Origin of the sequence: Bradyrhizobium sp. Arg816, assembly GCF_029989365.1 — a bacterium.
Classification (GTDB): Bacteria; Pseudomonadota; Alphaproteobacteria; order Rhizobiales; family Xanthobacteraceae; genus Bradyrhizobium.
In genome coordinates this window covers 1-47,867 of record NZ_JAPRAQ010000039.1, presented here as the reverse complement: position 1 = coordinate 47,867, position 47,867 = coordinate 1, and the positions used below count along the sequence as shown (strand labels likewise).

The 47,867-nt window shown below is 58.7% G+C and carries 54 protein-coding genes and 5 pseudogenes; 32 read left to right on the top strand and 27 right to left on the bottom strand.

Translation table 11 applies throughout. From position 1 onward, the window contains the following. Both OWC48_RS43610 and OWC48_RS43605 read left to right on the top strand, forming a co-directional pair. A partial coding sequence (locus OWC48_RS43610) for a thiamine pyrophosphate-dependent enzyme (RefSeq protein WP_282525549.1) occupies nucleotides 1-696 on the top strand: 696 nt, incomplete at its 5' end. Nucleotides 697-1,158: 462 nt separating this feature from the next. Beyond that, complete coding sequence (locus OWC48_RS43605; protein ID WP_282525548.1) at nucleotides 1,159-1,431, top strand: hypothetical protein; 273 nt, start codon at nucleotides 1,159-1,161, stop codon at nucleotides 1,429-1,431. Nucleotides 1,432-2,218: 787 nt separating this feature from the next. Here the strand turns inward: OWC48_RS43605 and OWC48_RS43600 are convergent. Further along, nucleotides 2,219-2,404, bottom strand: coding sequence for a hypothetical protein (locus OWC48_RS43600; protein WP_282525547.1), 186 nt, complete (start codon nucleotides 2,402-2,404; stop codon nucleotides 2,219-2,221). Nucleotides 2,405-2,988: 584 nt separating this feature from the next. On the opposite strand from OWC48_RS43600, the gene OWC48_RS43595 reads away from it, so the two are divergent. Further along, nucleotides 2,989-3,702, top strand: a complete 714-nt coding sequence (locus OWC48_RS43595; protein WP_282525546.1) for a helix-turn-helix domain-containing protein — start codon at nucleotides 2,989-2,991, stop codon at nucleotides 3,700-3,702. A 938-nt stretch (nucleotides 3,703-4,640) separates the two neighbouring features. Beyond that, nucleotides 4,641-5,078, top strand: a complete 438-nt coding sequence (locus OWC48_RS43585) for a nuclear transport factor 2 family protein (RefSeq protein ID WP_282525544.1) — start codon at nucleotides 4,641-4,643, stop codon at nucleotides 5,076-5,078. A gap of 489 nt (nucleotides 5,079-5,567) precedes the next feature. On the opposite strand, the gene OWC48_RS43580 is transcribed toward OWC48_RS43585, so the two are convergent. Further along, complete coding sequence (locus OWC48_RS43580) at nucleotides 5,568-6,473, bottom strand: LysR family transcriptional regulator (protein ID WP_282525543.1); 906 nt, start codon at nucleotides 6,471-6,473, stop codon at nucleotides 5,568-5,570. 111 nt (nucleotides 6,474-6,584) lie between these two features. Between OWC48_RS43580 and OWC48_RS43575 the strand changes: the two genes are divergently transcribed. From OWC48_RS43575 to fabG, 4 genes are all read left to right on the top strand, one after another. Then, nucleotides 6,585-7,481 (top strand): sterol desaturase family protein, encoded by an 897-nt coding sequence (locus tag OWC48_RS43575; protein ID WP_282525542.1) that lies wholly within the window; start codon nucleotides 6,585-6,587, stop codon nucleotides 7,479-7,481. A 479-nt stretch (nucleotides 7,482-7,960) separates the two neighbouring features. Continuing rightward, nucleotides 7,961-8,107 (top strand): hypothetical protein, encoded by a 147-nt coding sequence (locus OWC48_RS43570; RefSeq protein ID WP_282525541.1) that lies wholly within the window; start codon nucleotides 7,961-7,963, stop codon nucleotides 8,105-8,107. Further along, a complete protein-coding gene (locus OWC48_RS43565) occupies nucleotides 8,104-9,405 on the top strand; it encodes a coniferyl aldehyde dehydrogenase (protein ID WP_306664740.1) in 1,302 nt (433 codons plus the stop codon). Before OWC48_RS43570 ends, OWC48_RS43565 begins: the two co-directional genes overlap by 4 nt. A 183-nt stretch (nucleotides 9,406-9,588) precedes the next feature. Next, nucleotides 9,589-10,269: a 3-oxoacyl-ACP reductase FabG gene (gene fabG / locus OWC48_RS43560; RefSeq protein ID WP_282525540.1), complete on the top strand. Its 681-nt coding sequence runs from the start codon at nucleotides 9,589-9,591 to the stop codon at nucleotides 10,267-10,269. A gap of 267 nt (nucleotides 10,270-10,536) precedes the next feature. Here fabG and OWC48_RS43555 read toward each other — a convergent pair whose 3' ends face one another. Both OWC48_RS43555 and OWC48_RS43550 read right to left on the bottom strand, forming a co-directional pair. Then, a complete protein-coding gene (locus OWC48_RS43555) occupies nucleotides 10,537-12,252 on the bottom strand; it encodes an arylsulfatase (RefSeq protein ID WP_404979915.1) in 1,716 nt (571 codons plus the stop codon). Next, nucleotides 12,245-12,394: pseudogene (locus OWC48_RS43550) on the bottom strand (SUMF1/EgtB/PvdO family nonheme iron enzyme); the annotation flags it as partial. The gene OWC48_RS43555 and the pseudogene OWC48_RS43550, both read right to left, overlap by 8 nt. Nucleotides 12,395-12,915: 521 nt before the next feature. On the opposite strand from OWC48_RS43550, the pseudogene OWC48_RS43545 reads away from it, so the two are divergent. Beyond that, a pseudogene (locus tag OWC48_RS43545) lies at nucleotides 12,916-14,357 on the top strand (DUF1254 domain-containing protein). Between the two features lie 571 nt (nucleotides 14,358-14,928). Here the strand turns inward: OWC48_RS43545 and OWC48_RS43540 are convergent. Together OWC48_RS43540 and OWC48_RS43535 are read right to left on the bottom strand one after the other, a co-directional pair. Beyond that, entirely contained in the window at nucleotides 14,929-15,621 is a 693-nt protein-coding gene (locus OWC48_RS43540) for a helix-turn-helix domain-containing protein (RefSeq protein ID WP_282525539.1), read from the bottom strand. Between the two features lie 808 nt (nucleotides 15,622-16,429). Further along, nucleotides 16,430-16,690 (bottom strand): hypothetical protein, encoded by a 261-nt coding sequence (locus OWC48_RS43535; RefSeq protein WP_282525538.1) that lies wholly within the window; start codon nucleotides 16,688-16,690, stop codon nucleotides 16,430-16,432. A gap of 474 nt (nucleotides 16,691-17,164) precedes the next feature. Between OWC48_RS43535 and OWC48_RS43530 the strand changes: the two genes are divergently transcribed. Then, nucleotides 17,165-17,863 (top strand): hypothetical protein, encoded by a 699-nt coding sequence (locus tag OWC48_RS43530; RefSeq protein WP_282525537.1) that lies wholly within the window; start codon nucleotides 17,165-17,167, stop codon nucleotides 17,861-17,863. A 143-nt stretch (nucleotides 17,864-18,006) separates the two neighbouring features. On the opposite strand, the gene OWC48_RS47610 is transcribed toward OWC48_RS43530, so the two are convergent. After that, entirely contained in the window at nucleotides 18,007-18,204 is a 198-nt protein-coding gene (locus OWC48_RS47610; protein ID WP_282525536.1) for a hypothetical protein, read from the bottom strand. Between the two features lie 222 nt (nucleotides 18,205-18,426). On the opposite strand from OWC48_RS47610, the gene OWC48_RS43520 reads away from it, so the two are divergent. Beyond that, on the top strand, nucleotides 18,427-19,368 hold the full coding sequence (locus OWC48_RS43520; RefSeq protein WP_282525535.1) for a serine protease: 942 nt from the start codon (nucleotides 18,427-18,429) through the stop codon (nucleotides 19,366-19,368). A gap of 446 nt (nucleotides 19,369-19,814) precedes the next feature. Here OWC48_RS43520 and OWC48_RS43515 read toward each other — a convergent pair whose 3' ends face one another. Continuing rightward, a complete protein-coding gene (locus tag OWC48_RS43515; protein ID WP_282525534.1) occupies nucleotides 19,815-20,144 on the bottom strand; it encodes a hypothetical protein in 330 nt (109 codons plus the stop codon). 110 nt (nucleotides 20,145-20,254) lie between these two features. Here OWC48_RS43515 and OWC48_RS43510 point away from each other — a divergent pair, with 110 nt between their 5' ends. After that, nucleotides 20,255-20,524 (top strand): hypothetical protein, encoded by a 270-nt coding sequence (locus OWC48_RS43510; protein ID WP_282525533.1) that lies wholly within the window; start codon nucleotides 20,255-20,257, stop codon nucleotides 20,522-20,524. Between the two features lie 11 nt (nucleotides 20,525-20,535). On the opposite strand, the gene OWC48_RS43505 is transcribed toward OWC48_RS43510, so the two are convergent. The 4 genes from OWC48_RS43505 to OWC48_RS43490 form a co-directional block, all read right to left on the bottom strand. Then, on the bottom strand, nucleotides 20,536-21,030 hold the full coding sequence (locus OWC48_RS43505; protein WP_282525532.1) for a hypothetical protein: 495 nt from the start codon (nucleotides 21,028-21,030) through the stop codon (nucleotides 20,536-20,538). A 464-nt stretch (nucleotides 21,031-21,494) separates the two neighbouring features. Further along, entirely contained in the window at nucleotides 21,495-21,755 is a 261-nt protein-coding gene (locus tag OWC48_RS43500; RefSeq protein ID WP_282525531.1) for a DUF1811 family protein, read from the bottom strand. 15 nt (nucleotides 21,756-21,770) lie between these two features. After that, nucleotides 21,771-21,932, bottom strand: a complete 162-nt coding sequence (locus OWC48_RS43495) for a hypothetical protein (RefSeq protein ID WP_282525530.1) — start codon at nucleotides 21,930-21,932, stop codon at nucleotides 21,771-21,773. Nucleotides 21,933-21,961: 29 nt separating this feature from the next. Beyond that, on the bottom strand, nucleotides 21,962-22,210 hold the full coding sequence (locus tag OWC48_RS43490) for a hypothetical protein (protein WP_282525529.1): 249 nt from the start codon (nucleotides 22,208-22,210) through the stop codon (nucleotides 21,962-21,964). Nucleotides 22,211-22,569: 359 nt separating this feature from the next. Between OWC48_RS43490 and OWC48_RS43485 the strand changes: the two genes are divergently transcribed. Beyond that, nucleotides 22,570-22,731, top strand: coding sequence for a hypothetical protein (locus OWC48_RS43485; protein ID WP_282525528.1), 162 nt, complete (start codon nucleotides 22,570-22,572; stop codon nucleotides 22,729-22,731). Between the two features lie 102 nt (nucleotides 22,732-22,833). Here OWC48_RS43485 and OWC48_RS47605 read toward each other — a convergent pair whose 3' ends face one another. Both OWC48_RS47605 and OWC48_RS43475 read right to left on the bottom strand, forming a co-directional pair. Then, entirely contained in the window at nucleotides 22,834-23,106 is a 273-nt protein-coding gene (locus tag OWC48_RS47605) for a DUF6894 family protein (protein WP_282525527.1), read from the bottom strand. 340 nt (nucleotides 23,107-23,446) lie between these two features. Next, on the bottom strand, nucleotides 23,447-23,620 hold the full coding sequence (locus OWC48_RS43475) for a hypothetical protein (protein ID WP_282525526.1): 174 nt from the start codon (nucleotides 23,618-23,620) through the stop codon (nucleotides 23,447-23,449). A gap of 331 nt (nucleotides 23,621-23,951) precedes the next feature. Here OWC48_RS43475 and OWC48_RS43470 point away from each other — a divergent pair, with 331 nt between their 5' ends. Both OWC48_RS43470 and OWC48_RS43465 read left to right on the top strand, forming a co-directional pair. Continuing rightward, nucleotides 23,952-24,383: a hypothetical protein gene (locus OWC48_RS43470; protein WP_282525525.1), complete on the top strand. Its 432-nt coding sequence runs from the start codon at nucleotides 23,952-23,954 to the stop codon at nucleotides 24,381-24,383. Nucleotides 24,384-24,560: 177 nt separating this feature from the next. After that, nucleotides 24,561-24,941 (top strand): hypothetical protein, encoded by a 381-nt coding sequence (locus OWC48_RS43465; protein ID WP_282525524.1) that lies wholly within the window; start codon nucleotides 24,561-24,563, stop codon nucleotides 24,939-24,941. Between the two features lie 936 nt (nucleotides 24,942-25,877). On the opposite strand, the pseudogene OWC48_RS43460 reads toward OWC48_RS43465, so the two are convergent. After that, nucleotides 25,878-25,996, bottom strand: a pseudogene (locus OWC48_RS43460) (cold-shock protein); the annotation flags it as partial. Nucleotides 25,997-26,779: 783 nt separating this feature from the next. On the opposite strand from OWC48_RS43460, the gene OWC48_RS43455 reads away from it, so the two are divergent. The 4 genes from OWC48_RS43455 (at nucleotide 26,780) to OWC48_RS43440 (ending at nucleotide 28,027) form a co-directional block, all read left to right on the top strand. Beyond that, nucleotides 26,780-27,070, top strand: coding sequence for a hypothetical protein (locus tag OWC48_RS43455; protein WP_282525523.1), 291 nt, complete (start codon nucleotides 26,780-26,782; stop codon nucleotides 27,068-27,070). Continuing rightward, complete coding sequence (locus OWC48_RS43450; protein WP_282525522.1) at nucleotides 27,067-27,237, top strand: hypothetical protein; 171 nt, start codon at nucleotides 27,067-27,069, stop codon at nucleotides 27,235-27,237. The genes OWC48_RS43455 and OWC48_RS43450 overlap by 4 nt, the downstream gene beginning before the upstream one ends. Before the next feature lie 55 nt (nucleotides 27,238-27,292). Then, nucleotides 27,293-27,430 (top strand): hypothetical protein, encoded by a 138-nt coding sequence (locus OWC48_RS43445; RefSeq protein WP_282525521.1) that lies wholly within the window; start codon nucleotides 27,293-27,295, stop codon nucleotides 27,428-27,430. 156 nt (nucleotides 27,431-27,586) lie between these two features. Further along, a complete protein-coding gene (locus OWC48_RS43440; protein ID WP_282525520.1) occupies nucleotides 27,587-28,027 on the top strand; it encodes a nuclear transport factor 2 family protein in 441 nt (146 codons plus the stop codon). 97 nt (nucleotides 28,028-28,124) lie between these two features. Here OWC48_RS43440 and OWC48_RS43435 read toward each other — a convergent pair whose 3' ends face one another. The 3 genes from OWC48_RS43435 to OWC48_RS43425 all read right to left on the bottom strand — a co-directional run bounded on the left by OWC48_RS43435 (nucleotide 28,125) and on the right by OWC48_RS43425 (nucleotide 29,888). Then, nucleotides 28,125-28,250 carry a hypothetical protein gene (locus tag OWC48_RS43435; RefSeq protein ID WP_282525519.1) on the bottom strand — a complete coding sequence of 42 codons (126 nt, stop codon included), beginning with the start codon at nucleotides 28,248-28,250 and terminating at the stop codon, nucleotides 28,125-28,127. Nucleotides 28,251-28,605: 355 nt separating this feature from the next. Then, nucleotides 28,606-28,947: a hypothetical protein gene (locus OWC48_RS43430; RefSeq protein WP_282525518.1), complete on the bottom strand. Its 342-nt coding sequence runs from the start codon at nucleotides 28,945-28,947 to the stop codon at nucleotides 28,606-28,608. 710 nt (nucleotides 28,948-29,657) lie between these two features. Next, the gene (locus OWC48_RS43425; RefSeq protein ID WP_282525517.1) at nucleotides 29,658-29,888 is read right to left on the bottom strand and encodes a DUF6894 family protein; all 231 of its coding nucleotides are present in this window, start codon (nucleotides 29,886-29,888) and stop codon (nucleotides 29,658-29,660) included. An 894-nt stretch (nucleotides 29,889-30,782) separates the two neighbouring features. Here OWC48_RS43425 and OWC48_RS43420 point away from each other — a divergent pair. From OWC48_RS43420 to OWC48_RS43405, 4 genes and pseudogenes are all read left to right on the top strand, one after another. Beyond that, nucleotides 30,783-31,004, top strand: coding sequence for a PRC-barrel domain containing protein (locus tag OWC48_RS43420; RefSeq protein WP_282525516.1), 222 nt, complete (start codon nucleotides 30,783-30,785; stop codon nucleotides 31,002-31,004). A gap of 651 nt (nucleotides 31,005-31,655) precedes the next feature. Beyond that, nucleotides 31,656-32,273 carry a Phasin protein gene (locus OWC48_RS43415; protein WP_282525515.1) on the top strand — a complete coding sequence of 206 codons (618 nt, stop codon included), beginning with the start codon at nucleotides 31,656-31,658 and terminating at the stop codon, nucleotides 32,271-32,273. Nucleotides 32,274-32,481: 208 nt separating this feature from the next. Then, the gene (locus OWC48_RS43410) at nucleotides 32,482-33,441 is read left to right on the top strand and encodes an alpha/beta fold hydrolase (RefSeq protein ID WP_282525514.1); all 960 of its coding nucleotides are present in this window, start codon (nucleotides 32,482-32,484) and stop codon (nucleotides 33,439-33,441) included. An 89-nt stretch (nucleotides 33,442-33,530) separates the two neighbouring features. After that, a pseudogene (locus OWC48_RS43405) lies at nucleotides 33,531-33,740 on the top strand (chloride channel protein); the annotation flags it as partial. Between the two features lie 304 nt (nucleotides 33,741-34,044). Here the strand turns inward: OWC48_RS43405 and OWC48_RS43400 are convergent. After that, nucleotides 34,045-34,323 (bottom strand): hypothetical protein, encoded by a 279-nt coding sequence (locus OWC48_RS43400; RefSeq protein WP_282525513.1) that lies wholly within the window; start codon nucleotides 34,321-34,323, stop codon nucleotides 34,045-34,047. 429 nt (nucleotides 34,324-34,752) lie between these two features. Here OWC48_RS43400 and OWC48_RS43395 point away from each other — a divergent pair, with 429 nt between their 5' ends. The 3 genes from OWC48_RS43395 to OWC48_RS43385 all read left to right on the top strand — a co-directional run bounded on the left by OWC48_RS43395 (nucleotide 34,753) and on the right by OWC48_RS43385 (nucleotide 38,121). Next, the gene (locus tag OWC48_RS43395) at nucleotides 34,753-35,757 is read left to right on the top strand and encodes a glycosyltransferase family 2 protein (protein ID WP_282525512.1); all 1,005 of its coding nucleotides are present in this window, start codon (nucleotides 34,753-34,755) and stop codon (nucleotides 35,755-35,757) included. A 1,502-nt stretch (nucleotides 35,758-37,259) separates the two neighbouring features. Further along, entirely contained in the window at nucleotides 37,260-37,490 is a 231-nt protein-coding gene (locus OWC48_RS43390) for a DUF6894 family protein (RefSeq protein WP_282525511.1), read from the top strand. 496 nt (nucleotides 37,491-37,986) lie between these two features. After that, on the top strand, nucleotides 37,987-38,121 hold the full coding sequence (locus tag OWC48_RS43385) for a hypothetical protein (protein ID WP_282525510.1): 135 nt from the start codon (nucleotides 37,987-37,989) through the stop codon (nucleotides 38,119-38,121). Nucleotides 38,122-38,147: 26 nt separating this feature from the next. Here OWC48_RS43385 and OWC48_RS43380 read toward each other — a convergent pair whose 3' ends face one another. Further along, complete coding sequence (locus OWC48_RS43380) at nucleotides 38,148-38,366, bottom strand: LuxR C-terminal-related transcriptional regulator (protein WP_282525509.1); 219 nt, start codon at nucleotides 38,364-38,366, stop codon at nucleotides 38,148-38,150. A 661-nt stretch (nucleotides 38,367-39,027) separates the two neighbouring features. Here OWC48_RS43380 and OWC48_RS43375 point away from each other — a divergent pair. Beyond that, nucleotides 39,028-39,261, top strand: coding sequence for a hypothetical protein (locus OWC48_RS43375; protein ID WP_282525508.1), 234 nt, complete (start codon nucleotides 39,028-39,030; stop codon nucleotides 39,259-39,261). Nucleotides 39,262-39,280: 19 nt separating this feature from the next. Here OWC48_RS43375 and OWC48_RS43370 read toward each other — a convergent pair whose 3' ends face one another. Genes OWC48_RS43370 through OWC48_RS43360 form a run of 3 tightly spaced genes read right to left on the bottom strand, consistent with a single transcriptional unit; the run spans nucleotide 39,281 to nucleotide 40,208 of the window. Continuing rightward, nucleotides 39,281-39,529 carry a hypothetical protein gene (locus OWC48_RS43370; RefSeq protein WP_282525507.1) on the bottom strand — a complete coding sequence of 83 codons (249 nt, stop codon included), beginning with the start codon at nucleotides 39,527-39,529 and terminating at the stop codon, nucleotides 39,281-39,283. 15 nt (nucleotides 39,530-39,544) lie between these two features. After that, the gene (locus OWC48_RS43365; protein ID WP_282525506.1) at nucleotides 39,545-39,967 is read right to left on the bottom strand and encodes a hypothetical protein; all 423 of its coding nucleotides are present in this window, start codon (nucleotides 39,965-39,967) and stop codon (nucleotides 39,545-39,547) included. 19 nt (nucleotides 39,968-39,986) lie between these two features. Beyond that, entirely contained in the window at nucleotides 39,987-40,208 is a 222-nt protein-coding gene (locus OWC48_RS43360) for a hypothetical protein (RefSeq protein ID WP_282525505.1), read from the bottom strand. A 492-nt stretch (nucleotides 40,209-40,700) separates the two neighbouring features. On the opposite strand from OWC48_RS43360, the gene OWC48_RS43355 reads away from it, so the two are divergent. Beyond that, nucleotides 40,701-40,928, top strand: coding sequence for a hypothetical protein (locus tag OWC48_RS43355; protein WP_282525504.1), 228 nt, complete (start codon nucleotides 40,701-40,703; stop codon nucleotides 40,926-40,928). A 1,401-nt stretch (nucleotides 40,929-42,329) separates the two neighbouring features. Here OWC48_RS43355 and OWC48_RS43350 read toward each other — a convergent pair. After that, the gene (locus tag OWC48_RS43350) at nucleotides 42,330-42,647 is read right to left on the bottom strand and encodes a hypothetical protein (protein WP_282525503.1); all 318 of its coding nucleotides are present in this window, start codon (nucleotides 42,645-42,647) and stop codon (nucleotides 42,330-42,332) included. 1,849 nt (nucleotides 42,648-44,496) lie between these two features. Here OWC48_RS43350 and OWC48_RS43345 point away from each other — a divergent pair. Then, complete coding sequence (locus OWC48_RS43345; protein WP_306664739.1) at nucleotides 44,497-44,667, top strand: hypothetical protein; 171 nt, start codon at nucleotides 44,497-44,499, stop codon at nucleotides 44,665-44,667. Between the two features lie 10 nt (nucleotides 44,668-44,677). Beyond that, nucleotides 44,678-45,025, top strand: coding sequence for a response regulator (locus OWC48_RS43340; protein WP_282525502.1), 348 nt, complete (start codon nucleotides 44,678-44,680; stop codon nucleotides 45,023-45,025). A gap of 359 nt (nucleotides 45,026-45,384) precedes the next feature. On the opposite strand, the gene OWC48_RS43335 is transcribed toward OWC48_RS43340, so the two are convergent. After that, nucleotides 45,385-45,543, bottom strand: a complete 159-nt coding sequence (locus tag OWC48_RS43335; protein ID WP_282525501.1) for a hypothetical protein — start codon at nucleotides 45,541-45,543, stop codon at nucleotides 45,385-45,387. Nucleotides 45,544-45,712: 169 nt separating this feature from the next. Beyond that, on the bottom strand, nucleotides 45,713-45,928 hold the full coding sequence (locus tag OWC48_RS43330) for a hypothetical protein (protein WP_282525500.1): 216 nt from the start codon (nucleotides 45,926-45,928) through the stop codon (nucleotides 45,713-45,715). A gap of 295 nt (nucleotides 45,929-46,223) precedes the next feature. On the opposite strand from OWC48_RS43330, the gene OWC48_RS43325 reads away from it, so the two are divergent. Then, on the top strand, nucleotides 46,224-46,586 hold the full coding sequence (locus tag OWC48_RS43325) for a hypothetical protein (protein ID WP_282525499.1): 363 nt from the start codon (nucleotides 46,224-46,226) through the stop codon (nucleotides 46,584-46,586). Nucleotides 46,587-47,125: 539 nt separating this feature from the next. Here the strand turns inward: OWC48_RS43325 and OWC48_RS43320 are convergent. Next, nucleotides 47,126-47,509: a DUF1236 domain-containing protein gene (locus OWC48_RS43320; protein ID WP_282525498.1), complete on the bottom strand. Its 384-nt coding sequence runs from the start codon at nucleotides 47,507-47,509 to the stop codon at nucleotides 47,126-47,128. A 96-nt stretch (nucleotides 47,510-47,605) separates the two neighbouring features. Here OWC48_RS43320 and OWC48_RS43315 point away from each other — a divergent pair. Continuing rightward, nucleotides 47,606-47,867: pseudogene (locus OWC48_RS43315) on the top strand (DNA ligase); the annotation flags it as partial.

Sequence of the window (47,867 nt, the reverse complement as noted above, 5' to 3'; positions counted from 1 at the left end):
CCGATCAATCCCCAGCTCGTCGCCTGGGAACTGTCGCCGCGTCTGCCGGAACGCGCCATCATCACCAGCGATTCCGGCTCCTGTGCTAACTGGTTTGCGCGAGACCTCAAGATCCGGCGGGGCATGATGGCTTCGCTCTCCGGGGGCCTCGCTTCGATGGGCGCGGCGGTCCCTTACGCACTCGCGGCGAAATATGCCCATCCGGACCGGCCCGTGATCGCGCTGGTCGGCGACGGCGCCATGCAAATGAACAACATGGCCGAGCTGATCACCGTCGCGAAATACTGGCGATCCTGGCGCGATCCGCGCTTCGTCGTCTGTGTCTTTAACAACGAAGACCTCAACCAGGTTACTTGGGAACAGCGGATCATCAATGGCGACCCTAAATTCGAAGCCTCACAGCGCATCCCCGACGTACCCTATTCGCGCTTTGCCGAGATGATCGGCCTTACTGGCATCTATGTCGATAGCCCGCAATTGCTCGGCTCGGCCTGGGAGCAGGCGCTGGCGAGCGAGATGCCCGTGGTACTGGAGGTGAAGACCGATCCTGAGGTGCCGCCGCTGCCGCCGCACATCACGCTGCAGCAGGCAAAGAATTTCTCACTGGCCTTATTGAAAGGCGACCCCAACGAGACCGGGGTGATTAAGGGAGCAGCAAGGCAGGTCCTGGAATCCATACTACCCGGAAAGGAGTGAAAAGCGATTTCGTGACATCCAGGACGGCTTCGACGGGAAACGATAAATAGCACTGCTCTTCTTCCACCGTCACCCACGGCGCCGGAAATCGCCGGAGGTTATCCATCACATCCGGCGGTTAGCTAGCGTGCCCTTGATGGGCATCCCGGTGGTGTAGGACCGGCCTTCCGGACATTTCCTTCGCACAGGCCGATTCCGCTCAGCACACAAGCCCTCGACCTTAACCTGCATCCGCTGAAGAAGGGTTTTAGGCGAGGCAGTCGAGATGCCGGCGCGCTTGAGCTGCAGGATCTCGTTGTGTTGGCGGCCGATTTGCATACGCATGCGCCCTATTCGGAGCGGATGTAATTGAGGTCAGGCATGGGGCATCCTAGGAAACTAGAACAAAATAAGAACCAGAGTCAATAGGAACATGATTTCCGCGCTCTCGTTGGCCCCTACGAAGCCAAACAGGAGTTTTCGATGAAGAAGATCATTATCGCTGCCACCGCCCTCGGTCTCATGTGCGGCTACGCCTTCGCTCAGACTTCCGGCCCCGCTCCGCAATCCGGCAACATGCAAAAACCGGGCGTGCACAACACGGAGAAGGGTTCGATGACCAAGGGCACCACCGGTATGAGTAAGGACGGCATGGCCAAGGGCGGCATGGTGAAACCCGATGCGTCCGGCCAAGGCGGCTCTGGTCCCGGCAGCGACCAAGGCGGCACGAAGGTGGCGCCGGGTAGCATGAAGTAAGCCAATCTCCTCTGTGCCTTACTTCTACAGCCGCGCCGCTCGCCAAGCCGGCGCGGCCACGCACGGCGAACCACGCCATGGTTTTATCGAAGCATTGGAAACGTCCTTAGCCCGCGATGCCAGTTCGCCCTCCACCTTGTCGATCTCAGCTTGGTTGTTCGGATGAAAGTAGCAAGCTCCGTCGCGAGACATCTCCGACAACACTTTCTGTTGTGACGACGTTTCCATCCGAGTAAGAATGTGCCCTGCCCGGTCCAAAACTCTAATTAAAAGATTCGCCCGCACGGGCGCTAACACTCGCATCCTGAAGGAGCGACTTGGCCACTCGATAAGCAAGCGAGGCGCCGACCACCGGAGATCAAGCCAAATCGATTCCGAGATCGCGGCTGCGACAGCGGGCAGTCGCATTGTCTTACAGACCGACTTCCGATGATAATCGGCGAGCTCCGCCGCTTCTTCGAGCTTTTTCCCATCGTTGACGATTAGGCGCACCAATGTCCGCTGCTGTTCGCTAAGGTCGTAAACTGCAATCGACGGCATCTGAGCCCTTAGTTGTCACGGGATGCGGTCGCGGCCGCGATGAGACGACGCAGATCGACTTTTCTTTACGGGCCGTTCCAAGAGGTACGCGGCTTCGAAGGAAGCTGCTCAAGAAGCAAATTAAACCGCTTGATCAGGCCTCCGCCGGCAAGATCGAGCTTGAACTACAAACGACCGATTGAGCCCGGCCAGAAATATTGAGCTTTGTCGAGCTTGCCCAGGTCCCTGAATTGAACTTCGAAACGCCTCACCTGCCGGCCTTGCCCTCGACCTCTCGCGCTAGCCGCTCCGCTCTGAGACGTCTGTGGTTTTCTTGAAACTCTGGATCGGCCTGACTGTCCGCAATCGTTTGCCGCGCTCCGTTGGGGTTTTGCGCCTTGCGGTCCGCCTCGTCGGCTACCCGCTGCTGGGCAGAGCGCTTTTGTTCGGTCATTACTAGATCCTTGCACTCATCGATCAGGGCCATATCGAGTCACTAAGTCACTTCGCGTAACCCTGGGATCGGAGCCACTCGATCCGACGCTCTCCATTCATCCAATCGTCAATTTCGGTCCTGCTTGTGAAACCCGTGATTTCTCGAGGGTCGGCGCCTGGGTACTCGGCGACGACGGCCCAGTCGCCGTCAGACTTACGGATTGGTTTAAAACTCACTTTTACTTTTGCCATGCCGAACTATGCAGGAAAGTGCGCAAAAAGTGAAGCTCGCGGAAGCATTTTGCCGGCCAGGTCTGCTGAGGGTCACAAGCGGCGGTGAACGCCGGTGCTGCCCAGAGTCTGCTCTACCTCCCACAGCCGACATCTCAATGGCTTGAACGCTGTTCGGCTTGGGGTATCAGCCGACATCGCCCGCGAGGTAGCGCGCGTGAATCTCATTGCTCATGCGAGCGCGCTTAAGGCCCCCCGTTGTTCTCTAAATCTCAAAGCGCACTAATTGCCTCATGTCCTTTGGTACAATGATCTTGGGGGCAGGCATGAATTAGGCTCGAAAATTGAAGCGGTCCAAGTTTGGAGGCGGCCATGTTTGTGCACACTTCCAGCGATGGGGCTCATCGGCCAACTAGGCTCGCTGATTTCGGTATATTGAGTAGCTCAAATCAGCTCGTTTGCCTGAGCGAGTTCACCTACAAGAAACGCACGGTAATCTTCGCCGAGGGAGATTCGGCCGAGTACATATACCAGATCAAGCGAGGCGTCGCTCGGAGCTACAAAATGCTCAACGATGGGCGGCGACAGGTAGCCGCATTTCATCTGCCTGGGGACATCTTCGGATTGGTGAACGGCGATTTGCACCGGTTCACAGCAGAAGCTGTAGTCCGGACCAGCGTTCGGCTGTTGAGTCGCCAAAGGCTTGATGAGGTTGCCCAGAGTGACAGTGTCCTCGCGAGAGAACTACTCAGCCTAACCACCCAAAATCTGCAACATGCCGAAGATCACATGCTTCTTCTGGGCCGCAAGGACTCCGTCCAACGGGTCGCGGCCTTTTTAACAGAGATGGATCGGCGAAGCAGCGCTTCCGCTGTGATGGCGCTGCCAATGACGCGCTGTGATATTGCGGACTATCTTGGGCTGACCATCGAAAGTGTTTCCCGCGCATTGTCGCGATTGCGTCGGGCGGGCGTCCTGGAATTTACGGACGTCATCCATCGCGAAATCAACATTCTGGACCGGCAACAACTGCATGCATTTGATCTTCAAAGCCATTCAGCGGCTCGATCTGCATCGCACAAATGAGGTCTGCCTGAGAGTTCGCAGCCCGGCCTGGAATGGCTCAGCAAAAAGATTAGCGGAAAAGCCGTCGCCGGGTTAAGCGCCGCGACGGCTTCTTCGTTACGCGCTCAGACGGCCGCGACTACCCGCCGCGTCGCATGAAGGAAACGGTTAGCAGGCGCTGCGACGCCATCAATTGGATGACGCTCCTGTTTGCGCAATTCATCGACTAGACGTTCGAGGTAGGGCGGCAGAGGCGAGGTTTCTCGAGATAAGTTCTGTTGCAATCTGTCACCCACCTCGTCACAGATCGACCGGGCAGTCTTATGGTCGATGTGGTCCGATATTCGATTGGTCGATTCCATATCGCGACCTTTCGATTTGGCCCCACGTTTAGCTTAAGTTACACAGACGCGAGAATGTTTCGCGCACTTTCAAAGAATACCGCTGGTTCCATTTGATGGAACGAAGACATTGTGCGCGGCTCCGCTCTTGGCTTGAAAGCGAACCACTACCCCGCGTTCGGTTGACGGTCAGCAGGGGGCAAAAATGCGAATTACCGCGCCCAGCGCCGGGATTTCCGGCCTGGGCAATGCGTGTGCCGCCGCTTCCTTTTGTCAACGTGGTTGACGGTAATCGCCCGGAATTGCTGTTCCGCGAACTATTGGATGGAGTCCCCTGGCAATGATGATGTTGCGTCGTAGAACTAATCGTGGTGGTTGAAGTTCGGCGCATATGTCACCGGCTGCAATAGCGGTGTCATGGCGTGCGATATGGACTCCTGAGGTGACCGGCGCCATTGAAGTTACCATCGCCTGCACCTCTTCCCCAATGAACCAATAGCCGGCCCACAGCGCGACCGGCGACTGTGTCGTCTGCTGGCGGGAGCGTAGCCGGCGCAAACGCGCGAATTGATTATCTGAGCAATCGGGAAACGCATTTATCCAACAGAGGAGTATCCTATGAAGTTGGCTCGAACATCAGCACTAGTCATTTGTCTGCTCGGCGCGCCGGGAATTTCGTTGGCCGGGGACGCCAAGGGGGACGTGGAGAAGGCTTACGCCGCTTGGGATGCCGCATTCAACAAACACGACGAGAAAGCCATCGGCGCCTCCTATGTCGCGACGGCAAAATTGATGCCGCCGACACATCAGGTCGCGTCGGGTCCGGCTGAGATCGAGAAGTTCTTTGCCGGACTCTTCGCGAGCGGTGTGACTGATCACAAGTTGGAGATGATCGACGCCGGCGGAGACGACAAGGTTGTTTTCGGCACAGCCAAGTGGAGCGCCACGGGTAAGGACAAGGAGGGCAAGCCGTCTCCCTTCAGTGGTTTGGCGACGCACGTCTTCGAACGCCAAGCCGACGGATCGCTCAAATTAAGGCTGCAAACATTCAACTAAAGCGATTGAGGCTCAATCTGTCCGGTGAGGCGGCGGCCTTACCGGACACCCAGAGCGGCTACTTGCCACCGGTGAAGGATATGTCCGGATTGGGTCCATTAGCTGAACTCGCAGCTCATCTTCGGCACTTCCGCTCTGGCAGCAAGAGCAGGCTTTGTCCACCGTCCTCGGTGTCTGAGGTGGGCCCGATATTGTTGCAAAAGTTGATTTTCGCCGATGACCAAAATTCTGCGGGCTGTGCGCGCGACTTTCGCGTACAAGATGCGAGGGACCTCAGGGTCTCACGCAAAATTCACAGGCGACTTCGGTAGCGCGATTGAGGTCATACGAAGTGTTTTCGCGAAAAATCTTGAGCCCTGCAACTTTCGACTTTTGCAACACAATCGGCCACAAGCAGACTCCGGCGCCTGGTCGATCACTTCGAAACAGTCGTCATGATGGACAGGCCGGTAATCCGCACCGGGCGATGCGTCGAGTGCGACAAGGCGCCTAGACGTTGATCTCGGCCGCTGCCCGCACAATCGCTGCTACGGTTGCCTTGGCTGCCGGCGACGCGGTTCTCCCTCGCAAACACACGATGCCCGTGCTTGACGGTGGCGACTGCCAGCCATGTACGACAAGCCGGACGAGCGCGCCGGATTCCAGCTCCCCCCGTACCGCCGCGTTCGTCGCACCCAGAACGGTATCCGTGGTGAGCGCGACCGTCTTGAGCAGACCGTAGTTGTCGCACTCGAGCGCAAGGGCGGCCTCCTGGCCCGCAGGCAGGCCCAGCAGGGCGGCGAGTTCCACCTTTGAGGGGCTCAGCAACTTCGGGGCGGCCAGACCGTACGTCCAGACGTCCTGCAGCATGTGTTCGCGCCCGGCCAGCGGATGTCCTGCCCGCACATACAGGCCGGCCTGCTGCCCCCCGATCAACTGGATGTCCAGCGCGGCATCCCCAGGCATGTCACGGACATCGGCGGCAAAGAACTCGATGCTTTCGGTACGCAAGCTCTCCAGCAACTGCACCCAGTTGCCGACCTCCATGCGCAGCGCCACCTGCGGGTGCAGGCGGCGCAACGCCACAAGCGCGCGTGGCATCAGGGTGGCCGTCAGCAGCGGCCCGACGCCGAAGGCCGTGTCCCCGAGCTGGCTGTCGCGGTAAAGTTCCACGTCGCGCTGCAGGCAACGCGCCTCGAACAGCAGCTTGCGCGCCCGCTCAATGACGAATTCCCCGGCACGGGTGGGGCGTACATCACCAACGTCGCGGTCGAACAGGCGGATACCCAGGTCGTTCTCGATGGCCTGGATGCTGCGACTGAAGGCCGGCTGGCTCAGGTGGGCGGCTGCGGCGGCGCGGGCGAAGTGCAGGGTGTCGGCAAGGGCGACCACGTGGTTCAGGCGGCGCAGATTCATGGCATTGCACTCCATGCATCAAAATAATGAGTATTATGCATTGGACGCAATAAAGCGAGCCTCTTAGACCGTTCCACAATTCAAAACATCAGAGTGGCAGGAGACGTCCATATGAGCTCGCAACTGCAGTACCTCTTGATTGGCACCTGGATCCTGGGCTTCGTAGCCATGGAGTTCGTCACCCGGCGGTATCAAGAGACGGTGCGCGGCAACGCCACAGCCAACGACGCCTGGTTGGAAGTGCTGATGTTTGTTAGCCTGCTCGCCATCACCCAGCCGATCGCGCTGCTCGGCAGCAACGCGCTGTGCAACTGGCTCATGCCGGCGCAGCACAACGCCTGGGCCAGCCTGCCATGGTGGGCCATGTTCGGCATGCTGCTCATCGGCGATGACCTCACGCAGTACCTCTGGCACCGCGCCTCACACACGCCCCTGCTGTGGCCGCTGCACCGCGCGCACCACAGCGCGGCCTACATGAGTGTGCGCATCACCTACCGCAACAACTTCTTCTACTACCTGATGATGCCGGGCCTGTGGATCGGCGGCGTGGCGGTGTACCTGGGTTTCGGCCCAGTCTATGCGGCGTATCTGGTGATCAAGTTGGCGGTCATCCTGGGCGCGCACTGCGCTTGGGCGTGGGATGCGCCGCTGTACCGCGTCCGCGCGCTGCATCCGCTGATGTGGGTGCTGGAGCGCACCATCTCCACGCCGGCCACGCACCAGGCGCACCATGCGCTCACCAATGAAGATGGCATTGGCCACTACAAGGGCAACTTCGGCAACCTGCTGTTCTTCTGGGACGTGCTGTTCGGCACGGCGCATATCACACGCAAATATCCCGCCAAGGTCGGCCTGCAGGACGACATCCTGTTTGGCCCGGAGCGCTGGACGACGCAGATGTTCTACCCGCTCGTCCACTCAAAGCGCGAACATTCAGCGCTCCGCCCCGGCGGCCGTGGCTTCACCGAAGCAGACCTGCAGACCGAAGCTAAGCAGAAGGCCACCTGAACGCGGGTAGCGTCGTCGAGGCGCCGCAGCAAGCGTTCGCGATGCCTCGGAAGGAACTGGAATGGGTAACCATCTGGTCCGCGAGCGGCCTCTTGGCCACGCCGAGATGAGCCGAGCGGAAACCATCGTGCTTGCGGCTGGAGCACCGCGCTTGTGGCGATCTTCATCCGACTCATTGGTATTGGTTAGGAGAAGGCTATGATCGTCAGTTCTTGCAATGTGTTCAGCGACCACCAGGTTCGGTCAGTGGTCATAAAAGAAGCGCGACGGCCCCGCATGAGCGAGGTGTATGCCTGCCTGGGATGCTGCGCCCAGTGCGGCTGCTGCGCTCGCGCCATCAAGCGGATCATGGATGAGAGGCTGGGCTCCGTCCATGCGAGCGCAAGCATGCACTGAACTTGGAGTTGACACGGTCATGGCTAGCACGTGCCCTGGTTATCCACCTGGAGGACACGCGAAACCCAGAGAAAGCGAACATCATGAACGTGCCTGTCAATTTCCGTTCCGTCGACATTCCCGCTGAACTGCAGTCCTGCTTCGCCACGCAGCGGGCGGCCTATTTGGCGGCGCCCGAGCCATCCTACGATCAGCGCATTGCTGACCTGAAGACCCTCGGCAACTCCTGAAGGACAACAAGGACGAGCTGGCTGCAGCGATTAACGCCGACTATGGCAACCGGTCTGAATTCGAGACCCTGTTCGCCGAATATTTCGTTGTCCTGGAAACAATCGCCGACGCCAGAAAGAACCTGAAAAAGTGGATGAAACCGCAGCGCAGGCACGTCGACTTCATGACCTACCCGCTCGCGCGCAACCGCGTCATCCCGCAGCCGCTCGGCGTCGTCGGGGTCATCGTTCCCTGGAATTTTCCGCTTAACCTAAGCTTCTGCCCGCTCGCCGCAATTCTGGCCGCCGGCAATCGTGCGATGGTCAAGATGTCGGAAAATTCAAGAGCGCTCGCCGAGGTCCTGATCCGTGTCTCGCCAAAGTATTTCCCGCTCGAGAAGCTTGCCTTTTTCGAGGATGGCGGCGGACGAGGACCCGCATTCTCGTCATTGCCCTTCGACCATCTGCTGTTCACGGGATCCGGCGCGACCGGTCGCGCAGTCATGGCAAACGCGGCCCGTAACCTCACTCCTGTCACGCTTGAATTGGGCGGCAAGGCACCTGCAATTGTTGGGTTTGACTTCCCGGTCAAGACAGCGGCAGAGCGCATTCTCTGGGTGAAGATGTTCAATGCCGGTCAGATCTGTACGAATGTCGATTACATGTTTCTGCCCAAAGGGAGTGAGGACGAGTTCGTCCATCATTGCCGCAAGCTATTTGCCGAGCGCTTCCCGGACATCAACGGTCAAGACTACACGTCGATCATCGATGAACCGTCCTTCACGCGACTGCAGGCGACCCTGGAGGATGCCCGTACAAAGGGTGCAGTCCTGGTCAATCTTGCGGAACGGCAGATTCCGGACACGAAGCAGCGCAAATTTCCACCGCATCTCGTGCTAAATCCGACGGACGACATGATTGTCATGCAGCGCGAGATCTTTGGCCCGATCCTACCGATCAAGACCTATACAGATCGGCGGGAGGTCGCCGACTATATCAATAGTCACGACCGACCGTTGGCAATCTATCCATTCACCTCCGATGCCGAGCTGCGCGACTTCTACATCTCGCGGGTGATGTCGGGTGGCGTATCGGTCAATGAAGCTCTCCTGCACGTCGGCCAGCACGACCTGCCATTCGGTGGGATCGGTGCGAGCGGTATGGGCCATTACCACGCGCGCGAGGGGTTCAACACCTTTTCAAAATTGCGCCCGGTCTTCTATCAAGGTCCTCTCTCGCCGATCCAAATGCTATTTCAGCCGCCCTACGCCGGCCGCCCAATGAGCATCCTGCGGACGATGATCAAGTGGAAGACGTGATGCGTGACTGTGGCAGATCAGCGCCAATGATATGCGCCGCAAGCCTGGGCGGATGCCCGGCGTCGTCGGCCTTTTATCCCGGTATCGTCGCGGTCGATCTCAGCCAGGGCGGCGCACATTTTGAAGCTCTGCTGACTATAGTGACTGCGGCGTCGATTCATTCTCATTCGCACGGAGATCGCCATGAAGGGTAACGTCTTTATCATCACCGGCGCGCTGGGCGCGCTTGGCAAGGTGGTCGCCGAGGAAGCCCTTTCGCGCGGCGCGCGAGTCGCCGGTATCGATCATGCTGAGTCGCAGTTCGCCGCAACAGCCCAGCGGATCGAATTCGGCCGCATCGACCTGACCGATGCGGCACAGGCGAAAGAGGCGATCGATGCCGCCGCTGCGCATTTTGGCGCGATCGACGCGCTAATCAATATTGCTGGCGGATTTGCCTTCGAGACCATTGCCGACGGCGATCCCAAGGTTTGGCAGTGCATGCATGCTCTCAATGTCGAGACCGCGCTGAATGCTTCGCGCGCAGCGATCCCGCATCTTCTCATCTCGCGGGCGGCCCGCATCGTCAATATCGGTGCGACGGGCGCATTGCAGGCCGGCCCCGGCATGGGTCCTTATGCGGCGTCGAAGGCCGGCGTGCATAAGCTGACGGAGTCACTAGCTGCCGAGTTGAAAGGCAAGATCACCGTCAATGCGGTGCTGCCCTCGATCATCGATACCGCGGCAAACCGCGCCAGCATGCCGAAGGCCGATTCTTCCAAATGGGTCGCGCCAAAGGAACTCGCCGATGTCATCCTCTTCCTGGCGAGTGACGCCGCCAGCGCCGTTACCGGCGCGCTGCTGCCGGTCAACGGACGGCTCTGAAGCGCGGTTGCGCCGCTACAGCTTCCGAAGCACAGCTCAGCTACCGGATGCCCCTGCGCCGATATCGATGTACGTCCCAGTCGCCTGTCCCGCAAAGACCACCGAAAGATGATTGTCCTCGAGGTTCTGTGAATAGGATAGCTCCAACCCAGCTTACCGCGCTGACCGAGGTCGGCGTGTCCGCTTTGGGGCACCAGGAGACAAGCCCCGACACAAGGTGCGGCGGTCCAGACGTAGATCGCCGCACCATGACGATCATGAACAATCTTATTTTGCCATCGCCGTCCTTGCGGCCTCGATTTTCGCCTTCACAGCATCGAGGTTGAAGCTCGCGCCCTTCTGCATTGGTGGAAACTCGATGGCGGTCATGGCCAGTTTCTCGACCTCCTGCTGGACGAACACGAATCGCCAGAACTCATATTTGAACCAGTCGAAGTATTGTTGCGCGCCGTATTTGGTCCCGCTATCGGGCCAGCCCGTTCGCTCGAACGGATCAAGGCGAAGGTTGATCAGGTAGGGCACGTCAACCTTCGTTTTTTCACCGAGCCATCCACCGGGCTGGTCGATGAAACGATACTTGTAGTCGTCGATGCGCACGGCCCCCAGCTCGCTTTCGCCGAAGTACCAGATTTCGTGTCGGTTCGACGGCCCCTTCCCGGTGATCATGTCCATCTGATTGTAGCCGTCCAGATGGCACTTGTAGGTGCGGTCGCCGATGAACTTGCCCTTCTTCAGTTCGTCGGCAATGTTCGGGTTGCCGGCGGCCGCCAGCAAGGTCGGGAACCAGTCCAGCCCGGAGATGATGCCGTTTTCGACCTTGCCGGCCGGCACCTTGCCCGGCCAACGGATCATCGCTGGCGCGCGGAAGCCGCCTTCCATGACCGTGCCTTTGCTTTGCGCGAACGGCGTCTGTCCGCCGTCCGGCCAGGTGAAGACCTCGGTGCCGTTGTCGGTGGTGAAGATAACGATGGTGTTGTCATCCACACCCATGTCCTTGAGCTTTTGCATGACGATCCCGATATCGTCATCAAGCTGGGCCATGCCGGCTTCATGAATCGACCAGCCGTTCTTGGAGTTGCGCATCGCCTGGTACTTCGGCGACAAGTGCGTGACGATGTGCATGCGGGTTGGATTGAGCCACAAGAAGAACGGCTTGTTCTCGGCCTTGGCCCTTTCAATGAATCCTAGGGCAAGGTCCCGGATTTCATCGTCCACCGTTTCCATCCGCTTGGGATAGAGCGTTCCGGCGTCCTCAATCCTCTGCTTGCCGACCTTGCCCCAACGCGGATCCACGGTGGCATCGTCCACATTGGTCGCCCACGAATGGACCATGTTGCGCGGACCGACTTTGTTCAAAAGCTCCTGCGGATAGGCCGGGTGGGCCGGGTCTTCCATCGCGTCGAGATGATACAAATAGCCGAAGAACTCGTCGAAGCCATGCACCGTCGGCAGAAACTCGTTCTTGTCGCCAAGGTGGTTCTTTCCGAACTGGCCGGTGGCGTAGCCCAAGCCCTTTAGCGCGGTGGCAATCGTCACGGCTTCCGAAGGCAAGCCTGTGGGGGCGCCGGCCTGGCCGACCGTCGTCATGCCGGTGCGGATCGGGAGCTCGCCGGTAATGAAATTAGCGCGACCCGCAGTGCAACTTGCCTCGGCGTAGTAATCGGTAAACAGCATGCCCTCGGACGCAATCTTGTCGAGGTTCGGCGTCCGGCCGGCCATCATCCCGCGATGGTAAGCGCCGATATTCCAGATACCGATATCGTCGCCCATGATGACGACGATATTGGGCCGCTGTCCGGCCGGCGCGGGCGCCGGGGCTGCTGCTGGCTGCTGCGCTTGAGCGAAACTTGTCGCACCGACGGCAGAGAGCGCCGAAGCCGCGACGAGAGAACTACCACTCAACAAGAGATCGCGGCGTTTCAATCCTGCGCCCGCTGGCCGTGAGTTCGTCTCGGGGTTGGCCGGCATCCTATCGTTACTCATGAGATGATCCTCTTCCTGGCACGCACCTGAAGCCGACATGGCTTGCGGAGGTGTCGATCGGCTCGGCATTGCGCGCGGCCGGGCGATAGCGGCGGCAATAGTCAGGAACGCAAGGATGCCAGCCGCCTTTAAGCACCTCGCGCATCTTTCGGTAACGGGTCCTTTGGTGCAGGCTCAGGCCCGAAAAAGCGGAGCGACCATGCTGGCAACGAGTTGCCCGTCCATCTGACCGCTCCATCCTTTTCATCTCACCAAACTGGTCGTATTCGCGATCGGGATACGTCTGACAATGAATAAGGCGCGGTCAACCGTGTGATTTGCTTAACCGTACCAGTAGCTGGCCCAGCGACCACTCCGCCTCTGAAGCTTGCGCACTTGCACCGAAGCCAGAATGACGCAGAGCAGGTTGATCTAGATCAAGAGGTCCGCTTCGGGTCGAAACGAGAAGGTACTTTGCCTGGGCAATCTCGTTCGACCGTGCCTCTAGCGAACCTCAACAATGTGCGTCGCTACTTCGCTGATGGGCCAACAACGGACCTCCGGGCCGCGCTTAGGGTTGCCGATTTTGCATCGTCAGCCATCCCGGGAGATGCGAAACTTCTTAAGCCAACTCGATCTGTGAGCATGCGCGTTTGGCACAAAACACTGGAAGGACTGCCGAAAATGTTTACTAAGCGCGATCTTCTTCGTTCAGCCGCCTCCGCTGTCATCGCGACATCAACGGCGAAGTCCGTCCCGCGTACGCACAGACCAGCGACGACCGCCCAGGTTTCTTCAAGGCTAAAGACATTGCCGAAGCAGGGTTCATCTACGGCCTGCCTATCGTGATGAACTATGCCGTCATGCATGAATACGCGATCGATCGGAGTTCTGGACAGTTCAAGGCACCGTTCAATCAGATCAAGAACGAACCTAACGTCTTCACCTACAAAGATACGGCAATCGTAACGCCAAACAGCGACACGCCCTATTCCTTCGCGTGGCTGGATTTGCGGGCGGAGCCGGTGGTGCTCTCGGTGCCGGCAATCGACCCGAAGCGCTACTACTCGGTCATGCTCTGCGACGGTAATACCTACAATTTCGGCTATATCGGCACCCGCGCCACAGGGAGCGAAGCCGGCGACTACATGGTGGTCGGGCCCGACTGGGAGGGCGATACCCGGGCGGGCATCAAGCAGGTGTTTCGTTCGAGCACACAGTTTTCCCTTGCGGGCTATCGCACCCAGCTTTTCGGCCCGGATGATCTCGACAACGTCAAGAAGGTGCAGGCCGGCTACAAGGTGCAGATGCTCTCGGGCTATCTGAAGCGCACGCCGCCGCCGGCCGCGCCAATCATCGCCTTCCCGAAGGTCGACAAGGAACTCGTGAAGACCAACTTCTTCGATTATCTCGACTTCGCGCTGCAATTCGCGCCGGCGCAGGGTAATGAGAAGGAGATACGCGCCAAGCTGGCACGCATCGGCGTCGGGCCTGGCAAGACCTTCAGCTTCAAGGACCTCCCTCTGGAGCAGAAGCTGGAGATCGGCCTTGGCATGAAGGAAGGCCAGCGGAAAGTCGACGAGGCGGTCGCCAATGTCGGCAAAACGATCAATGGCTGGCGGGTTAGCGGTCTTCCAGGCGATAGCGCGCACTACAATGGCGACTGGGTGAAGCGCGCTGTCGCCGCTCAGGCCGGCATTTATGGGAATGACCCAGCGGAAGCGACCTATCCGTTCACTCGCGTCGACAGCGATGGTCAGACGCTCGACGGCAGCAAGAACGGTTACACCCTGACATTTGCACCGGGCCAGCAGCCACCGGTGAACGCGTTCTGGTCGCTGACGATGTATGACGGCAAGTCCCAGTTCCTGATCGAAAATCCCATCGACCGCTATCTGATCAACTCGCCGATGCTGCCGAACATGAAAAAGAATGCGGACGGATCACTAACGCTCTACATCCAGAACAAGTCGCCCGGCGCTGACAAGGAAGCAAACTGGCTGCCGGCGCCGAACGACACGATCTATCTCGTCATGCGGCTCTACTGGCCGAAGACCGAAGCACCTTCGATTTTGCCGCCAGGTGAAGGGACATGGCAGCCACCCGGCATAAAGCGGGTCGCATAGAGCGACACAGAAAGCGGCCAACTCTAGGCACGAGCACTGCGGTGAAGAACCTCATTGGCCGTGCGCCGGCTCATTGAAGGGATGCAATGTCGCCTTAGGGTCACAGGCTAACTTCGACAACCTGCTTGACCTGATTCGCTTATCTCCTGAAAGCAGACATTGCAGCCCTCTGAGCGGAGGTCAGCCACGGGCCAAGTGTGGACAGGCAGTTACGCGATGAGCGCGGTTCTAGCGTTCACTGCGCGGCAATGAGTGAGCACGTAGGTTCGGACCTTAGGCCCAGGCGCGCGGCTTTAATTCATCTTCTCACGGAATTTTCTTATAATCTCGCGAAGGTCATTCGCGTACTCCTCAATAATCCGGCGAGCCTCCTCCAAGCGCGTTGGCTTGGGCTCGGGCTTATCGGATTCGGAGGGCTTGTTCATGGCAGAGCCTTGAACCTAGATCGCCGGCAAACCAATGAGCTACATCAACGGAACTTATCGCTTAGCTCTTAAGCAGTCGCGGTCATCGATGTGGAGGAACTGTGTATCCCTCATCGTCGCCAAACGGCCCATCGCGCCTTTTGGTATCAGGGTTGTGCCGAACCTTGCGGATCGAAATCGGCAAGCCGCCGCCTGTCGTTTAAGATGATCTCGCGCTGATAGTGGTCTAGGAACGTAAGGACGCCCGCTTTACGCAAATGAGACAGCGCGCGCGAGACCGTCTCGAGTGTCAAGCCGAGATAGTCCGCTATGTCGCGGCGGCTCATGGGGAGCGACATCTTGTCCGCTCCGGTCCGGCAATCCATTTCAAGCAGGAAGGCAGCGACCCTTTCTACCGCGGTCTTGCGGCCCAGGAGCAGCATATGGTTTTCTGCGTGCTCTAGGTTGCGGGTCGTCATACTAAGCAGGTTGCGCGAGACAACAACGTCTTTTGCGGCCATCAATTGAAGGCTCTCGCGCTTAATCAGGCGCACGATGGTTTCGACGACGGCCTCGGCGGTAAATCGATGCTTGTCGCCGTTTTCAAGCCCGAAAATATCGCCCGCTAAATGAAAGGCGCCGATTTGGCGCCGACCGTCTAAAAGCAACTTATAACTTCGTACCGCACCAAGCTTGACCTGGTAGACATACACGGCGGGCTCTTCTTCGCCGAAGATTTCGGTGCCCTTCTGGTATGTGAACTCATTTAGGCTGATAAATGGGGCAGATGCACCCGATAAACCAAATTCATCTAGCGTATTGGGCCGAGGTCGTTGATCCGTTGTGGTACGCACATACATGGGTCAGTCCTCTTCCGTATCAAATTCCTTACGAATAATCCTCTCGTGCTCCGGTCGTTCGACGGACCAACGTAATCGATGCTTGACCCTTAGGTCATTGTACCAAGGGACAATGTTAGGTTGCTGGCGCCACCGCTGCGCGAAGGCGCCACTAGTCCGCTAGCCGTCATGCTCGGGGTCTTTTGGCAGCCGTTTCGAGTTCGCTCATGCTAAGGATGTGCCGGAGAATTCCAGTCGTCGAACGGCCACCAATGATATTGTAATGACATTTGGTGGTTTTTATCTGGATTCTTACGTCATTTTAAAAACAGCGATCGGCGGCCCTGTTTGAGCGGATCGCGGGCCATTGCGAGAGATCAGATGACGGTGATTTCGCTAGAGGACGCAAAGGTCCGCCGGATTTAAGACGACCAACTCTACCCGCTTTGATTTCATCGTTCATGAAACAGTCACGCAATTCTCGCAGGCGACCAAATGGCCTCGTAAGCCGCTATCTTGAGAGCGGCAGTGTCAACGGCGCGAACAATTTCAGCGGGGGATCGCTTCGCCAGGTTCTTCAATGACTGCGTGACGGTCCAGGCCTGAGCGCGATCTATAAAGATCGCGCGGTCATGGAGCGTTCTTGCCGGCGCAAAACGCGCCTCAAGAGGGCGGGTGAATGTTGTGTTTTCCAGGGGGCTACAGCCGGTGAGAGACTTGGCCTTGCCCCACTTTCGTCCGTAAGCAGCCGAAGTGGAACTGCTTCTTGTAAACAAGTCCCAAAACGGTCAGTACGGATTCGTCCATGTAGGGGTCTACGATCAGCACATCAGAGCGGGCGGCACCAAGTATCTTGGATATTGCTGAAAAAGCGTCGAAGGCATTTCCGACGAGAAGGCACCTTGCGCACTTGCGGGGCTTTCAGTTCCGTTATTGCAAGCGCCTGATACAATCCGAGCATTATCTTCTGAAAGTATTCTGCGCGGTTCGCAAATTGCTGGAGCCCACTTACGGCCGCCGCGACATCGGTCATTATCAAGATATCGCCAGCTTCTTTCAACACCGCGTTGACCTGCCCGAACCATTTCATAAACTCTGGCGAGAGGTTCGCAGTCTGCGGCGCTTGAGGGGCGATTCAATCAAGCGCCCAACCCGGCGATAAAGTCCCTCAGGATCAACTATTCATTTTCTGCCCTTCGAATCAGCGGGTGATGGTGCCATACGGGCAGCGCAGGCACAGCCGATTGCTTGGATGGTATCTGCGGAATTCACAACCTATGGGCGCCGAGCTCGAGCCCCGAAAAAGCTCCCGAACCGAGCAAGACCTTGGCCTGGTATCCCACGGGTTGTGTTTGCCTGTTGTGATGTGGCCGGGCTTGTCTTGGATGTGGCCGGGCTTGCTCCCGGCCACCTTCTTGAGAGCTACGACACCGGCTTCGCGCGAGGGCTGCGATAGTGTCATTCCGCGCGCCGTTTGACCCCTTATCGGCACCGAAGGTTGACCCCGGCCAGTAATGACGAAACCCTTGGATCGTCGGCGAAAAATCCATCGCATATGGGGTCAATGTTGGAAGCCGATGGGGGTCAAAGTGCGGCGCTTATTCACATACCGGGGATGAAAAGCCGCTCCGATGCCCTGAAGACCGCCAACATCAAGTGGCTGGTCATGCTGGCAGTGTTCGATGCCGCCGTGGTGTTGTTCTTCGTCGCGCCCGAGTTGGTAAGCGCCAGCACGATGGCCATCCTGCGAGCCAGTTCAACGGCGGTCTTGCCGGTTGCGGTCCTTCTGCTTACTGGTGCGTTGTCGCATGATGCCAAGGCTAGGCTGGTCAACTGGAGGATCGCCAACCCTCTCCCAGGCGGCCGGGTATTCTCTGAATACGCGCCGGCGGATGCCCGTATTGACATCAAGGCGCTGACCAAGAACGTCGGCGCGCTACCGACCGATCCAGGCGAGCAAAACGCGAAGTGGTACAAGCTGCACAGGCTTGTGGGCACCGATCCTGCGGTGGCGCAGGCCCACAAGCTGTACCTAATGTATCGAGACATCGCCGGAATGTCGTTGCTGCTCATTCCGCTGGTGCCAGCCGCGCTTTGGTACGCTGGGGCACCGCTGGCCAGCCGATGGATCGCTGGCGGCCTGTTCGCCGTCCAATACGTGGTGTGCGCTATCAGCGCGCGTCACAGCGGCACGCGCTTTGTGTGCAATGTCCTGGCCGTCCATTCGACGACAAGGGTGAAGACCAACCCTGTGCAGCGCTAGTGCGCCGCGCACGGCGACGATGAAGGCGTGTTCCGAAGGATCGCAGGAGCCCGGCGCCTGCGTGATGACGGCGGCGGCCTCGCGCCCATGCGGCGCAGATCGCGTCGTGACGGTGGGCGGAGATCGGAGCATTCGCCTCTCACTTACTCAGGCTCACGATGTTCGCTGCGCTCGTCGCGCATCTCAGGCTCAACCGCATTAAGTCGGGCGAGCAGTTCCGCAATCCCAGGATCTTCAATTGGAGAAATCTCTTTTGGGCGATCGACTTCGTCGTTCTGCTTGTCGCGTCGGCGCCAGAAGATGAAGCCGACGCACACGAGTGCGAGGCCGACAACGATCAACGGGAGCCCAGCGCAACCATATTGCGATCGCCGAAATAGACATCCGATCCTGCTGCCAGATGACCGCAAGCGCAATGCCCCACATAGCCGGCTTGCCCCAATGCCGTGCACGATCGGCCGGAATGGCAGGCCGCAATGGAGGCGCTTGATGCTGGTGGTTGAGTCTCGGCGGCCCAACCATAAAGGCGCAGATGTCGGCTTTTGGGGCTAAGCAGAAATTCTTTGCTCACTCAGAGCATTGCCGGTTTTGACCCTGAGCGGACGAGTTGTCCGAAAGACAATCGCGTGGTCAGTCCCATTATTTTGAAACATTTAGATGTGAGCTACTTCACGTCTCTGAATGCCGAAGAAATGTATTTTGGCCCTCTGGTCACGTCCCTGGGAGACATCATGAGGAGAGCGACATGTCCCAAGACTGGAGTGCGCCCGCCGAAGCCCAAAATTCGCGATAAAAAAGGGCGCAAGGTCACACCACTCACCGTGTTCCCCGGCGACGGGCGCAACATTCTATTTGACACGAGTTGGCCGTGGCTCCTGACCGGAAAAATCATCACGAGTGACAATGACACGGGTTCCGGCGTGCTGATCGGCGATCGGCTTGTCCTTACCGCCCGTCATGTCCTGCCCTGGAATAGCATTTCGACCGGGAATTGGTGGATGAAATTTACGCCGCACTACTTCGATGGAACAGAGCCGTTCGGTTCTTCGTTCGTTAGTGACGCGCGCCACTACGGAACTGACGACTCCGAATTCAATCTATCGCACGATTACGCGGTTCTGAGGTTGTTCGAACCTCTCGGGCATCAGCTCGGCTATATCGGCACGACCTCCTTCGATGACGATTGGCGAAATCTCAACGTCTGGTCCAACATTGGCTATCCTTTTGACGTCGGTGGTGGGGAACGCCCCGCTGTGCAAAACTTCCAGCCAATGGAAGACGACTATGAAGATGATAATGGACAGACCCTCGAAACGGAGGCCAGTCTGAACCATGGCAACTCCGGCGGGCCGTTTTTTGCATGGTTCGAAAATGGGACGCAGGTGCGCGCGTGTGGAGTGGCATCAGGCGAAGTGAGTTTCAATAGCGACGTCGACAATTCCGTATCCGGTGGCGACAACCTGGTGAACATAGTGGACTGGGCACGAGCGAACTGGCCGTTATAAGGGATGGCAGAATACTTGCCGCGCCTAGTTCTTGTATCTCCGAGTCGGTGAGCGAGATTCACACTTCGCCGGGACACGCGCTAGCCGTAACCAAGCGCGAAGTGGAAAGTGAGCGTTTGACTTGGCCCTTCGCGGACCTCGTGCAATGTCCGCTTGTGCGCCGCTGTCGGGCGCATTGCGGACATCAAACGCGCCTGGGACCGCACGTAGGATCAGTGTCGCGACGAAGCCAACGAGATCAAATCGCACGCCGTGAAAAGGTCGCCAAGCGAAGCCGCCGCTACATCCACGGTCGACCTCGCCAGGCTCCCCGAGCAACTTGCGCGGTTGGATCTTCCGCACGCGCTCGATCGGAAAGAGTAGCGGCGGGCCCCAAGGACAAAGCCCGCCGCCGACGCGACCACGCGCTGCCCACTGAGAAAAACAGCAGTGGTCGCGATCCAAGTTCACGCACCCGTCGCCGGAAACATTGCGGTCGCAAGATGCTTGATGTAGCCGAGCAGTGATCTGGCCTGAGATCGGTCCGCGCCGAATATCGCGACCAAAGGTCTCTCGCCCGGTCTCGTCCTGCCGCTCGGCCGGAACGTGGCGGCAGCATAGCTGCCGATCGCAGCGGCGACGGAATCCTTACCGGTGCGCCTGGCCGAAATGACGTCCAGCTCTTTGACGCGCTTGGCCGGAGGCTCGCGACCGGTCACCTCGCGGAAGAAGTGACCTCCCGCGGCGACATCGGCAAAGCGAAGGCGCCGCGCAAGACGGCGCGCCAGCCGTCCCATGACGCGCCAGCGAACATCGGCCCGAACAACCGCGGGTCAGACATCGCCGAGACGGGATCTGGGAAGGCAGAAGTGCGCTTCATGGTGTCGTCCGCCTACGGGCGACGCCAATGGAGATCGGCAAGCGTAACCGCTTCGTCGGGGCGTGGCAGGCGGCCGATCTTCAAGTCGCCATTCGAGCCGACGTCGAGCACGCCGATGTTCAAAAGCCGCCGCGCCAACGCGGCGGATGTCCTCTGATGGATCGAGACCTGCAGCTCTCCGTGGAAGGCCCGGATCTGTCCCAACGATCCAGTGATCGAGATCAAGCGACCGTCGAGTTCGCGGCGATGCTGCGCGTGAGCATCCATGACATCGCTAAGGGCCTGCAAGCGGCGTGATATCGGCGCGCTCATGGCTGACCACTTTCCGCGCTGGTCTGGTGCCACCAGTCTTCTAGAGACTGCGGGACGGCCTTCGCTGACGAGGTCTGGAGCTGCAGCTTACTCTCGGCCCGGCGAAGCTCGTTGCGGAGACGGACCAGATCCTCTGCAACGTTTTCCCCGGCGAGCTGGCGACCCTGCATATCCTCGATCGCGATGGCTAGTTCGGCACAATCGGCTGCGAAGGTCCGCTGTAGGGCGACGTCGGGACTGGTCAGCTCGGCAAGGTAGAGCCGCCGCCGGTGCCGGACCCGGCGGCCTAGCCGTCGTGTTGCCGTCGACTCTGCCGCGCAATGGGTCAATGGCCCGAGGCGGCCTGGATTGCCGTGGCGGCCGGCGGCGGCTTGCTTTTGGCTGGTCTGTCGCTTGCTGCATAGCGCATGTCGGTTGCTGTACTCAGTCGAACATAACGCGAACTTGCGAATTTCCAAAATGCCATATTTGTAATAGTTGTTAAAAATCAATGGCTTATTGCACGATCTGCGTGCAACTGAATGTCGACCCGAAGCCGCGGCAACGAGGCCGGACCGGATTGGGGATTGATGAAGGAAGGCGGAGGTCGAGAGTGGAAATTAGGCGAGTGCACGGAATCGAAATGGCAACACGCCAGGGAATAGATCGCGTGTCTTGTGATCCTGTTCACATGCGGCGCGGCGAAGGTGTGGTACCGCGACGCATTCAAGCGACGGAGGGCTCGATATTGCCCGCCCTGTTCGATTTTCTATACCGGGAATATTGCCGCGCGCGCCTCGTCGAGATGCGCAGACAGCTTCTCCTGAGTCGGACGAACAGCCCCGAGTCCACGGAAGCGGATGGCAACATCAGCTCTGACGGCGCGAATGACCGGGGTAACAACGTAGGCGACTCGCAGCGTGAAGACGACCAAGCCGGGCCAAGTTAACGGTCCGTCGCGGGCGGCTTACCCCTGTTAACGATCTGTAGACTTTCGGCTCAGCCGCGAAATCATCGATACATCGACCGCGTAGCTCTTGGCGAGTTGCATGCGCAGGTCGACTACCTCTTTCGCGCGCTCGTCGGCAACCTGCATAGCGCGGCGCTTGGCATCGCGCAGACGAATGATCTCGGCTTTTGCCTCGCGCAGCATCGCGGCCGTGCGCTCGATCTCGCGTGCTGCCGCGAGGCAGAGCGGGGATCGCTCGGATGTCAATCGTTGCACCAAATCGGTCATGAGGTCAGGCCCTCCCTATTCGGCCAGGCGCGAAGCCAGCGTCTCACCAGCAGCGCGGCGCTTCAAGGCTTCCTTGCGCTGATGCGGCGCCAGCTTGGGCTTGCGGCCGAACTTGACGCCTTTGGCCTGGGCCGCTTCCGGCCGGTGGCGAAGGCAGGAAACGAAGCCACGGGCCACGGCTGGGCCGGCGCAGGGCCTGCAATAAGTCAGGTGCTCTTCGAGACAACTGCGATCGCTTCGCTAAATCCGGTCTCGGCATCGAAGATCTTGATTTGCAGATGAGGAAACCGAATCTTCAGTTTCCTACCGGCTTCGAACGCGCTGTCCTTTGCTTTGAATGTTGACTTGATGTGACCGTCGACGACTAGGGCATAGCCGCTCGTCAGAGGTTCAATCGACGCCTTGGTAGCGCGGGCAGACGAGGCGGGCGTTACCATCCTGCGCTTCTCGCGCATGAGGAAACTCCGATTTCGGGGATACGGGGCACCAATTGCCTGCGGTCCCCAAAGTTCCTGCTCACCAGAACCGGCCTTGCCGAGCCCCGTACAGCGGCCGTCCATCCGGCCGGTGCCAAAGCCCGGCGGAGGTGCACCAACGCACAGGCGGGCCGTCGGGGGCGGCCGTGAGGCGCCGGTATCTCAAATTTGTAAGGTGATGGTCAGGTCGCGGGCCCATTGTCTCAGTCGCCCCCGCTTGGCAGATACGCCCATGACGCGGGATAGCCGCTATTTCCTTGTTTCCCTTGTTCCTGAGAGTGGGAAAGCCCCCGGGCCGCGTAGTGGCTTTCGCATACCCACGATGTGAAAGGGCCGCCATGGTGCTGGATGGCGAAAAGTTGCGTAAAGAGGCAACGGAAGCACGGCAGATGGCCGATGCTGCCAGCAACCAGCAAGACAAGGATTTCTGGCTCCGCATAGCCGAAGGTTGGTTAAAGCTTGCTCTCGAGACCGAGGAGCTGAAGGGCAAGCGGCCATGAACGCGCGTATCAGCGTTGTGCGCGTATTGAACCGTCGCTAAGTGCCGGAGTTAAACCCGAAGGGAAAAGAGCCCCATTAGGGCGCCGCAAGCTGAAGAGGAATCAATAAGAGGCCGCCAACTGAGGCGGCCTTACTGCTTCGGCGTCGGCGGGTAGAACGCGATGGAAGCTTGCAATACAGGGTGGGCCATTGTCGTCTCTGACGTCTATGGCGAGAGGCGCGCGACTATCCTTCCCGCGAGGCGTGTTCCTGATGATATCCACGAGGGAACGCGCTGCTTCTTCCTGTGTCGCCACCAGGTCGGGCAAGGTCATTCCCTCTTCATCGACGGACAACCCATCTCCGTCCCTGATGTCGAAATAGTACCGCTTCATGCTATCTCATCTTCCCAAACTTGCCTGTGGCACTTTTGACATTCGAACACCCGAACGTTTTGTTTCTTGCGGGGATCGAATGCCGAAAACGCAACAGCTACCTCCCCATGGCAATGAGGGCATGAAGGATACGGGCCGCGGTCTTGCGGTTCGGGAGAAGCTTCTTTGCCTGCGTCTGTCATCGTTAGTCGGCACGTTCCCGTTCATCCCATGCCGAACCACTACCAGAACCAATGGTTCCCTAAACGATTTAGGCACTGCGTCTTTCAAACAGGCAGTACCGACGCCCGCCAGTGTAAACCGGCGGGCCCTGTCTTTCACGGCCTCGGCCGCTAGTGCTTCATGTGCCCGGCTTCCCACCGCCAAGTTGCCAATCGCCGTCGTCGTACTTCATCTCGAAGCGCAGGAGCATTTCCTGGAGGTGGTACACGCCGAACAGCGCGAGGTTTCGCTTCTCGCAGACGGGCGGTTCTCCGTCTGCATCATGTGCGAGGTTGACGGCGATACGGCCCATGTTCACCAGATCGCGCAGGTCTCCTCCATCTCGCGATAGGCGCCAGCGTCTAGCCGCGGCACTCCCGGCATACCGAGCCGGTCGCAGCCCACGGCAAGTGGGCGCGGTCGTCATTTCCGCGGGTGATAGGGCCGGCAAGCCCAGGCGGCCCGCCTATCGCGGTTGAAGCGCAATCCCCGGCAAGGGCCGCTTCGGGAGTTCTCAGGCTCCGCGAACCAGTCCACCACTGATTTGCTTAAAAATCCATCCCCGCCTTGGGGAAATTGCTTGCGCACCCGTCCAGGTTGCGCTTGGATTGGTCCGTAACTCTCAACAAAGCGGGAGTTGGATCATGGATCTTCGATTTATTTGGAAGGTTTCCGCGTCTTTCGTGTTGCCGGAGCTTATATTTGTCGGCATCGCTGTATTTGCCGCCAGACATTATGACAACGATGGCTTTCTTTCGCTGGGAGTTCTCGGGTCGGGGCTCTACGGATTTACGTTTTTTGGCTGCGTGTATGCCCGAGAAGCATCGACGGAAGCGGCACTAAGGGCTGCAATCGCGGCGGGCATTGTGACCCAGTACTTGGTGCTGGTCGGGCTCGTTTCGTTTTTTCAAGGCAGCGATCACGCTATGGCGCCCATCACACAAACGATGCTCTCCAACTTCACTACCGTCGTCGGTATCGTTGTGGCCTTTTACTTCGGCGCATCGGCCTACCTCGAAGCACGAAAGCACAACCCGCTGGCGGCCGAGACAAGCAAATCAGCAGGCGAAAAATAAGCGCCACCAATTTCACTGCCGTGCGTTGGCGGGTCAAAGGAAGAGCGGCGTCGCCCATCCACCGTTTTGTTGCCGTGCGTCGCTCATCTCCTTTCCGTATTTCTACCAGTTCGGCGAACGTCGCATTGATCTCGCCGACGGGTTGAGCTTGGATCGAGGCTTTAGGGCCTACCCAAAATGAGTGTCAAATCGATCGTGGCCGGAATTCTCAGAGAGGAACTGGCTTCGCTCGGAATCCGATCGTTGACCACCGAAGAGGCGGAGACGATCGCCGCTCGTATCTTTGAAAGGATCACTGATCTCGACCTGGCGATTGCCGCGCGAGACATCGCTTCTGTCAGTCGCGTGGACAAGGTAACGAGACCAGTGGCTGTGTCGGTTTACGATCCGTTGTGCCAATGGCTTTTGAGCACACGGGGACAAGCTGTTCGCCTCACATTCTCCGAGATCGAAGAAATTCTTGGCGGCCGCTACCTGCTTCTGCCTACCGCTTCAGTGCATGGTGGGGAAATGAAAGCTCGCGCAAGGCTGGTCACGCGCAGGCCTTTGCGTGGTTAAAGGCCGGCTTCAAGGCTAAGGTTTCGCTGAAGCAGCGAGCGGTCGAATTTAATCGGACATGATTCTCGCTGCGCGCACAAAGCCGGCTCCTGAGTCGCGGCGGATCAAAGGATCGACCGTGTCACCGATTGTGGCAGCGCGTTTCACCCTGCGCTCGCCCTCCGGTTGCGGAAAGATCACTCCTCTAAACCCTTGGGGGCGCCAGACGATGTTGAGTCGAATGCGACAGCGATGGTCCGAGGCGCGAGCTGATGTAGCCTCGAAGGAAGTGGCAGATATCCTTCGGCGTTATCACGGCATGCATCATTCCGACCAGGGCTTGATATCTCGTGCCTTCGATGCGGTGTTCTCTGAACTGGAAGAACAGTTAGGTGACGTTGCAAGTTGGACGATGGATCGGAAGAAGGCGGTTGCGAAACAAGTCCTAGATTCCGCCAAAATCGGATTCAAGCACGAGTGCGGTCCATAGGTCCCGCAGCTCGTCGTCGGCCAGAGCGCGATCGCGCGCATTGTTGCCGACGGTGCGGGTGCCCTCCACGATGGGGTTGGTGAAGTCCTCGTTGCGGGCGGCAATCGGCCTTAATCATCCTTATTTCAAAAGCCGCCAAATTCCGATTTTGTTAACGTTTGCATCTGCGCCGATCAGATGCAGACTACTGCATTCGTCAAGGCAGCCGGAGCTTTCGCGGCCTTGGGGTTAGGGCTCGCCTTCGCCAGCCCGGCGAGCCCTCCTTCATTCAGCGAAGCTGACGCATTAAGTTTTCCCAGGTGTGACTTCGATGACACCGCGCGCCCGCTCGGACCCTGTAGGCTTTGTCTCGCCGGGGCTGGACTCAATATTTCACGTTTTTATTCTAACCCGGCCGGCCGCAGTGCGAAACCGCCGCGGCCTTTTCCATACATAGGGACCATCCGGTTGATCGAAGGTTGGATTTATCAGCCGATGCGTAGATTCTCAGCCGACTCTTGCCGCGATTTGAAACGACGTCGAAGCTGATTATGTCGCCCTCGGTGAGGCTGCTCAGTCCGGCCTTCTCAACGGCTGAGCTATGAACCGCGTCCAACCCGATGCAGACCAGACGATCGGCGTTTCCGAGATTACCCTCTAACCGGACCTGTTGCGGACATGCCAAAATCGATGCGAATGCCCCAAGCCGATCATCTTTGAAGCTGCATCAAATCATGCTGCCAGGCATGAAGCATCGGACGCGTGGATGGCCGTCGATGTAATGCCTCCACACCATTGTACGGCCAAAACGGTTTGGTTGCGTGACAACGGCGCCGTCAGGCACGTCGACCGCTCGCCAAGCGCACCGTGCATCACGTTCACCGGTCGTGATCCTCTTGCTGGGTCTCGGTGTCATCTTATTCTTCCGGCTCCAGCAATCGGTCCGCCCCAGTTCGGAGGCGATCTGCGTCAGCGGCATCGTGCCCGCCAACGTCCTAAGCTTTTCGATTTCCTCTGCGGCCCAATCCTGCTTCCAGCGCGCCATTTTTTCCGACCTACGAATTTCGCGGTTCCAGTGAATTCACCATCGGCACACGGCTTTCCGTGAGCGCAACATCGCTTGGCACAAACTGCACTTGCCCCGGAGCGCGATGTCTCCACCATCAGTGAGCTTGCCGCCCAGGATGTTCTATCTCTGATAGCACGATTCGACGGCGGAGAGCGCTGGCCCCGGCGTACAAACAACCTCCTATATCCCCGGCGCCGGGGCCAGTTTCCGTGGGCGAAATTTCGCTCGTGTCCGCCACCAAAATTGAAGCTTCGGCGGAGTAAGAGTATGAGAAAGGCTCCGCTATTCACCTGCGCGCACTGCCGAGTGCAAGACGCGGGTGTGATCAGCATTACCGTCTCCTACAAGAAGGGAGAGTCGGTCCATGGCGAGTGGCACCCGGCATGCTTCGAGCAGGTCAGGCCGACGCTGAAACGCAAGGGCGACCCCATGATCGCCATCAGCAGCAACGTACCGCCGAGCGACCCGCATAGTCTTGATCATCCTAGCCACCGTGAACAATGGTTGGCGCTGGCCAGGGCAATCGGGCAGCATATCGCGAGAGATGAACGTAATGGCGTCAGCGGGCCGCTCATAGGAGACATGGACCTCGACGAGGACAAGTCATCATGACATTGCCAACCTCGAAGCCTGATGATGGCACGACCCTCGGCCTCGCCATGGGTGTCGTCGAAGAATGGAAGAAGACCAACAGGTTGACCTACCTGCCGCCGCGCCTCTCGCTCGATCTTGCCAAGCGGTTCGAGCGCGCCATCCTAAAAGTCCGCTTAGACCCGTAGCGGGCCACCATCATTTCTTCTGCATCGCACCCAGCCCGGCAAGGCAGTGGCCCGGATGTACGGCCTCGGTCTTGACCGGCTGGTGGTGCTCACCTACGAGCAGAGTCACGACCGCTCGCCGCAGCCGGATGGCGGCCCGGCCTCCATGAGCGAGAACGTGATCCACTACATGCGCGAGATCGAGAAGGACTGAGCCACGGAAAACTGCCCAGTCACCCTTGAGCTAGATCAACCTTTCGGCCGGGAACGAAGTGAACCTAGCGGCCGATAAAACTACGGGATTGCAACGCAGCGTCCATCGCGGTGAGCGTCACGGTGCAATTACGCATCATCGATGGAGGGAATGGAAATGAAACGTCCAGTTATATTGACGTTGTGCATCCCCTTTATGTTCACGGCTTCGGCGTTTGCCGATGACTTCAAACAGGAAGCCAGCAAGATCGCCCAGACTTACGAGGGTTGCTACACCAAGCAGGACGCGGCTTGCGTGGCCGCGCTGTACACTAAGGACGGTGTTTTTATTAACCCAACCGGAAAGCAAGACGTTGAGACCGCTTATGCCGGTGCTTTCAAGGCAGGTTTTAACAAGCTCGACGCTACGGTCGATGATGCGTGGCAGGTTGATAATGATACCCCGGCCGCGATGGGCAAATTCCACATCACCGGCAAGAACGACAAAGGTGACGCGCTGGATGCATCGGGTATTTGGACCGCCGTCTACGTCAAAGTAGACGACAAATGGAAGATCCGAATGCTGGCAGCATCGCCAGCTCCACCCAAGAAAGATTGATCGTTAAAGCGGAGCGCCCATTCTACCCGATACGAAAGAGGCCGCCACGGTTGCGACACCATGTCGGCCTCTCGCGCGGCACGGCGAGGCTACACCTTCAATCGCACACGACGTCGAACACCAAGTCGGCCCGATGCACCGGCTTCCACTGCGCATGGTAATCGATCAGCTCGCCGGTCAGCCCGAGATCGTGAAAGACTTCCCGGCCGAGGCGCTCTCTCAACTCAATATCGAAGCAAAATCGGCTGACCAATTCATCGCAGATACGATCGCACTGGATCCTCCGCGGGCCGTGGCGGCAATCCGCCGCATGCGCGAACGATTCAAGTGACCAGAGAAAACTGCGGAGGCACTCCTCATCGACATGGAGGCTGACGGGCTGGTCGAAACGGTCGACCTTTTGACCCCTTACCTTGAGTCACTCTAAGCGCCGCCTACAACTAACCATGGGACAATACTGCGAGCCGGAGCCGGCGATCGAGATCGACGGAGGCGGCGACGTCATCCGCGCCGCGAAGTTGTATCGTCCGAGCGGCAAATCCTGCGCATTGAGCATCCGGACGGTTCTGGACGCTGCATCATTTGTCCGTAAAGAATGTGAGGAGCACTTTGCCTTTTTCGCCGATCAGGCAAAGAAAAGTCCGGCGGGTGTCGTTCTTACCTTTTTCGAGATAGGCATCCCCGATGACGATGGTGCGAATGATCGTGTCCTCGACTTTCGTATTGGCCTTTGCAATCGTCATTCCATCAACGTCAAACGAGATATCTTTTATCGCGGGACTGCGTTCTTTCAGCGCGATGAGTCCAGTTGTGCGGCAGGCCTCAAGTTCCGGAGGGAGGTTTTGGGCAACGACAACCCCGAGAGGACAGGCGGCCACAGTACTGAAGAACGCGAAGCAGTACAGTGATCGGATGCTCATGTGACGCCTCCCCTTCAAACCACGAACTGTAGGCCCATCGGCGCAGGTTGGTGCGTTCACTTTGATACACAATTGAACATTTGGTGGTCCGCCCCCGGAAAACATCGTCGTGGATGTGTCTATGACGACTTGAACTGATCGGCCACCCGTGTGTAGGCCGATGGTCCTTTGTTCTTGATCTTTTTCCAGTGTGAGCAGCGGCCCAAGGTGTGGCTGGGCTCACGAGCGCGCGCGACGGCGATTTAAGACCGGCCTGCCGGTGCTGATGTGGGTAGAGGGGAAACCTATCAGCGCTCTGTCCTCATACACGGGAGTGCCCAGCTTCGGCCCGATTTCTCAATCTCCGAAAGGTTCTCCAGTTGGTGCGCCAGCGCTGGCCAGCTGCGTGAGATATTTGTCAACACAGCAGATCACGACCTGAATCTTTTTGGAATAGTTCCGCCGGTCTTGTATTCCACAGCGTAGGCTCCGCACTGTTGACAGAAATCACTCGTGCCCCCTTCCGCCCGACATTATGGCCTAGTGGAGTATGGAGGAGAAATGCGACACTTCTTGTGCACGCTCGGGCGCATTTACTGGCTTGAATTTGCCGAGCGGCTTTCGGCGCGGCGCTCGGTTCGGCAGGTCCGACTTCGAACGAGCGCATGGACGAGTCGGGGCTGCGAGAAGATGCGGAGTGGCGGCCGGGACTCCGCCAACTGAGCCAAAGCTTACTTTCGCTTCTCGGCCTTGATACGCAGGACATAGAGGGTGTTTCGGGACTCGTCCACGACTTCCATTCGCCATTCGCGGTCGGGCGTTAACTTCCCATCGAGGCCTTTGAGTATCTGCCCAGCCCTTACCGTGGCTTCATTCCAAGCGGTGTGCTCGTCAGGCAGCTCCGCGCCTTCGAGGTCGAGTTCGCGGCGTTCGTGGGTGACGTGGAAGAAATAGCGCGGCATGCGTCAGAATCCTGCAGAGCCAGGCCCCGTTCCACAACAGCCAGTGCGAAGGGCCAATCGCCAGCAACACCAACGCCGATCCGAGGCAACCACTTTGGTCCAATGCCGTCCTGCCTTTACGAACAGAACCAGTTGATCAGGCGCCAACTGAACCATCCGATGGCGCCGATCCAGACAACCGAGGCCGCTCCGCCGACGGACAAGAAGGCAACTAACAAATAGCCGGTCCACCGACTGTCGCTGACCGGTGAGGTTAGCTCAGTCTTACTAAGCAAATCGTCCCGTCCCGGAAAGAGAGGAATATCTGCTGCAAAGTCACGCAAAAAATGGCCCATTGATCCATGTCCCCGTTCAGGTCGTGATCATCGAAACTTGCGCTGCAAGATGAAAACAGCGGCTGACACACGCAGAAAAGGCCCATTCTGATCTCGCAATTCCACCTTGGTCGCGCCTCCAGTGCCACGGCGCGCCATTGCCTGACTCAGCAATTCCAAGGCCATCTCTGGTGCCATTGAGATGTTCGGCAATTTGATGCCCTCGTCGTCGATGATGGTGTCGGCGTCGCCTAGAATGTCGAATAGATGGTGGGCATGAGGTGGGAAGAACCGGCATAAGCAAGCGGGGGTTCCTATTTTTCCCGACGGCCAATTGTTTGCACGGTAGGGTGCAGAGGCGAGTTGCCTGCGCGATTTGCTACGCCCCGTAGACGAGGTTTGGCGATTTGAGATTTGGCATTTGGGCCGGGTTGCCAGACTTTCCCAATAGGCTGCTCGGGATTTCGCCGTATTACTCTAGCGGGCCCACCGTCGCCGAAGCGGAGCACTTCGCTACGTCGCGCCTTATAAAGGAACGTAGCTCAATTCCCCCCGTTTGCAGTTTGCACCGAAGAACGAGATGCCTGAGGCAAGGCCCCGAGCTAAATCGCAAGCCGCCGATATCCTGCGGAAGTATCACAAGGCCGAGACGGAATTAATGGGCAAGGCAGTCGTGCTCACGGACGGCAAGGCCGGGACTGTCGAGGGTGTACACTTAGACGAAGCCCACGGTTTGCGACTTTCCATAGCTGGCCATCCCGGAAAATGGCCCATCTCAACGATCAAGCTTGTGCAGAAGTGAAGAAACCCTTTACGGGAAGGCAAATGGCCAAGGCACCCTCGGACGAGGGGCTAAGATCACGAGGAGGACATAAAAACGGTCGCAGGGATGCCGTTCGCTCGGTGCTCCTGTGAGCAGTGCTGGGGGACGATTCGCGCCCCGCATTCAACCCAAGCTGGGGGCGCAGCGAGCGCGTCCTCCATGCTGATTATCGTGATGTCGGCTATCGACGGCGAATCTGACTTGGTGCCGCCCTTGCCTCGGCCGCCGCTTTTGACCTGAGCCGCCATTCACAGGCAGCACGCCACTGCTTAAAACCGACGCGATTCCGGTCTCGGCAACGTTCGGCGATCAGCCATCCGTCGATGCCTCCGGGCAGCTTGACGTCCGTAATGATAACGTCGGCGATAAAACGGCCTTCAGAGAAATCAACGCGCGGAGGGCTGATTATTCTCAGACTGACGCCGTTGAACATAGGTCTGGAAGATCGCTAGCTAGACGTTTGTCGGTCGGAGTTGCTACCTAAAATAATTTCGACATCGCAGAACCCGCGATTGATCTTAGCTCATGCGGAACTCCCCCAATGTACGGGTTTGGAACGTCACGTCACAAAGCCTGTTGTCCTTCAGAAATGACCGTTGCGGTCGCACCCCCATTTTCTTGGAGCGTCAGATGAGTAAACGCAAACCGGCGATAGCGCTGAAGCGCGCCCGCAATCCGAAGAAGGCCGCGCGGGCCCAACGAACCAAGCAAGCCGTTGTTAGAAGTCCGAGAGACGATCTGCACTCTGTGGCTGCAGCCGCAATTGAACGGCCTCCTAAGCTACATGATGATCCAAAACGCGCTGCTCCCCTCATCGAGACTGTTAGAAGTCCAAAAGACAATGTTCTGCACTCTGTGGCTGAAGCCGCGATTGAACGGCCTCTTAAGCTTCATGACGATCCAAAGCCCGACGCTCCACTCATCGAGCCTCGGGTGGATGCGTTACCAGGTGACCTCAGTCAGAGGATGAGAGATAGCGATTCAACGACAGGCCTTGCGTTGGCGACGGCAAACCTGCAGGCTTATCAAGCGAAGCTTCTCGAGATAGCCCAAGCCAACGGGCAATTTGCATTTGAATTCGGCCTGAGGCTTGCGGCGATCAGATCGCCAATTGAATTTTTCGCCGTTGTTACCGAATTTTCAAGCAGACGGATCGACATGTTCGGGCAGCATTCGAGAGAAATTGCTGCATATCCGTTCTGGCGGATCGAAGCGTCCCGGAGGCTGACGACTCTGCCGGGACGATGACGGCAAGCGGCGCCGCTGAGGCAAAAGACGGACGCAAGCGGATCGCGCACGTGGTTTGCTTGTCGGCTGAAGGGCTATTCGCTTCGACGTGAGCTTGCGCGCGACCAAGTGAGCTCTCGGTGCGAATGTCGGCTTTTCGAGCAAGGGTCCTCGGTTATTCCGCCCATTCGATGTAGCGCGCCAGCGCAGACGATCTAAGGATTGACCAATGTCCACAACTGAAACCGTCCTGCTGATCGTTTTAGCCGGACTTGTCATTCTGATACTCGGCAATATCACGTTTCAGGTGGCCGCGGAGCGAAAAAATCCGCCAATCGGCGTCTTCATCGAGTGCGACGGAGTGCGCCTGCACTATATCGAACGCGGTGATGCCGGCGCGCCTTGCGTGGTCCTGTTCCACGGGAATGGCACCATGATTCAGGATCTCGTCCTAAGCGGTCTGGTCGACCGCCTGGCGCACAAGTATCGCGTCATTTGCTTCGACCGGCCCGGGTTTGGCTACAGCGACCGTCCGCGGACGCGCATCTGGACGCCCACAACGCAAGCTTCCTTGTTCGCTAAGGCTCTTGATCAGCTTGGAGTGCGCAAACCCGTGGTGCTCGGCCACTCCTGGGGAACGCTGGTGGCGATCGCGCTAGCGCTGCGAAGCAGCGATGCCGTGAGCGGGCTCGTGCTTGTGTCCGGCTATTATTTTCCAACCTCTCGGATGGACTTTTGGCTCATGTCGGGTCCAGCATTGCCACTGCTCGGCGATCTGATGCGCTACACGATCTCGCCGATCATATCGTGGGCCATTATGCCGAAGCTGATGCGCACGCTGTTCGCGCCGCGCGCTGTTCCGCCGGAATTCAAGAACGAATTTCCAATCTCGTTGGCTCTCCGACCCAAGCAGTTGAGGGCGGCCGCCGAGGAGAGCGCGTTCCTTATTCCAGCTGCTGCGCAGTTGCGGCTTCAATATCGGGGTATCCGGTGTCCGGTAAGGATCGTGCATGGAAAGGCTGACCGGCTCATCGAGGCCGACCAGTCGCGCCGCCTCCACGCGGCGTTGCCCCGCTCCCTGCTTCATCTGGTTGAGGATGCCGGTCACATGGTTACCTATGCAGATGCGGCGGGAATAGCGAATGCCGTGGCGGCGCTGGCGCCCACCGCACCGGTGAGGACCGCATAGGCTTTCTTGTTGCATTGGGCGTCGGAAGTGGCGCTCCGCTGACCTTGCCGTGAGGTCTGCTTCTTGGCACTGAGCCGATCAGGCCATGAATCGTCTCGCATTTCGCTGGAGTGGTGCAAGCGCCGATCACCGCATTCGTGATCGTCACCGAGATGACCGACAATCATGGCATGGTCGTTCCCTTAATGGCGACTGCACTGATCGCATGCAACCTCGCGGACGTCTGCGATGAGGGCATCTATCAAGCCCTCGCCAAAGGCTTCGTCGAGCAAGGTTTCTCGACGTCGCCTAATCATTGATCGACGACTGGGTAATTTTCGCCATTAGGCCACCAATGTATGATGACGAACTCTTATTCTGTTGTTGTCAGTGGCCGCGGGAGAGCCCTCGTGGTCGGCTACTTGATCTACCTTCTCCACTTCATTTTCTGCTAGTATTGAGCCCCTTGGGGTCCGGTATCGCGGGGCGGTGATGTCGCCTGCTGCCCATCTGCGAATATTCGCCCTCGGGTGCTCTTGGGCAATTGCGGCCCCAGTACTCGACGGACCGGGACCATGCTCGGGACCGTTTCGCCGGCGGCACCCGAGCAGGCGCTCGCTACCTCTAGGGACCGTCCCTGTCATCGTGACCGCTGGGGCTGCTAAGGAACATAGGCACCATTAGGCAGCACCCGACGAGCAACGAGAAAAATGCGCCGAGGCCGAGCGTGATCCAGCCGTGCTTGCCGATCTCGACCCCCATTGCATCCCAAACTGAGAAGGCCCCGACGCAGGCCACAATCACGACCATTGCCGAAATGGCGAGCAGATAGATTTCGCTCTTTCCTAGAGGTTCCATGGTCAGTCCCTCCTTGGCTGCTTCCGGAACAACACGCTGCGCCATTCGCCGTTCCTCGAGTCAGCTGAACGGCCGCGCGTCTCAGCGGCCCTCAGAGAATGCCGCGTTTTCCCGATATCGCTGGATCGGAAAATGCGCAGGGGAGGTCGCTTCGCGGCTGCGAATATTCTGTTCCCGGTTCGATTCCGCTAGCTTTCAACGAATTGGCGCGCTGCGGGGGATTTGAAGCAGTTCGGATTTCTGCAATCAATGCGCGGATTGCCAGCTTTTCCTCGCGATAGGACGCTGCTTCAAAACATCGCGGGCTGTGGTGCTGATGTCATGCGAAGGGAGGATGACCGCACTCGCTTCACTGCTCAGCATTTCGCCAACCCGGCTTGCTCTTTTCCAAACGCTCATCGTGTCTGCGAACAGGCTTGCGCGCCGACGCGGATGCGACTTGCGGCAGCCGCTTCGATGGATGAGGGACTACCAATGGACCCGTTACAGGCCAACCGACGCGGCAAGTCCAAAGGTTCGGGACTCCGGCCATTCATTTCGGTCGCGATACCAACCTTACGCCGTCCCGATATGTTGCGCCGTGCGATAGAAAGTGTGCTGCAGCAGGACTTCGCCGATTGGGAAATGGTGATCAGCGACGACGAAGGGCCAGCGGGTCCGAGTTGGCGCATCCTGTCCAATTATGCCAGCACGGAGCCGCGCATCCGCGTCATCGAGAACCGCAGAGGCCGTGGTCAGGTCCAGAACACGAACAATGCGATGCTTGCGTGCCGGGGGCACTGGATCAAGTTGTTGCATGATGACGACTGGCTCGTGCCGGGGGCGCTCACGACTTTCGCGGGACTCGCGATGACCTATCCCGCGGCGGCATTCATGACGTCCACATGCCATTCGGTCCACGACAAGGGCATAAGGTACCGGCGAGGAGGCGAGGTTTACCTGTATTCGAGTCAGCAGTGCCTGATGGATCTCTATTTGGTGGGCAAGACCCGGTTGCTTTGGATGGTTCCGTCGACGCTGCTGGTCAACAGCACGGTCGTCAAAGCTGGCTGCCTGATGAGAAACTACCGGTCGATAAGTTGGGGGGTGGACCAACTGTTCTTCGTTGATCTCGCCTGTCATGGCGACATGGTGGCGATAGACGATGGTCTCATCTTTTACGACATGACCGACCACGCCAGCATTACGGCATCCGGATCGTTCACCCAAATTGACCAAGAGACATTCGATCTCAAGCGCCTCACCTGGAGTCTTCTGGAAGACAAAAGAGGACTTCCTGATCCTGAAACGGTCGTGCGTGCGTTGCGGGTTGCTCGACTGCGCGGGCGGATCGGCCGCCAGCCATTTCGCGCAACGATCCGCGATGCAATTCAAATCCTGCGGCCCTCGGTTCTGAAGGCTGCCAACAAAGTTATCCGAGCTTGGGTGCGCGCACCGGGTGCATTTTTATTGGTGCTTTCTTGGGGAACTTTGATCTGATGGCGCACCTAAGTAGGCCCTCTCGTTACGCGCAAGCACGGTAATGAGTACACGCGTAGGCCCGGCCATCGTTTTGCTTTGCTTAAGCTCGGCTCAAGCACCTATACCTACACCTTTGATAGCTACTTCCCTCTGTCCCCCATAGTGGGGTGTGCTGGAAGCCTGTCTTACGAATCCAGGTATTGATCCACAGCGCTGCAATTCGCTGTTAATTGCGCCCTGGCTGGCCCCAGGAACATCGCGGCTTTTGCCAAGTTTTCCCAGCGCCTTGAGCCTCGTCGAAGGTAACCTCAAGCCCTGGCTCATCCCGAGCCCCACTGCGCGGCTGGGTCGGGTGGGTAGGCGCAATCGCGCGACGAAAGGTCTCGCAAGAGTTCCTTCACCCTGATCTAGGAATGCGGCCGCGTGGGCAATAGCGCGAGGATCGCTTCGCGTGGAAGATAAGCGTTAAGCCTCAGTTGCCTCGGATGCGAGATCCATGAAAATGTCAGGCATAACTTTCGTTGTTTACAATCCGCCCCAACTGGGGCTCCCGTACCTAGCCGTGATGATTTCGCCGAACGACAAAATCGTAGCCGTGCCGTTCGAAACTCCCGCAGAGGCCGAAAACTACAACATTGAGAGCGCTGCCAAGACGAAGCGCTATGCCCCCGTGCGCAGTCGCGAATGACGTCCGCCATCTTGAGGCAAGCCCCTCCCAAATCCGCCGTCCCCACAAACGCGCCCCCCGTGCGACTGAACCTTTTCGCCGCCCACCTCTTAATGGACATCCGGGATTTTGCTGATTCCTCCCGGGGCTGGAAGCCGCCGCCCGCGGTAGATTTAAGCGGGCGGCGTTTTTGCTTTTCTAAGCGCGCCACACAACGAAACGGCCTCGCGCATCGCCGGCGCTGGCACCGGATGCTGAGGCCGTTCGGCACAGCCGAATCAGCACGCATTGCCGGTTATTCCCGATCTTCAAGGGGGCGCAACACGGGTGATTGCGGGTGCCCTAAAGAGGAGCGCCCCAGCGCCGTGTCACCGGACGCGCTGGGGCAAGTTGACGGTCGATGCCTTCTTGTGTGGGGCTTGGGAAAAACCTTACACCGCAGGGACGTTCCTAGCGAGCGACCAGAGAACGAAAAAAGGCCCCGCCAAGCGGGGCCTTTGGGGTAGTCGACGTTGCGTTCCTTGGAGTGCTGGAGAGCATGGAGGCTCATCAGCATCATCAACGTGACAAAGGGAGCCGGTTCCGTCAATTAGGACAACGGCTCCGCGCCTGCATCCGCAGTGTTCGCCGACGATTCCAAGAACTGGGCTAATATTGGAACCGGTTGCGAGAAACGCGCGTGGCCACCGCCTTCATGCGACGCCGCGTCACGGCCCGCTCTTGATTTAAATCAACGGCGGGACCCGCGCGACCGTGAGTCATGGGGTCGGAAGTTTCATCGCGCTGATCGCACTGGCAATTAGCCCTTCGCGCTGGCTGTTGTGGAACAGCCGGCTCTGTAGGATTCTGACGCATGCCGCGCTATTTCTTCCACGTCACCCACAAACGCCGCGAACTCGACCGCGAAGGCTATGAGCTACCTGACGAGCACGCCGCTTGGTCTGAAGCCACGGTAACGGCTGGGCAGATGCTCCAATGCCTCGGCGGGAAGCTCACACCCCACCGCGAATGGCGGATGGAAGTCGTGGACGAGTCCCGAAACACGCTCTATGTCCTGCGTATTAATGCCGAGAAGCGAACGTAAGCCTTGGCTTAGTTGGCGGCTTCATCGTGCTGTCGATGCTCGGGGGGCGGCCGGTGTCTGGTAAAAAAACCACAGCGCGATGAGCGATCCCAGAAGCATCACCGACACCACCACTGCTCCGAGGCAGCCACCACTCTGGTTCAATGCCGACCTGCCTTGCACCCTCAGCCTCATTAGGCAAACAGCTTGCCTGCGTTAGACAGCTCGCACCGCGAAGGTGTTGACCAGCAGCATCAGCCGCAACCTTTCGACTATCAAGACTTAACTGGGTTTATCCTTTTGATCTAAATCAACGGTGGCGCTGGCGACCGGCGCATCCGTCAAGTCGTGGGATGGTGGGAAGATCATCTTTTCATCGTGCTGGTCGTACTGGCGATGCTGGGTGCGGTGGCGCTTTTTGGGGCGTGTTCTAACCGCAGCCTCAGCTATCGTGTAATCCGCGCTTGATGTGACCGAGTGTGAAAACGAAAAGCATTGTTGTGATCCGGGGCCTCGGATGGCGATTGATGAGATCCTTTTTTACGCGATGGTGCTCACCGCTATCGGTTTTGCGTGGTTGTGGTTCATCGAGCAGAAGAAAAAGCGAAAGGCGCTTCGGCACGAGGAGATTGACGACCTCCGCGACCCGTAACCCTGTGCTTTGGTTTCGTGGGCGATCTATGTGATGCCTCGATAGCCCGGCCAGCTCGCCCACCGCTCTGCTGCATCGGCGATCTCTTCGGGCGAATTGATCTGCAATCGCGCAAGGAGCCGGGCTCTCTGCTCTGACACTTGCTTGGCGGTGCCGCCGAGCCGCTCCGCGATCTGCGCGTCAGTCTTCCCAGCAGCCAAGCGCCTCAATAATCGCTTCTCACGCGGACTAAGCAGGTCGCGCATCGGACTATCCCTGGTAAACCACGCGCATTTTGCAGCGCCGTACTTGATCAGCGCGCGACAGCCCCAAACGTCCGGGAGGCCGGGAGGCGGGACGGACGTTGGGGCCGCGAGCGCGCCGCTTGCCCAGCGCACCGAAGCGAGCATGTTCCACCACCCTCTGTCCATCTGTTCACTTGTGTACTCAAGGCGTCCCGCCCCAGGTCTATTCTCATCCGGCGACGGCCGCCGTGAACGAGCGAATGTTCATCGTGCTAATTATCTTGGTGGGCATGACTACACCGCATTGATCATCCTTGCACTGCTCTATCGGTGACGCAGCGCGCGACGGCCCCACGCGTCTCCGGGGGCTTTTGGGACAAAGGAGGCTGGGGACGCTGGGGCCGCGAGCGCGCGGCTTGTCCAGCGCACCGACGCCATCCTCTGCTTTCGGCGCGCTCGCGCGCTAACAAATGATACGTCGCCACATTAAATTCCCGGGTAGCCTGCCTCCAACACATCTTCAGTAGGAACGCGGGCTCTCGATCAGCATTGGCATCGCGCTTCGGGCCAGTATCACAACGTTTGCTCGAAGTGCGGCTCCAGCTAGCAAAGGGCACCGTAGGCTGGGGCCGCCCTTTCAGCAGGTGGACGTCATGACCGTCCCGAAACTTCGGAAGCAGAGATGACTTACACCATCGGATTTCGGAAGCGAAGCAATGTCGCGGTTTTAAAGACCGAAGTGCCGACGGCCAACCATGCGCTTGCAGTCATCGCAACCGTCGAACAGTCCGTGGGCGAGCTCGACTTCATAAGGTCGCCGCAGGAAGGCGAGATAGGCATCGAAATGCTTAGAGTGTTGGCAAAACAAGAAGCCGAGGAAATGTCTCAGACACCCCTTTTAAAGCATCCGTCGTAAAGCACAGCACGCGTGATGATCACCGCTCAGTTTCACTTTCATCCACCTTCACACGCTCGACGAGCCAATGGTACGCATCATCGTCTCTTGCGGCTTCCACGCTACGACGGCGACCGCAGTCTTCCCAGAACCCGCTTTGGGCCTCGTCCATCTCCCTAGGACTTTTTGGAAGGTCCTTGTAGCTGGCGATGCGCAGAAGATGGTCTTCTGCCGTTATCGTCGTCTTGCTATCAACCGCGTGCTCGCGTTTTTTGCGCGGATAACGCAACCAACCCACACTACCCTAATAGGCGCGCCGCCCCGTGCGGGGCCGCGAGGGCAGTCTCGGAGAAACCCGGTTTGCAAGCGCGATGACTGCGGCTTCGTCTGTTTCAAGCGCAATCTTCTGGGCGAGCATCACGTCGCAAGCTGCTAGGGGCCGTTCAGGAACGAAACACCACCCCGCCTTGGCTTCCATTTCTTCATCTAGCTCCCAAATATTGCTCATGGTGCCCTGATGAATTCGGTATCGTCGGCCGGTGTGAGAGCCGGTGACTTCGAAATAATCATTGGCGTCAAACTGCGCACGTTGATCCGGAGACAACCATTCGCGGAGGAGACGACGCGCACGCGCTTCCGGCCCGTTTTCCTCGATGAAGCTCCGATAGAGCGCACGTAGAGCGCGCAAACGCGCACTGCCGGCACCATTTCGTCTGAACAAGAACATTTTAGGCGGGCGAACGCGTCTATCCGCCGACGAGGCGCGGATAGAAAAGCGTTTCCTCCACCGTCGGATCAAATGTCCGTACGACGTTTAGATCGCCAGCCGCTGTCCGAGTAGCAGCGGTAAATCCTTGGCGGGTTAGCTTCTTGAAGCGCTCCTCAGCCTTGGCCAGCTGCTTGCGGTCGTCTTGCTCAAAAAAATGTCTGCTGTCGCCTGTGCGGTCCATCACAATCTGGGTAGCCATGGAAGGAAACTCCGTTTCCTAGCCTTTGATGAGCTAGCCTCTGATAAGCACGAACCTCGCGCCGCCGAATAGTGTTCCTAAATTTCGGTGTGCCTTCCCAGCGATGCGCCGCCGGTCTCGACGCTCGAACGACGAAAACCTGATCCGCCGCGTGCTAACACGGTCGCTGACTACGTCCAGGGACTGACTCAGGCGTCGGCTGCAAATCCGGAGCGACATTAACAAGGTCTCGGCATCCGCGAGGTGAAGCATGAGCAGGTCCTGAATGACGGTTTCGAGGTCTGCCGTTTCCATGTCGGTTTCGCGCCAGACGCTGCCTGCGCGCCCGAAATCATCCGCCACCAGATACACGGTCGGTACATCGGCCGGCACGATGGAAGGGGACCATCGGGACTGACGCAACGGAACCCGGTTTCAAGGCCCAATTCGTTCCAGCTCTTGGAACTGTCTGACACGCTACGCCCTATCGCGAGGGCAACCAGTGGAGGAAACATGGCAGTCAATAAACCGACTGGCGACAACGCGCGCAAGGGCGCATTGAAGAAACTCTCGCAGACCAAAACGACGATCGGCGGCGCTACCGGCTACACGAAGCGCGACAGGACATCCGGCGAGTTCATGGCTGTGAAGAAGCCGAAAAAAGCGAGGAAGGCCGCGAGAAAATTCAAAGGCGTGCGGGTCGAGAAGAAAGCTAAGAAAACCGCCAAGCGAGCCCGCTAGGGTTGACGGTTGGCGTTACCGCGCGGGCTCGGTGTTCGGTTAAGGCCGCCAGGTGAGGCGGCCTTACCATGATGAACGTCCGCAAAAAAACGGTCCCAGCACCTCGACATGCCGGGACCGTTGGAGACCTCGGCGGTAATGGGGTCGCCGAGGTTTACTGAGGTCTAGGAAGATTCGGCAATCGGGTCTGTATGCCTTCCGACATATTCGGCGTCACTGGTCGCGCTCTCTGAGTGTCGACGCGTCCTTAGCTTTTCCACGCCCCCGACCTGCAGTGGCTCGCGCTCGTTCCGCGACGCGGATATTGACGCAGCTTTTGCCGAATGGCCTCGGGAAGGTTCGGTGGTCCGTCGTTTGGAGAGCAATGACGAGCACGACCGTAGTTCTCATTCCCGGCATGCTGAAAGCGCTTCGCCTGGTGCGCGTCTACGGCTTTTTGGTCGAGCGCAGGGACGGCCCGTATTACCTCGGCACCAGGCATGTTCGAAGGCTTTGGCAGAGAAGATGGTTGAAGGCGGCTGGCTGGTGCAACGTGGAGAGCGTTATCAGCCAACAGAGAAGGGGTTGGCATTCGGCGGCTATATCGCTGGACGACTTTCCGGAAAGGCGTCGCAATCAACCACCGCTTATCACGGACTAATATCCTGGGCAGTCTCGACACTCACTGTAGTCTATCTGCTCTCCTCAGCTGCCTCCGGCATGGTCGGTGGCGCAGTCAGCACGGCGTCCTCTGCTCTAGGGGAGCAGGTAAAGCCTTGGGCGGCTCAATCCAAACGGCGGTTCAGGCCGCAGCGCCGTCCTTGAATAATGTTGGCGATCCAATGGCCGCCATCGAAAGCAAAGTACGGAGCGCGTCCGGCGGACAGGATCCCGCATCACTGCGTGACGCCGCGGCGACAACTGTTCGAGCGGCTTTAACCGGGGACACTGCGCAACAGGCTGCCGCTAATGAGAAGGCTGCAGAAGCATTGGCCAAGGCGCAGAATATCCCCCAAGACGAAGCAAAGGCTCAGGTCTCTTAATACCAGCAGCAATACAAGGAGATGGTGACCAAGACAAAAGAGCAAACAAAGCGGGCGGCCGATACCGCGGCGAAGCGTATATCGCAGGGCGCCTTGTTTGGTGCTCTCGCCCTGCTCCTGGGCGCCCTGACCGCGTTCTTCGCGGGATGCGTGAGCGCCGTCACTCCAACCGTTTCTGCCGGAGCGACTGGCGTCTGAAGCACATCAGATGGGGGTGAAGCAGTTGATGGGGCATTCCCTGCAAGAAAAACCCGGCCATTTCGGACTTGCTTTCGCGTGTCTAGGGCCTTGGTAGATCGATTTAGGAGGCGGCGCAGATCGATATAGGAGGCGGCGCCGCTGGCGGCGGCGGATTGCCCAAAGCCGGCACGCCGGTCAGTCAATCCACAATCGCGACCAGGGTAATCAAGGCGACGATGATCTGATCGAACTTGTAGGAAATCGCCGAGGAGCTGCAACAGCGCTGCGCGTGGTGCGGCGAGGTTCCGGGCTGCCTTGAGAATTTCTTCAGCGCCACGTGGACGAGACGGCCCATCCAGCTCATGCTGCCCATTGGGTGATCGAACGGGCGCGCGCGAGTCTGCTCAAACACTACGAGGCTTGTTCCCTCAATTTGTTCTGGCGCAACGACGATCAGCGTTCTCTGATTTCCATCTCGCCAATGGGCGAAGTTAGGGACGACGAAAACGTGGATCATTGCACTCATCCCAAGCGCCTCAGAGAGCGCGCCGAGGAATTCCGCCGCATGGCCGATGATCCGCAGCTGGCAGATCGATCCGAATGCCTAGAGAGATCACGCGACCAGCCGTCGCCGATGTTGAAGCCGACGATCTGGACGGGGTTGGAATAGTGCCCCTCCATGAGGTCGTGCAGCAGGGCTCCCGATCGGTGTGCTCGTCGTCGGTCTCGAGCCAAACCCGGCCGAGCGGATGGCCGTAGTCAGCGAGCAACATGTAGATGTCCCGCTCCACCTGAGGAGCAATCGACGGCGAGGAACGCATAGCTCATCTCCGCGAAGTCCGACGCCACATTCCAGCCGCTCGCCGCGAGCCCGTCAAGACTCGACATCCTCCCTGCCCGTTCCTATCTGCGCTGATATGTCAAAACCCTTTGAGCACGCCCTGCCCGTGATGGGAACCAAGGTTGCGACCGGCCCCGAGTCGTCGGGCAAGCTCACAACTCGAGTTCGCCATCATCCAGCGCTGGTACTCCCCGCTCCTTCAGCCACCGCTTCGACTTGCGTCGCAGCTCCATCGGCAACGAAGCGCGGATCGTCTGGCCGCTACTTGTAAAGCAGGAAAACTACAGAGCTCCAGTCGCCGCCAAGGCGTGTGAGCCTGGGGGGCCTGAGGTCGTCGCAGGTGCAGTCGGTCGAAGGAGAGTAAGATGTACTCATCGTGCCTGGAGCACGCATTTATGATTTGGTCCGGTCCGCGAACTCCCATACAGGCCCGCAGCTCCATCGCTGCATCAAAGGCCGGACAGATGGCAGCGTTCGACTACGTGCCAATCTTCTTCAAAGTACCGCTTGCATCTGGCGGGGCGTCCACTACCCCCCTAAGATTGGAAACACGCCTCCCGCACTTCCTACTCGTGAGAGCTTAGAAGACCGGGAGTCTTTCTTCGTTCGACAGCACTGCGAGGTTCACTTTGGCTTCGCAGTTCAGGGCATCGATGGAAAGCTGAGGCCGGGCACGATTGGCGCGTGGAAGTAACGGACGAGTTTCAGAACACGCTTTACGCGCTGCACATCCAAAGCATCTGTCCGGCCATGACGGTGGCGTCCTTCCACGCCGCGTGCTTGTCCGGGACTCCTCTCCCACGTCTCGATCGCGGTGTTTTCGTGAGTAATGTGGAAGAAGTATCTGGGCATGACCAAAATGCGTTTGAGAGGTTAGCGTTCTAGCGGTCGGCTCCGCTTAGTCTGGTTGCCGCAATCATTCAGGTGAGCGCCGGTCTCCGCGATCCGTGCCGCTTCAGCAGCGCCTCATGTTCCGCCCCGGCGGGCAACTGACTAGCCAGTGCTTTAAGTCGGGTCGCTCCGGCGGCGACCAGAGTTCATTTTAGGAACTGGAATCCGGCTGCAGCAGTTTAGGATTCGTTTTTAACAAAAAGGTGCGCCGTGCGCCGCAGAGTGAAGCACCCGCTCGCTTGACGAACGAATGGCCGAGCAGGCCGCTAAGCTCTGCGCGCCATCTCGACGCCGAACTCGGGCCCGGTGGCCTTGCAGCCATTCTTCGACAGAAACGGGTAATTGATCTTCTCGATGTGAATGCGACTGTCCTGGACGGCTCCAATGCTCTTCGCGAGCTCTATCAGTTTGCGCGCCCCGGCTTCGGGCACGGAATATGGACGGTCAGCGTATGCGTTCCTCGACCTCGATCGTGCGGGCCGATCGGCTCGACAGATTACCATTCAGGGCCACCGGCCGCGAATGGCGTATCGACGCCTGGGGCAGAGGGTTCCATATTGCCGGTAGTTCCCGTTTAACTGCCGGAGATGTCGGATGGAGCTGTCCGACCGCATAAAGTCAAACATGGAAGTAGTTGCTGGAAGAAGCCTGCTGCGCGCTGCCAAATGGCGGCAACCATGAAAGCCGGAGGCTGATCGCCGAACAGCTGTTGGAAGCGGCAGCATCGGGCCACACGACTTTGAACGAGCTACGGAGCGCGGCGCTAAGAGCGCTTGCGAAGGCTGTGCTCATCAAGCGCCAATAGGTTGACCTTTGTGGCTTCAGTATTGCTTGTAGAGGACGAAGCATTGATCCGCATGATGGTGGCGGACATGCTCGAAGAGCTTGGCCATACAGTGTCGGCTGAAGCCGCGAATTTGGCGCAGGCTCTTGCGTTGGCATCCAGCGCAGAGTTTCATTTTGCCATCCTTGACTTTAGCCTCGGTGCGGAAACGAGCGTGTCCGTCGCCGACGTTTTACAGGTCCGCAATATCCCATTCGCTTTCGCAAGCGGCTATGGCAGCGATGGCGTACCCGAGAAATTCCTGTCCCGGCCCAGGCTTAGAAAGCCTTTTCAGATCGACCAACTTCGAATCTGCACCGACTTACTGAACGTGCCCTAATCTTGCGACGGGGCGCGCAGTATGAAGTTCTATGAGCGGTTCACTCGACTTAATCGATAATGCGCCATCTCGGAGCGGCTTGGCTCAGGTAGTCCGTAATCTTTGGCCCGTTTGGCCGCGAGCCCTCGATAAGCCGACGCCTGCGAAAGTAGCTGACTTTTAAAATTTGTATCGCGCTCGCTTGATGCTAATCGCTCAAGCTGCACGGCGCGATCTAGGTACTCCACTAACATTTTCATGAAACCGATCTCCCAACGCGGCGCTAACGACCACCTCGTGCGGGAGTTCCTACAGGGAGCGCGGCTCGTCTCCGCATTGTGCTTGGCGCGCCACCTTTCCGCTGAGCTGGTTCGCATCGTTCAATGTGCTGAGACACTAACATTGGCGGAAAGTCGTAAGATTTCACCACTGGCGGCGCGGATTTTGACGGACTTTAGTCCGTACTGATCTTTGAAGCCATCGTCGATGATGATCTGCCCTAGTGCTTCGATTGCCAAACGACGAGCCGCCGTCAACATGGAGCTCGATTCCTTCGTCGTCGCGAAGCTCCCCGTCACTACCATGAAGATCAAAGTAAAACACCGCCACGGCAGGAAAAACCAGCAGTCGCACTCGAAGTTCCACGCACGATTGGTTCGCCCTTGCCGGCGACGAATTGAGCACTAACAGCGTCATCGCGGTGTGATATCAGGGCTGCAACCTTGAAAGGAGACATTGTCGATCCAGCTCCCGAAGTCGCTGATCTGCGCGCATCCGTTCAAGTTCGGCCCCAGCTTTGGTTGTCTCTTGGCGCTGGCGCTTTAGTTCGACAATAAGCGCCTCTTGCTTTGCGAGCTGCCGTTCTCCCTCGACGACATCGCGCTCTATCTGTCGCAGCTTATCGAACGTCACAGTCGTGTCCATCAGGATACTCTCGCGGCCATGCTGGCAATTCACGGGACTGGTTTGCCGCCTCTCCAGGCTACGCGCTCGGCGCCGACTACCGGAGCGCGAGGTTCATAATTCAACTCCGCCAACTTCTTGTGCGTTCCGACCGGTGCCATTTTTTCCCGATCTTGCGGGCTCTCGGGAACCACAAGGGCGGGCGACTATTTGTGTCGTCGCTGGCTCGTTGCCAGAGCTGGCGGAGCGGCCCCGGCCTAACCCCTTGATCCCTGCAGCCGGGGCCGTCTCTCCGCCCTTTGTATCGGAGTAGCGTATGCGTTCCTCGCCCTCGATCGTGCCGGCGGACCGCCTCGACCGCGACATCTATCTCGTGCTCGAAGACTTCGGCGCTCGCGCCGGTTGCGCCTGGCGCGAGACCGACGAGGCTGACACCGACCTCGAGATCATTCTGCAAAATCTATTGTCCGGCCAGTACGCCTATCCGGTCCGAATTGTATCCTTCAATCCCGTCGAGGGGTGGTCGCGGGATGTGACTTCCGACGTCGCCGACGCCCTGGCTCAGCGTGCAGCCGACACCGACGCTGCGGTCTCGTCCGCACTGAAAGACTTTATCGCCGCCAACGCCACACGGCGCATCGACATGCAACTAGCCCTGCCCTTGCGCGGTGTTGCCTGATGGTGGCGGACTTCCGCTCTAGGTCAAAAAGGGCAACGCAGGTTCGAAACAATCGAGTCAATGGCCCGGCGCTGACTCGGCTGTTGAAGGTCGACGCTTTGACAGCCCGTGGTATCGCAAAGAGATACCGAGCTGATGCGCTTTGACAGCCACTGACGAAACGCCTCGGTTCAATTCAGTGGCTATTGCTTCGCGGCGGTGATTCCCGGCCATCGCCTTGAGCTTCTGAAGGTCTTCTGAGGTCCATAGGCGAACAGAATTGGCCATATGCCGATCCTCCGAAGCGAAAAATTTGGCCCGATGCACAATTTCCGCCGGTACAAACTTCTTGGGCATCAGCCGGCAGACCGTGCGGAGACGGCCGCCACCTCGGCAGCCTCAAGCAGAGAAAACCCGCCCAGTTGCCTGGCGGGTTTCTCGTAACGCCTGATCTCCCAACCAGGCCCCTGCGGTTTGGCGCCAATTCGGCTCTGACGAACTAAGGCCCCGCGGAGTCACGCTCCGCGGGGCCCCAGCTCTTACCTAAACGCCTTGACCGACTAGTCGATGATTTTCACGACCCGGCGCGTGCGCGGTTCGACGATGACGCGGCGGTCGTTCACGACCGCGTAGCGATACTCGGTGTAGTTCGGCACCGGGCGCAAGACCACGGTCGGGGGCAAGGGCTCGCCGACGACGACGCGCTCGTGGATCAGGACGGAGTCGTCGCGCGGGATTCCGCCGAGCACGGCATTCGGAATTTCGAGGCCTGCGCCAACGGCCGCACCGACGGTGCCACCGACCATCGCGCCGACCGGGCCACCGATGTCGCCACCCGCACGCGCGCCGTCCCTGGCGCCCTGTTCGGTCGTCGACTGGGCAAAGGCTGCACTCGACGCCAGCAGCGACACAGCAGCCAATGAAATCGCAAGACGGGTTTTCATGTCCACTCTCTCCAGTGGTTGTTGATGCGCCCTCAACCGCTGGGCCAGTAGCATTGTTCCGGTTCCTCATGATGAAAGGCACGTCAGATCTGGAGACTGTTGCAGAACGAGCTAAAAGGCACCTCGACTAAGATGGTCATCGTCGCCTTCGACCTGCTCTATCTGAATGGCCGGGACCTCCGGAAAGTCCCTCTGCTCCACCGCAAGGCCGCGCTGAAGAAGATCATCACTGGCAGCGACGTCCAATTTAGCGAAAGCTTCGAGATCGACGGCCGCGAAATGTTCACGCACGCTTGCAAGGTTGGGCTCGAGGCGTCGTGTCGAAGGCGCGCGACAGAGTCTATAGCAGCGGCAGGGG

Coding starts and splice junctions, on each gene's coding strand:
- OWC48_RS43605 (WP_282525548.1), top strand. CDS start 1,159: ATGAAGAAGATCATTATCGCTGCCACCGCCCTCGGTCTCATGTGCGGC.
- OWC48_RS43600 (WP_282525547.1), bottom strand. CDS start 2,404: ATGACCGAACAAAAGCGCTCTGCCCAGCAGCGGGTAGCCGACGAGGCG.
- OWC48_RS43595 (WP_282525546.1), top strand. CDS start 2,989: ATGTTTGTGCACACTTCCAGCGATGGGGCTCATCGGCCAACTAGGCTC.
- OWC48_RS43585 (WP_282525544.1), top strand. CDS start 4,641: ATGAAGTTGGCTCGAACATCAGCACTAGTCATTTGTCTGCTCGGCGCG.
- OWC48_RS43580 (WP_282525543.1), bottom strand. CDS start 6,473: ATGAATCTGCGCCGCCTGAACCACGTGGTCGCCCTTGCCGACACCCTG.
- OWC48_RS43575 (WP_282525542.1), top strand. CDS start 6,585: ATGAGCTCGCAACTGCAGTACCTCTTGATTGGCACCTGGATCCTGGGC.
- OWC48_RS43570 (WP_282525541.1), top strand. CDS start 7,961: ATGAACGTGCCTGTCAATTTCCGTTCCGTCGACATTCCCGCTGAACTG.
- fabG (WP_282525540.1), top strand. CDS start 9,589: ATGAAGGGTAACGTCTTTATCATCACCGGCGCGCTGGGCGCGCTTGGC.
- OWC48_RS43555 (WP_404979915.1), bottom strand. CDS start 12,252: ATGAGTAACGATAGGATGCCGGCCAACCCCGAGACGAACTCACGGCCA.
- OWC48_RS43540 (WP_282525539.1), bottom strand. CDS start 15,621: ATGTATGTGCGTACCACAACGGATCAACGACCTCGGCCCAATACGCTA.
- OWC48_RS43535 (WP_282525538.1), bottom strand. CDS start 16,690: ATGAAATGGTTCGGGCAGGTCAACGCGGTGTTGAAAGAAGCTGGCGAT.
- OWC48_RS43530 (WP_282525537.1), top strand. CDS start 17,165: ATGTTGGAAGCCGATGGGGGTCAAAGTGCGGCGCTTATTCACATACCG.
- OWC48_RS43515 (WP_282525534.1), bottom strand. CDS start 20,144: ATGGGACGGCTGGCGCGCCGTCTTGCGCGGCGCCTTCGCTTTGCCGAT.
- OWC48_RS43510 (WP_282525533.1), top strand. CDS start 20,255: ATGGAGATCGGCAAGCGTAACCGCTTCGTCGGGGCGTGGCAGGCGGCC.
- OWC48_RS43500 (WP_282525531.1), bottom strand. CDS start 21,755: ATGACCGATTTGGTGCAACGATTGACATCCGAGCGATCCCCGCTCTGC.
- OWC48_RS43490 (WP_282525529.1), bottom strand. CDS start 22,210: ATGCGCGAGAAGCGCAGGATGGTAACGCCCGCCTCGTCTGCCCGCGCT.
- OWC48_RS43485 (WP_282525528.1), top strand. CDS start 22,570: ATGGTGCTGGATGGCGAAAAGTTGCGTAAAGAGGCAACGGAAGCACGG.
- OWC48_RS47605 (WP_282525527.1), bottom strand. CDS start 23,106: ATGAAGCGGTACTATTTCGACATCAGGGACGGAGATGGGTTGTCCGTC.
- OWC48_RS43475 (WP_282525526.1), bottom strand. CDS start 23,620: ATGGGCCGTATCGCCGTCAACCTCGCACATGATGCAGACGGAGAACCG.
- OWC48_RS43470 (WP_282525525.1), top strand. CDS start 23,952: ATGGATCTTCGATTTATTTGGAAGGTTTCCGCGTCTTTCGTGTTGCCG.
- OWC48_RS43465 (WP_282525524.1), top strand. CDS start 24,561: ATGAGTGTCAAATCGATCGTGGCCGGAATTCTCAGAGAGGAACTGGCT.
- OWC48_RS43450 (WP_282525522.1), top strand. CDS start 27,067: ATGACATTGCCAACCTCGAAGCCTGATGATGGCACGACCCTCGGCCTC.
- OWC48_RS43445 (WP_282525521.1), top strand. CDS start 27,293: ATGTACGGCCTCGGTCTTGACCGGCTGGTGGTGCTCACCTACGAGCAG.
- OWC48_RS43440 (WP_282525520.1), top strand. CDS start 27,587: ATGAAACGTCCAGTTATATTGACGTTGTGCATCCCCTTTATGTTCACG.
- OWC48_RS43430 (WP_282525518.1), bottom strand. CDS start 28,947: ATGAGCATCCGATCACTGTACTGCTTCGCGTTCTTCAGTACTGTGGCC.
- OWC48_RS43425 (WP_282525517.1), bottom strand. CDS start 29,888: ATGCCGCGCTATTTCTTCCACGTCACCCACGAACGCCGCGAACTCGAC.
- OWC48_RS43420 (WP_282525516.1), top strand. CDS start 30,783: ATGCCTGAGGCAAGGCCCCGAGCTAAATCGCAAGCCGCCGATATCCTG.
- OWC48_RS43415 (WP_282525515.1), top strand. CDS start 31,656: ATGAGTAAACGCAAACCGGCGATAGCGCTGAAGCGCGCCCGCAATCCG.
- OWC48_RS43410 (WP_282525514.1), top strand. CDS start 32,482: ATGTCCACAACTGAAACCGTCCTGCTGATCGTTTTAGCCGGACTTGTC.
- OWC48_RS43400 (WP_282525513.1), bottom strand. CDS start 34,323: ATGGCGCAGCGTGTTGTTCCGGAAGCAGCCAAGGAGGGACTGACCATG.
- OWC48_RS43395 (WP_282525512.1), top strand. CDS start 34,753: ATGGACCCGTTACAGGCCAACCGACGCGGCAAGTCCAAAGGTTCGGGA.
- OWC48_RS43390 (WP_282525511.1), top strand. CDS start 37,260: ATGCCGCGCTATTTCTTCCACGTCACCCACAAACGCCGCGAACTCGAC.
- OWC48_RS43385 (WP_282525510.1), top strand. CDS start 37,987: ATGGCGATTGATGAGATCCTTTTTTACGCGATGGTGCTCACCGCTATC.
- OWC48_RS43380 (WP_282525509.1), bottom strand. CDS start 38,366: ATGCGCGACCTGCTTAGTCCGCGTGAGAAGCGATTATTGAGGCGCTTG.
- OWC48_RS43375 (WP_282525508.1), top strand. CDS start 39,028: ATGACTTACACCATCGGATTTCGGAAGCGAAGCAATGTCGCGGTTTTA.
- OWC48_RS43365 (WP_282525506.1), bottom strand. CDS start 39,967: ATGTTCTTGTTCAGACGAAATGGTGCCGGCAGTGCGCGTTTGCGCGCT.
- OWC48_RS43360 (WP_282525505.1), bottom strand. CDS start 40,208: ATGGCTACCCAGATTGTGATGGACCGCACAGGCGACAGCAGACATTTT.
- OWC48_RS43355 (WP_282525504.1), top strand. CDS start 40,701: ATGGCAGTCAATAAACCGACTGGCGACAACGCGCGCAAGGGCGCATTG.
- OWC48_RS43350 (WP_282525503.1), bottom strand. CDS start 42,647: ATGATCCACGTTTTCGTCGTCCCTAACTTCGCCCATTGGCGAGATGGA.
- OWC48_RS43335 (WP_282525501.1), bottom strand. CDS start 45,543: ATGTTGACGGCGGCTCGTCGTTTGGCAATCGAAGCACTAGGGCAGATC.
- OWC48_RS43330 (WP_282525500.1), bottom strand. CDS start 45,928: ATGGACACGACTGTGACGTTCGATAAGCTGCGACAGATAGAGCGCGAT.
- OWC48_RS43325 (WP_282525499.1), top strand. CDS start 46,224: ATGCGTTCCTCGCCCTCGATCGTGCCGGCGGACCGCCTCGACCGCGAC.
- OWC48_RS43320 (WP_282525498.1), bottom strand. CDS start 47,509: ATGAAAACCCGTCTTGCGATTTCATTGGCTGCTGTGTCGCTGCTGGCG.